Source organism: Glaciecola punicea, from assembly GCF_001756615.1.
In the GTDB taxonomy this organism is placed as follows: Bacteria; Pseudomonadota; Gammaproteobacteria; order Enterobacterales; family Alteromonadaceae; genus Glaciecola; species Glaciecola punicea.
The window spans coordinates 57,672-99,139 of sequence record NZ_LZXY01000011.1; the positions used below are offsets into that span (position 1 = coordinate 57,672).

General features: G+C 41.9%; 42 protein-coding genes (1 of these 42 only partly in view). 22 read left to right on the forward strand and 20 right to left on the reverse strand.

All coding sequences use genetic code 11. From position 1 onward, the window contains the following. Positions 1 to 2,307: the 5' portion of a phosphoenolpyruvate carboxylase gene (gene ppc / locus BAE46_RS12185; protein WP_070112988.1), read on the reverse strand. It extends 312 nt beyond the left edge of the window; the window shows 2,307 of its 2,619 coding nt (coding positions 1-2,307); it begins with the start codon at positions 2,305 to 2,307; the stop codon falls past the left edge of the window. 239 nt (positions 2,308 to 2,546) lie between these two features. Between ppc and bamJ the strand changes: the two genes are divergently transcribed. The 12 genes from bamJ (at position 2,547) to BAE46_RS12250 (ending at position 14,163) form a co-directional block, all read left to right on the forward strand. Beyond that, positions 2,547 to 3,167, forward strand: coding sequence for a BamJ family beta-barrel-assembly machinery protein (gene bamJ, locus BAE46_RS12190; RefSeq protein ID WP_006006136.1), 621 nt, complete (start codon positions 2,547 to 2,549; stop codon positions 3,165 to 3,167). Positions 3,168 to 3,582: 415 nt separating this feature from the next. Then, positions 3,583 to 4,782, forward strand: coding sequence for an enoyl-ACP reductase FabV (fabV, locus tag BAE46_RS12200; protein WP_006006139.1), 1,200 nt, complete (start codon positions 3,583 to 3,585; stop codon positions 4,780 to 4,782). A gap of 526 nt (positions 4,783 to 5,308) precedes the next feature. Next, positions 5,309 to 6,652 (forward strand): Na(+)-translocating NADH-quinone reductase subunit A, encoded by a 1,344-nt coding sequence (locus BAE46_RS12205; RefSeq protein ID WP_040520886.1) that lies wholly within the window; start codon positions 5,309 to 5,311, stop codon positions 6,650 to 6,652. Between the two features lie 3 nt (positions 6,653 to 6,655). Further along, positions 6,656 to 7,864, forward strand: coding sequence for an NADH:ubiquinone reductase (Na(+)-transporting) subunit B (locus BAE46_RS12210; RefSeq protein WP_006006143.1), 1,209 nt, complete (start codon positions 6,656 to 6,658; stop codon positions 7,862 to 7,864). Then, the gene (locus BAE46_RS12215; protein ID WP_006006144.1) at positions 7,854 to 8,618 is read left to right on the forward strand and encodes a Na(+)-translocating NADH-quinone reductase subunit C; all 765 of its coding nucleotides are present in this window, start codon (positions 7,854 to 7,856) and stop codon (positions 8,616 to 8,618) included. The genes BAE46_RS12210 and BAE46_RS12215 overlap by 11 nt, the downstream gene beginning before the upstream one ends. A gap of 9 nt (positions 8,619 to 8,627) precedes the next feature. Continuing rightward, positions 8,628 to 9,260, forward strand: coding sequence for an NADH:ubiquinone reductase (Na(+)-transporting) subunit D (locus BAE46_RS12220; protein ID WP_006006146.1), 633 nt, complete (start codon positions 8,628 to 8,630; stop codon positions 9,258 to 9,260). Positions 9,261 to 9,266: 6 nt separating this feature from the next. Further along, entirely contained in the window at positions 9,267 to 9,875 is a 609-nt protein-coding gene (gene nqrE, locus BAE46_RS12225; RefSeq protein ID WP_006006147.1) for an NADH:ubiquinone reductase (Na(+)-transporting) subunit E, read from the forward strand. Between the two features lie 21 nt (positions 9,876 to 9,896). Further along, positions 9,897 to 11,129, forward strand: coding sequence for an NADH:ubiquinone reductase (Na(+)-transporting) subunit F (nqrF, locus tag BAE46_RS12230; RefSeq protein WP_006006149.1), 1,233 nt, complete (start codon positions 9,897 to 9,899; stop codon positions 11,127 to 11,129). 92 nt (positions 11,130 to 11,221) lie between these two features. Further along, positions 11,222 to 12,262 (forward strand): FAD:protein FMN transferase, encoded by a 1,041-nt coding sequence (locus tag BAE46_RS12235; protein ID WP_040520888.1) that lies wholly within the window; start codon positions 11,222 to 11,224, stop codon positions 12,260 to 12,262. Positions 12,263 to 12,405: 143 nt separating this feature from the next. After that, positions 12,406 to 12,639, forward strand: coding sequence for a (Na+)-NQR maturation NqrM (gene nqrM, locus BAE46_RS12240; protein WP_040520890.1), 234 nt, complete (start codon positions 12,406 to 12,408; stop codon positions 12,637 to 12,639). A 152-nt stretch (positions 12,640 to 12,791) separates the two neighbouring features. Then, a complete protein-coding gene (gene dinB, locus BAE46_RS12245) occupies positions 12,792 to 13,901 on the forward strand; it encodes a DNA polymerase IV (RefSeq protein WP_006006154.1) in 1,110 nt (369 codons plus the stop codon). Between the two features lie 43 nt (positions 13,902 to 13,944). Continuing rightward, positions 13,945 to 14,163, forward strand: coding sequence for a DUF1653 domain-containing protein (locus BAE46_RS12250; RefSeq protein WP_006006156.1), 219 nt, complete (start codon positions 13,945 to 13,947; stop codon positions 14,161 to 14,163). An 81-nt stretch (positions 14,164 to 14,244) separates the two neighbouring features. Here BAE46_RS12250 and BAE46_RS12255 read toward each other — a convergent pair whose 3' ends face one another. After that, a complete protein-coding gene (locus BAE46_RS12255) occupies positions 14,245 to 15,255 on the reverse strand; it encodes a serine/threonine dehydratase (RefSeq protein WP_070112990.1) in 1,011 nt (336 codons plus the stop codon). A gap of 173 nt (positions 15,256 to 15,428) precedes the next feature. On the opposite strand from BAE46_RS12255, the gene BAE46_RS15045 reads away from it, so the two are divergent. The 3 genes from BAE46_RS15045 to BAE46_RS12265 all read left to right on the forward strand — a co-directional run bounded on the left by BAE46_RS15045 (position 15,429) and on the right by BAE46_RS12265 (position 16,944). After that, positions 15,429 to 15,596, forward strand: a complete 168-nt coding sequence (locus BAE46_RS15045) for a PH domain-containing protein (protein ID WP_425307107.1) — start codon at positions 15,429 to 15,431, stop codon at positions 15,594 to 15,596. A gap of 217 nt (positions 15,597 to 15,813) precedes the next feature. After that, a complete protein-coding gene (locus tag BAE46_RS12260) occupies positions 15,814 to 16,440 on the forward strand; it encodes an NAD(P)H-binding protein (protein ID WP_070112992.1) in 627 nt (208 codons plus the stop codon). Between the two features lie 138 nt (positions 16,441 to 16,578). Then, a complete protein-coding gene (locus tag BAE46_RS12265; protein WP_006006164.1) occupies positions 16,579 to 16,944 on the forward strand; it encodes a hypothetical protein in 366 nt (121 codons plus the stop codon). A 125-nt stretch (positions 16,945 to 17,069) separates the two neighbouring features. Here BAE46_RS12265 and BAE46_RS12270 read toward each other — a convergent pair whose 3' ends face one another. From BAE46_RS12270 to BAE46_RS12280, 3 genes are all read right to left on the reverse strand, one after another. After that, positions 17,070 to 17,477, reverse strand: coding sequence for an ExbD/TolR family protein (locus BAE46_RS12270; RefSeq protein ID WP_006006166.1), 408 nt, complete (start codon positions 17,475 to 17,477; stop codon positions 17,070 to 17,072). 118 nt (positions 17,478 to 17,595) lie between these two features. After that, positions 17,596 to 18,156 (reverse strand): flavodoxin FldB, encoded by a 561-nt coding sequence (gene fldB, locus BAE46_RS12275; protein WP_006006167.1) that lies wholly within the window; start codon positions 18,154 to 18,156, stop codon positions 17,596 to 17,598. A gap of 79 nt (positions 18,157 to 18,235) precedes the next feature. Beyond that, entirely contained in the window at positions 18,236 to 18,682 is a 447-nt protein-coding gene (locus tag BAE46_RS12280) for a hypothetical protein (RefSeq protein WP_141729345.1), read from the reverse strand. 160 nt (positions 18,683 to 18,842) lie between these two features. Between BAE46_RS12280 and BAE46_RS12285 the strand changes: the two genes are divergently transcribed. The 4 genes from BAE46_RS12285 (at position 18,843) to BAE46_RS12300 (ending at position 23,035) form a co-directional block, all read left to right on the forward strand. Further along, entirely contained in the window at positions 18,843 to 20,060 is a 1,218-nt protein-coding gene (locus BAE46_RS12285; RefSeq protein WP_141729346.1) for an esterase-like activity of phytase family protein, read from the forward strand. A 229-nt stretch (positions 20,061 to 20,289) separates the two neighbouring features. Continuing rightward, positions 20,290 to 20,679, forward strand: coding sequence for a thiol-disulfide oxidoreductase DCC family protein (locus BAE46_RS12290; protein ID WP_006006172.1), 390 nt, complete (start codon positions 20,290 to 20,292; stop codon positions 20,677 to 20,679). Next, positions 20,679 to 21,407, forward strand: a complete 729-nt coding sequence (locus BAE46_RS12295; protein ID WP_070112998.1) for an SDR family NAD(P)-dependent oxidoreductase — start codon at positions 20,679 to 20,681, stop codon at positions 21,405 to 21,407. Before BAE46_RS12290 ends, BAE46_RS12295 begins: the two co-directional genes overlap by 1 nt. Before the next feature lie 188 nt (positions 21,408 to 21,595). Further along, on the forward strand, positions 21,596 to 23,035 hold the full coding sequence (locus BAE46_RS12300) for a sodium-dependent transporter (protein ID WP_006006175.1): 1,440 nt from the start codon (positions 21,596 to 21,598) through the stop codon (positions 23,033 to 23,035). Here BAE46_RS12300 and BAE46_RS12305 read toward each other — a convergent pair. Further along, positions 23,032 to 23,949, reverse strand: coding sequence for an NAD-dependent epimerase/dehydratase family protein (locus BAE46_RS12305; RefSeq protein ID WP_070113000.1), 918 nt, complete (start codon positions 23,947 to 23,949; stop codon positions 23,032 to 23,034). The two genes, BAE46_RS12300 and BAE46_RS12305, sit on opposite strands and share 4 nt — an antisense overlap. 24 nt (positions 23,950 to 23,973) lie before the next feature. Next, positions 23,974 to 24,771 carry a DUF2884 family protein gene (locus BAE46_RS12310; RefSeq protein ID WP_070113002.1) on the reverse strand — a complete coding sequence of 266 codons (798 nt, stop codon included), beginning with the start codon at positions 24,769 to 24,771 and terminating at the stop codon, positions 23,974 to 23,976. A gap of 317 nt (positions 24,772 to 25,088) precedes the next feature. Here BAE46_RS12310 and BAE46_RS12315 point away from each other — a divergent pair, with 317 nt between their 5' ends. Then, on the forward strand, positions 25,089 to 25,292 hold the full coding sequence (locus BAE46_RS12315) for a hypothetical protein (RefSeq protein WP_006006183.1): 204 nt from the start codon (positions 25,089 to 25,091) through the stop codon (positions 25,290 to 25,292). A gap of 70 nt (positions 25,293 to 25,362) precedes the next feature. On the opposite strand, the gene BAE46_RS12320 is transcribed toward BAE46_RS12315, so the two are convergent. The 11 genes from BAE46_RS12320 to BAE46_RS12375 all read right to left on the reverse strand — a co-directional run bounded on the left by BAE46_RS12320 (position 25,363) and on the right by BAE46_RS12375 (position 38,136). Then, positions 25,363 to 26,253, reverse strand: a complete 891-nt coding sequence (locus BAE46_RS12320) for an acyltransferase (RefSeq protein WP_006006185.1) — start codon at positions 26,251 to 26,253, stop codon at positions 25,363 to 25,365. Next, on the reverse strand, positions 26,250 to 27,170 hold the full coding sequence (locus BAE46_RS12325; RefSeq protein WP_040520894.1) for an acyltransferase: 921 nt from the start codon (positions 27,168 to 27,170) through the stop codon (positions 26,250 to 26,252). Before BAE46_RS12325 ends, BAE46_RS12320 begins: the two co-directional genes overlap by 4 nt. 797 nt (positions 27,171 to 27,967) lie before the next feature. After that, positions 27,968 to 28,297 carry a hypothetical protein gene (locus tag BAE46_RS12335; protein ID WP_006006191.1) on the reverse strand — a complete coding sequence of 110 codons (330 nt, stop codon included), beginning with the start codon at positions 28,295 to 28,297 and terminating at the stop codon, positions 27,968 to 27,970. A gap of 147 nt (positions 28,298 to 28,444) precedes the next feature. Beyond that, positions 28,445 to 29,242 (reverse strand): phosphoadenylyl-sulfate reductase, encoded by a 798-nt coding sequence (locus tag BAE46_RS12340; RefSeq protein ID WP_006006193.1) that lies wholly within the window; start codon positions 29,240 to 29,242, stop codon positions 28,445 to 28,447. Further along, positions 29,235 to 30,962: an assimilatory sulfite reductase (NADPH) hemoprotein subunit gene (gene cysI, locus BAE46_RS12345; RefSeq protein ID WP_006006194.1), complete on the reverse strand. Its 1,728-nt coding sequence runs from the start codon at positions 30,960 to 30,962 to the stop codon at positions 29,235 to 29,237. The genes BAE46_RS12340 and cysI overlap by 8 nt, the downstream gene beginning before the upstream one ends. Next, positions 30,962 to 32,779, reverse strand: a complete 1,818-nt coding sequence (locus BAE46_RS12350) for an assimilatory sulfite reductase (NADPH) flavoprotein subunit (RefSeq protein WP_070113004.1) — start codon at positions 32,777 to 32,779, stop codon at positions 30,962 to 30,964. Before BAE46_RS12350 ends, cysI begins: the two co-directional genes overlap by 1 nt. 102 nt (positions 32,780 to 32,881) lie before the next feature. Further along, positions 32,882 to 33,667 (reverse strand): TIGR04219 family outer membrane beta-barrel protein, encoded by a 786-nt coding sequence (locus BAE46_RS12355; RefSeq protein ID WP_006006198.1) that lies wholly within the window; start codon positions 33,665 to 33,667, stop codon positions 32,882 to 32,884. Positions 33,668 to 33,669: 2 nt separating this feature from the next. Then, positions 33,670 to 34,662, reverse strand: coding sequence for a DUF2333 family protein (locus BAE46_RS12360; protein WP_070113006.1), 993 nt, complete (start codon positions 34,660 to 34,662; stop codon positions 33,670 to 33,672). Between the two features lie 187 nt (positions 34,663 to 34,849). Beyond that, a complete protein-coding gene (locus BAE46_RS12365) occupies positions 34,850 to 35,050 on the reverse strand; it encodes a PspC domain-containing protein (RefSeq protein WP_006006203.1) in 201 nt (66 codons plus the stop codon). A gap of 473 nt (positions 35,051 to 35,523) precedes the next feature. Continuing rightward, on the reverse strand, positions 35,524 to 36,561 hold the full coding sequence (gene dusA / locus BAE46_RS12370; RefSeq protein ID WP_070113008.1) for a tRNA dihydrouridine(20/20a) synthase DusA: 1,038 nt from the start codon (positions 36,559 to 36,561) through the stop codon (positions 35,524 to 35,526). Positions 36,562 to 37,002: 441 nt separating this feature from the next. Beyond that, on the reverse strand, positions 37,003 to 38,136 hold the full coding sequence (locus BAE46_RS12375; RefSeq protein WP_006006212.1) for an acyl-CoA desaturase: 1,134 nt from the start codon (positions 38,134 to 38,136) through the stop codon (positions 37,003 to 37,005). 112 nt (positions 38,137 to 38,248) lie between these two features. On the opposite strand from BAE46_RS12375, the gene fabR reads away from it, so the two are divergent. Then, entirely contained in the window at positions 38,249 to 38,866 is a 618-nt protein-coding gene (gene fabR / locus BAE46_RS12380; RefSeq protein ID WP_006006214.1) for an HTH-type transcriptional repressor FabR, read from the forward strand. A 38-nt stretch (positions 38,867 to 38,904) separates the two neighbouring features. On the opposite strand, the gene trmA is transcribed toward fabR, so the two are convergent. Both trmA and BAE46_RS12395 read right to left on the reverse strand, forming a co-directional pair. Next, the gene (trmA, locus tag BAE46_RS12385; RefSeq protein ID WP_083256873.1) at positions 38,905 to 40,020 is read right to left on the reverse strand and encodes a tRNA (uridine(54)-C5)-methyltransferase TrmA; all 1,116 of its coding nucleotides are present in this window, start codon (positions 40,018 to 40,020) and stop codon (positions 38,905 to 38,907) included. A gap of 557 nt (positions 40,021 to 40,577) precedes the next feature. Beyond that, a complete protein-coding gene (locus BAE46_RS12395) occupies positions 40,578 to 41,087 on the reverse strand; it encodes an RNA-binding protein (protein ID WP_006006221.1) in 510 nt (169 codons plus the stop codon). 129 nt (positions 41,088 to 41,216) lie between these two features. Between BAE46_RS12395 and BAE46_RS14925 the strand changes: the two genes are divergently transcribed. Then, a partial coding sequence (locus BAE46_RS14925) for a hypothetical protein (protein WP_216094986.1) occupies positions 41,217 to 41,468 on the forward strand: 252 nt, incomplete at its 3' end.

The following is a 41,468-nucleotide window of genomic DNA, read 5'->3' on the forward strand; positions in this document are numbered from 1 at the left end:
GTAAGCTTCACTCACCTTAGGATCTGCTTTTTGAAAAACCATGTCGAGCATAGATAAGCGTGATGCAAAAAACGGCCACTGATCTATCATGTCTTGCACAATGGGGGCATTGTCGCCCTGATTCACTTCATCTATTGCGCGCATTACGCCTAACCACGAAGGCAATACCAAGCGTGTTTGTGCCCATGCAAATATCCACGGGATTGCACGCAAGCTTTCAATGCCTCCGTGCGGGTTACGCTTGGCCGGACGGCTGCCCAGCGGTAATTTACCCAGTTCAAGCTCGGGGGTGGCGACTCTAAAATAAGGCACAAACTCAGGGTCGGTGTTAACGGTATGGCGATAATTGTCTCGGCCTTTGTTGGCCATGGTGGTGATAATTTCGCGCCACTGTGATTTTGGTTCAGGCGGCGGTAACAATACAGCTTCGATCACCGCGGATGCGTATAAAGATAAGCTGCGCTTAGCCAACTGTGGCATACCAAACTTAAAGCGGATCGTTTCACCTTGTTCGGTCACCCTAAAGCCCCCGTCGAGTGAGCCTGGTGGTTGCGAGTGAATAGCGGCTTTTGCGGGTAAGCCGCCGCGGCCAATAGTACCGCCTCGGCCATGGAATAAGGTGAGTTTAGTGTTGTGCTCCTTAGCTAAGTCAACCAAGGCTTCTTGGGCACTATACTGAGCCCAGCCGGCGGCCAACGAACCTGCGTCTTTAGCTGAATCTGAATACCCAATCATGACAAACTGTTGCCCATTTATATAGCCTTTGTACCAGTCTATACTAAGCAGGTTTTGCATAACGCTGGGAGAATTATTTAAATCGTCTAGTGTTTCAAACAGTGGGGCAACCGGCATTGGCCATTGCACCCCAGACTCTTTTAAAAGAAGTTGCACGCCAAGCACGTCTGAGGGCTCACTGGCCATTGAAATAATATAAATACCGAATCCGTCTTTGCCGTTATTGGCAATTACTTTACAGGTATCTAATACCTCTTTAACCTCGTTGCTTGGCTCCCATCTGGGGGGTATTAGTGGGCGACGAGACGATAGCTCGCGTAATAAAAAGGCTTGTTTGTCATCTTCACTCCACTGATGGTAGTCGCCCATGCCTAAAAATCGCGTGAGTTCGCTAAATACGTCGCTGTGGCGTTGGGCGTCTTGCCTAATATCAAGTTTGAGAAGATGTATACCAAAGCAATATGAGCGGCGCAAAATGTCTAGTATTGAGCCCTTGGCAATTACCTGCATGCCGCAGTCAAGCAAGGACTGATGGCAGTCAACAAGCGGGTTTTGTAATTCTTCATTCGTTTGTATCCACGTGCACACGGGGGCTTTGCCTATGGCAGTGCGATCTAAGGTTTGAATAAGAGGTTTTAATAAAGCTCTGTAGGGCTCTTTTACATCACCTACTTGCTCGCGCAACGTAGTGTTACACTTATTCATAGACAGCTCTGAGTAGAGCTGGTCTAGGTCGTTTTTAAATAACTTGGCCGCGCGTCGCCTTGCTCGCAGCAGTACTTCTTGAGTAAGACTTGAGGTTACGAAAGGGTTGCCGTCGCGATCACCGCCCATCCATGAACTAAACTGAACGGGCTTAGCGTCTAAAGGCAGCACAGTGTCAAAATTCGTGTGCAGGTAGCCGTTCAGGTCCCGTAAAAATTCAGGAATAGCTTCCCAAAGTGAGTTTTCTATTACCGAAAACCCCCAGCGCGCTTCGTCCACCGGGGTGGGGCGAACGGTTCTTATTTCGTCTGTATGCCACGATTGGCTAATAAGGTCTGCGATGCGCTGTTTAATGCGCCTGTTTTCAACATCACCTACATTGCCGCTGTGGAGCTGATGCAACTGATCCGCTAACTGACTTTGTTTGTAAATACTGGTTCGTCGGTTCACCTCGGTGGGGTGGGCAGTAAGCACTAAATCGATGTTGAGATTTTGAATGGCACTTAGTACTTTGTCTTTATCAGCGCGTAGGTCTAAATGTTGACTAAGATTATTCAACTGTGACTCTAAAGTACTTGCTTGATTGGCGGCAATATTAAATTCTTGTTCTGCAATGTTTGCCAGCGTTAAAAACTGTGCAAAAGCTCGTGCTATAGTAAGTAGTGACTGGTTGTCTAAATTGGCTAAAGTGCTGGCAAGCATTTCGGTGCTCAATGCATCGCCAGTTGAAGAATGACGGCCGTCATGGCGAATTTGCTCAATAGTCTCAAGCCATTGTTCACCTAACTCTTCTAAAATAGTGTCGCCAAGAGTAGCGCCTAAATATTTAACGGTTTCTTTAAGTTGCTCTATTAACGCAGGATTCATATAGCTAACAAACTCCATGTGACTAAATTATTATTAGAATAAGGGGACTAAATATAAACGCTGAAGCAATCCTTGTAGACTGCTTGGCGCTGATAATTTACCATATATTTTATCGAAGATATGCGTATTCTTCATTCAAAGCGACATAATACGGGCTTTGTGCGCTACTGCCTTTTAGTCATTAACATGAGTGTGATACAATTAAACACTTATCTTATTAAATAATTAACGGAGCAACTGTGGCAGATAAGTACATCGGTATAGAACAACAAGCAAGTTATGGCATTGGTTATCAAATGGGCGAGCAATTGGCTTCAAATCCTTTTGATGGACTCGACATTGAAGTGGTTAAAGATGGCATTAAAGAAGGCTTTGCTAAAGTATCGCCAAGCGTTAGCAACGACGATTTACGCGTTGCCTTTAACGAGATTCATCAGCGTATGGAAGCGGCTAAAAAAGAGCAGTTTGCTGGCTCCGTTCAGCAAGGCGCTGATTTTTTAGCTAAAAACAATAAGCGCGACGAAATTACTACAACCGCGTCTGGTCTTCAGTATGAAGTGATTAATCAAGGCAGCGGCGACAAGCCAAACGCTGACTCAACCGTGCGTGTGCATTACCACGGTACTCTTATGGATGGTACTGTGTTTGATAGTAGCTACGATCGCGGTCAACCGGCCGAATTCCCTGTTGGCGGCGTTATTAAGGGCTGGACCGAAGCGCTTCAACTTATGTCGGTAGGCGACAAACTGCGCTTATACGTGCCGCATGACCTAGCCTATGGCGAACAAGGCGCGGGCGCCGCTATTGGCCCTTTCAGCACCTTGATATTCGATGTGGAATTACTTGATATTCTGGCCTAATACCCGCTTATATTAGGCAATCAGGAGCGTAAGTTTTAGTGCGAGCCAAAGGATGTGCTTACCTACGACATGAAGGTAAACCAAATGAATTTTTGTAAAAACCAGTTGCTCTAATTGCGCTGGTTTTTTTAAATATAGGAGCATGGTGTTAAGGTACTTGAGAAAGTGTATTATCAAAATAGTTAGTGAATGGGCAGGGATCTTTATACAAAACGTTAGAAACCCAGGCATAAAGACCCTCAGTGCTGCCATAAACATAAAAGTAGACGCGCTGCTGGTAAGTTGAATCTGGACAGATTTGTTTAATGTCAAAGCTCAGTTACCATAGCGCAAACATTACTAACAAAAATTCACTAAAGCATACTATTCACATGCACTTTTATTATCAATATAACAATCAAGTCCAGGAGATTACATGGTTATTAAACCCAAGGTACGTGGCTTTATATGTACAAATGCACACCCGTTAGGCTGTAAAAAAAATGTCGGGAATCAGATTGCCTACGTAAAGTCTCAATTGCACAATACGCAACAGGCTCAGAACACTGAAGGGCCCAAAAATGTGTTGGTGATTGGATCGTCTACGGGTTACGGTTTAGCCTCAAGAATTACAGCAGCGTTCGGCTACGCGGCAAACACCCTAGGTGTGTGTTTTGAAAAGGCGCCCTCACAGCGTAAAACAGGCACCGCTGGATGGTACAACACGGGCGCTTTCCATGAACAAGCACATCGCGATGGCTTGTATGCAAGTACCATTAATGGCGACGCATTTTCAGATGAAATTAAAGCTGAGGCAATTGCCGCGATTAAAGAAAACCTAGGCAAAGTCGATCTCGTTATATACAGTTTGGCCTCCCCCCGACGTACTGATCCCGACACAGGGGATGTATACAAATCTACGTTAAAACCGGTCGGTCAGGCTTACACCACAAAAACCTATGACACGGATAAAGATTTGGTGCATGAAATAGCTCTAGAACCTGCGACCGACGATGAAATAGCGCAAACGGTTAAGGTAATGGGCGGGGAAGATTGGGAGCGCTGGTTAGTTCAGCTAAATGAGGCTGGTGTGCTCAGTGAAAACTGTAAAACCACGGCTTACACGTATATTGGAAAGGAATTAACGTGGCCAATTTATGGACAGGCAACCATTGGTTTAGCTAAAGAAGACTTAGATCGTGCGGCAAGTGCTATCATCGAAAAGCTGTCAGGTATTAACGCACAAGCAAACGTGTCTTCACTAAAAGCCTTAGTAACTCAAGCGAGCAGCGCTATTCCTGTCATGCCGCTTTATATTTCATTAATCTATAAAGTAATGAAAGAAGAAGGCACCCATGAAGGATGTATAGAACAAATTGTGGGCTTGTTTACTAATTGTTTATACTCCCAAGATCCTACGCTTGACGATATGAAGCGTTTCAGAATGGACGACAAAGAAACCAATGACGCTACTCAAGCCAAGATAAAAGTGCTGTGGGATCAAGTCACACAAGATACTTTCCATGAGTTAAGCGACTATAAAGGCTATAACACTGAGTTTCTAAACCTGTTTGGCTTTGCTGTTCAAGACGTTGATTATGAAGCCGATGTAGACACACTTGTGCAATGGCGATAATAGCGGTGGCTCAATGTCTATAGCCCGTAGTCCTTAACACGAGTTTATATTCTATAGCGTTTGCTATTTCGCAAGGCAAGTGAAGGGCTTGTTTATTATTTGGTGTTTATTTAAAATATAAATAATTACACGCGCCTTTTATAATTGCCTTGTGCGTTGCTTTTTCTATACGACTATCAACGTATATTGGTAGTTATAGTACAATTACCATAGCCTTTTGGGACCAGTTAATGTTAAAATAATGTCGTAAAATTAGGTTACGGTGCTGCTGTGCACAAGCATTGATGCAAATCAATCCATTTTGAAGAGCTGCGGTGTCGATTTCAGGGCCTCTTTTATCTACTAATACACCGAAATAATATATAAAGCTAAGAAGCACACTACGCGTTGCCACACTCATCTCTCAAAGAAAGAGGCGAAGCAGCATGCATGTGTCTATTTTCATACCTAGAACAGTAGATGCTAATTTAAAGTGGCTTGCGTCAGGCCAATTTAAATTAGTAACTATCGAGAGTAGCAATTTGCAATGATTAAAATCAAAAAAGGTTTAGACCTTCCAATAAATGGGGCACCTAAACAAGCGATAGGCGACACTATTGTCGTTTCTAAGGTAGCTGTGTTGGGAGAAGAGTATATAGGGATGCGGCCTACCATGCATGTGCAGGTAGGCGATGTGGTTAAAAAAGGCCAGCTTTTGTTTGAAGACAAAAAGAATCCTGGCGTGAAGTTTGTTTCACCTGCTGCAGGCGACGTGATTGAAATAAATCGTGGCGCTAGGCGAGTGCTGCAGTCGGTTGTGATTGGCGTTAAAGGAGAGGAGTTTGTCGCTTTTGACAAAATAGAAGCTGACAACATTCTGAACACTGAACGTCAAAAGCTAGTCGACACATTGATTGAGACTGGTTTGTGGACAGCGCTACGAACGCGGCCTTATAGTAAAGCCCCTGCTATTGACAGTACTCCACATTCAATTTTTGTCACGGCAACTGACACGAACCCCTTGGCGCTTGACCCGCAACTGGTTATTTCAGAGCGCGAAGAAGATTTTGCCAACGGTATAAAGGTACTTACGCAACTTGTATCAGGTGGGAAAATATTTGTGTGTAAAGCCTCTGGCGCTAATGTTAGTGCGTCTGGCGAAAACGTTGAAGTACATGAATTTTCTGGGCCTCACCCGGCTGGTTTAGTGGGTACCCACATTCATCATCTTGACACCGTTGGCGTGGGTAAAAAAGTGTGGCATATCAACTACCAGGACGTATTGTGCTTCGGCGCCTCGATTACATCAGGTGAACTAGATACACGCCGTGTTATATCCATTGCTGGTCCTGCGGCAAAGTCGCCCACGATAGTCCGCACTGTGCTAGGCGCGAGTACTAAAGAGCTAGTCGATGGTCAGTGCTACGACGCCCCCACTCGTGTAATTTCAGGTTCAGTGCTAAATGGCACCAAAGCAAGTGGTCCTCAGGCGTTTTTAGGCCGCTTCCACCTTCAAGTGTCATTGATACAAGAAGATGCTGAGAAGAGGTTTTTAGGCTGGATTTCGCCTGGTGCGAATAAGCACTCAGTGACGCGCGCTTACTTAGGGCATTTAAGCCCTAAGAAATTGTTTAACATGACATCGACGACTAATGGTTCAGACCGCTCTATGGTGCCAATTGGTAATTATGAGCGCATTATGCCTCTAGATGTTATACCCACTTTATTGTTACGCGACCTGTTATCGGGAGATACCGACGGCGCACAAACTTTGGGTGCACTCGAGCTAGACGAAGAAGATTTGGCCCTGTGTACCTATGTATGTCCGGGTAAATACGACTACGGTCCAGTGTTGCGAGAAGCATTAACTACTATTGAATCTGAGGGATAAATCATGGGTTTAAAGACGCTTATTGAAAAAGTTGAACCAGACTTTGAGGCTGGCGGTAAATACGAGAAATTCTATGCGCTTTACGAAGCTGCGGCGACTATCTTCTATACGCCTGGCAAAGTAAACAAGGCTAATACTCACGTAAAAGACAGTATTGACTTAAAACGAATTATGATTTTTGTGTGGATGGCTACTTTCCCAGCCATGTTTTACGGTATGTACAATATTGGTGCTCAAGCGCACGAAGCCATTTTAGCCGGCGCTGGTACTTTGCCCGACATATGGCAGGCTGCGCTATTCACCATGCTAGGCGGCAGTATGGACGCCAACACCGGATGGTTTAGCATGCTAGCTTACGGTGCATGTTTCTTTGTGCCTATATATGCGACAACCTTTATTGTCGGTGGTTTCTGGGAGGTGTTATTCGCTTCGGTCAGAAAACACGAAATTAACGAAGGTTTCTTTGTGACCTCCGTCCTCTTTTCATTGACCTTGCCAGCAACTATTCCACTATGGCAAGTTGCTTTAGGTATCACGTTTGGTGTAGTAATTGCCAAAGAAATATTCGGCGGCACTGGCCGTAACTTTCTTAACCCAGCGCTGTCAGGCAGAGCATTTTTGTACTTTGCATATCCTGCTCAAATATCGGGTGACCAAGTATGGGTAGCGGCTGACGGATACTCTGGCGCAACGTGGCTAACACAAGGCGCAAATGGCACGCTTGAGTATACTAGCGAAAACTTCATTCAAGCTTTCTTAGGCAATATTCCAGGCTCGGTTGGGGAAGTATCAACCCTAATGATTTTGATAGGCGGTTTGTTTATTATGTACTTAGGGATTGCAAGTTGGCGAATTGTATCAGGCGTAGCACTAGGCGCTGCAGGCTTTGGACTGCTGCTAAATATTATTGGTGGAGGCGAAGCGTCAAACGCAATGATGAATATGCCGTGGTACTTCCACTTCGTTATTGGCGGTTTAGCCTTTGGTATGTTCTTTATGGCAACAGATCCAGTTTCCGCCGCATTTACGAATCAAGGCAAATGGTTCTATGGTATTTTTATTGGCTTCATGACAGTGTTCATACGAGCGTTAAATCCGGCATTCCCAGAAGGTATTATGTTGGCAATTTTGTTCGCGAATCTATGGGCACCTCTATTTGACTATTTTGTTGCACAAAGCAATATAAAACGGAGGCTCTCTCGTGTCGGCTAAAAAAGAGACTTTAGGAAAAACAGTTGGTGTGGTGGTTGCAGTATGTTTCGTATGCTCTATTGTTGTGTCAAGCGCAGCAGTAGGTTTACGCAGCCTGCAGCAAGAAAATGCCGCGTTGGATAAAAAATCTAATGTGTTAAGTGCAGCTGGATTGCTAGATGAGGCCACAGATAAATCAGACATTGCCGCTATGTACGATGCTTTGGTTGTGGAGAAGTTTGTTGACTTATCAAGCGGTGAATATGTTGATAAGCCTAGTGAAGACTTCGATATGTACAAAGCAGCGAAAACCGACGAGTTTGGCGTTGAGGTTGGTAAAAGTAATGTAGGCTTCAAACAGCGCTCAAGCATCGCTATGGTTTATCATATAAAAGACGAGTCTGGAGATGTGTCAAGAATAATTTTACCCGTCCACGGCAGTGGTCTATGGGACTTGATGTACGGTTTCTTAGCGCTTGATAGTGACGGCCAAACTATTCGAGAATTGATTTATTATCAACATAAAGAAACGCCAGGACTTGGTGCTGAAATATTAAATCCAGCTTGGCAGCAGAAGTGGGATGGTAAACGGCTGTTTAAAGACGGTGAGGTTGCTATTACGGTCAGAAAGAACGTGGGTAACGACAATCCATATGCAGTAGATGGCCTGTCAGGCGCGACCTTAACGAGTAATGGCGTTGAAAATACACTTGTTTATTGGGCTGGGCCGAACGGCTTTGGTACCTATCTGAAAAATCAATCTTGGAAATCTTAAGGCAAGAATATGGCTGATACAAAAGAAATGAAAAAAGCCCTCTTCGGGCCGGTAGTAGATAGTAACCCTATAGCGCTGCATGTACTTGGTATATGTTCTGCGTTAGCGATCACAACTAAATTAGAGACGGCATTGGTGATGTCCTTAGCGCTCACAGTAGTGTGTGCTTTTTCTAACTTATTTATCTCGTTAATTCGAAATCAAATACCCTCGAGCGTCCGAATTATTGTGCAAATGACAATTATTGCGTCGTTGGTAATAGTGGTTGACCAAGTACTTAAAGCATACTCCTATGAAATATCTAAGCAATTATCGGTATTTGTGGGTCTTATTATAACCAACTGCATAGTAATGGGACGAGCCGAAGCCTATGCAATGAAGTCGCCCCCTTTCATGAGCTTCCTTGATGGAATAGGCAACGGTTTGGGTTATAGCTTTATATTGATAGTTATAGGTATTGTAAAAGAACTTTTCGGCTTTGGTACACTTCTAGGCTACACAATTCTTCCTTTAGTACAAAACGGTGGTTGGTATACAGGTAATGGCTTACTTATTTTACCATTTAGCTCGTTTATATTAATAGGCCTAATGATTTGGGCAATACGTGTTGCACGCCCAGAACAAGTCGAACCTAAGGAATAAGTGGTCATGGAACAATATGTATCATTATTTATTAGAGCTGTATTTGTAGAAAATATGGCACTGACGCTTTTCTTGGGCATGTGTACTTTTTTAGCAGTGTCTAAAAAAGTGAAGACTTCTATGGGTTTAGGTGTCGCGGTAATTGTGGTGCTGGGTATTTCAGTACCCGTTAACCAAGTTATTTTTACTGTCATTTTGGCGCCTGGTGCACTTGCTTGGGCTGGTTTTCCTGAAGCTGACCTTAGTTTTTTGAGCTTCTTGACGTTTATTGGCGTAATAGCTGCACTGGTACAGATTTTGGAAATGACATTAGATAAGTTCTTTCCGGTTCTGTATAACGCCTTGGGAATATTTTTGCCACTCATTACGGTTAACTGTGCAATATTTGGTGGCGTAGCGTTTGCCGTTCAACGTGAATACAACTTTACAGAAAGTATTGTTTATGGCATCGGCAGCGGTATAGGCTGGGCAATAGCTATAGTACTATTAGCGGCAGTACGTGAAAAGCTAAAATATGCAGATATGCCCGACGGTATCCGCGGTTTAGGTTCAGTATTTATGATTGCGGGCCTTATGGCTCTTGGTTTCCAGTCATTCACCGGCGTTTCGCTGTAAGGCGATTGAGGAGTTTTTAAAGTGGAAAATGTAGATATTTATTTAGGCGTTGGCATGTTCATCGCAATTGTATTGATATTGGTATTTGTTATCATGTTTGCTAAGTCAAAACTGGTACCTAGTGGCGACGTCAAAATAATGATTAATGATGACCCAAAAAATACCATTATCACTCAAACGGGTGGAAAATTGTTAAGCGCACTTTCAGACTCTGGTATTTTTGTGTCATCAGCCTGTGGCGGCGGTGGTTCATGCGGTCAATGTCGGGTTGATATAAAAGGCGGTGGTGGTGAAATACTGCCGACAGAGCTAGATCACATAACTAAACGCGACGCTAAGCAAGGCTGCCGCCTAGCGTGTCAAGTGGCAATTAAGCAAGACATGCAAATTGAGCTGCCAGAGGAAGTATTTGGGATCAAAAAGTGGGACTGCGCAGTATTGTCTAACGACAACGTAGCGACATTTATTAAAGAGCTTAAGCTTGGCATTCCTGACGGCGAAAGCGTGCCGTTTAAAGCCGGTGGTTATATTCAGATAGAAGCGCCGCCTCACCATGTTAAATATAAAGACTTTGACGTACCTCAAACATATCGTAAAGATTGGGAACATTTTGGTTTCTTTAATGTTGAATCAAAATGTGAAGAAGAGACTATCCGTGCCTATTCAATGGCAAACTACCCAGAAGAAGCGGGTATCATTTTGTTGAATGTGCGTATTGCAACACCTCCGCCTAACAATTTGAGTCTGCCTGCTGGCATAATGTCTTCGTTTATTTGGTCATTAACACCAGGTGATAAAGTGACTATTTCTGGTCCGTTTGGTGAGTTCTTTGCAAAGGACACTGAAGCTGAGATGGTGTTTGTAGGCGGTGGTGCAGGTATGGCGCCTATGCGCTCTCACTTGTTTGATCAATTACGTCGTCTAAAGTCTGAACGTAAAATATCGTTCTGGTATGGTGCTCGTTCTTCCCGTGAAATGTTTTATGTCGAAGATTTCGACATGTTACAGAAGGAGAATGAAAACTTTAAATGGCACGTCGCGCTTTCCGATCCACAGCCTGAAGATAAGTGGGAAGGCGACACGGGCTTCATACACAACGTATTGCTAGAAAAGTACCTAAAAGACCATCCTGCACCAGAAGATTGCGAGTTTTACATGTGTGGTCCACCTATGATGAATGCAGCTGTTATCAGCATGCTCAAAGATTTAGGCGTAGAAGATGAAAACATTATGCTGGATGATTTCGGCGGCTAATAATTCACTGTACTAGAATTGAAAAAGGGGCTAAAGCCCCTTTTTTGTATATTATTTCCCTACCGTCATTCACACTATAAATAAGTATTATTATGAAACTAACACTCAAATTAGCTACACTGACGATTATATTGTCATTCTTCTTATGGTCTTGTTCAGGCCAACCGCCAGCCATGGTTACGCTGAATGGCCAAACAATGGGAACCACATATAGTGTCAAATATTTGAACGATGACAAAGCTGTTACTCTTCTGTCACCGGCCCAAATGCAAGAGCAAATTGATGCTTTGCTTATAAATGTAAATCAACTAATGTCCACATACATTACTGATTCTGAATTATCGCTGTTAAATAAGAGTCCTGCTAACGTTGCGTTCCCAATATCAACTCAAACCGAGTATGTCATCACAAAAGCATTGGAACTGCACAGCATAAGCGACGGTATGTTGGACATTACCGTTGGACCTCTTGTGAATATGTGGGGCTTCGGGCCGCAAAAACGAGCCAATAAAATTCCATCACCTGAGCAGCTTTCATCTGCCATGGCATACGTAGGAGTAGACAAGTTTCGATTAGCAAATTCAGAAATAGTAAAGTTGCGTCCTAATGTTTACATAGACTTGTCCACTATTGCAAAAGGATATGCTGTAGACGAAATAGCGGAGTTACTTATGTCTAAAGGTGTCACTAGCTTTTTAATTGAAATAGGCGGTGAAATGCGTGCTGCTGGCGCTAAAGAGAATGATGAAAAATGGTTAATAGCGATAGAGAAACCTCTATCAGGTCAGCGCTCTATTCAGCAGATTGTAAGTATAGGCAACAATGCTATTGCAACATCGGGCGATTACCGGAATTATTACGAAGAAGACGGGGTCAGATATTCACATCTTATAAGTCCAATTACTGGTTATCCCATTACCCATAATTTAGTGTCGGTTACGGTGGTAACAGCAAAATCAATTGAGGCAGACGGTTTATCGACTGCACTAATGGTAATGGGTAGTGAAAAAGGCAGAGCGCTTGCTGAAAACGAAGGTATAGCGGCTTTATTTATCACCAAAGAAGGTGAAGATTTTGTAGAATATCAGTCAAAAGCCTTTATTCAAAACGTACAGGTAATTGAGCAGAATTAGACCAAAAGAGTATCTTTGTGATAAAATAATGTTTAGTTAATAGTTGTTAAATAGCATGCGCAAGCGTGTCAGTGAATTCTTTAGCAGTAGTTGACACCGAAGGGTGATTAACAATTTGCCGGAGACAGCAGGAGAGTGTTACCTTGAGTACATTTATTTTAGCGTTTTGTTTTTTCTTACTTATGTCGTTTGCGATGGCAATAGGGTACATATTTCAAAGAAAGAGCATTTCAGGCTCATGCGGGGGTCTAGGCGCATTAGGCGTTGAGAAGGCCTGTGATTGCCCAGAGCCATGCGACAGAAAAAAGGCACGTCTTGACAGGGAGATGGTTCGCCAGGCAAAACTTGATGAGTGGAAAAGCAAACAAATTCTATAATTATTTATAAGCCTCAGTTAATCTTAAGCTTATACTGCCTCATCTTTCCTCCTTGCACTCCCAAAACATTCTATAGGTATAGATATATTTTTGTCTGCAGTTCATAATGCTGTTATTACATACAGCTGTTTAACCTCACTATAGAGCCTGCTATGCGAAAATTTATACATGTCGACATGGATGCCTTTTATGTGTCCGTGGAAATAAGAGATAATCCTGCGCTAGCAAATATGCCGGTCGCGGTGGGTGGCAAATCGGCCCAACGAGGGGTTCTGTCAACCTGCAATTATATTGCCCGTAGCTTTGGTGTGCGCTCTGCAATGCCGACATCTGTGGCGAAAAGGCTATGCAACGATTTAATTATTGTGCCTGGCAGAATGTCAGTATACCAAGACGTGAGTACGCAAATTCGTGAAATATTTAGTCGTTATACTAACTTAGTTGAGCCTCTTTCGTTAGACGAAGCCTATTTAGATGTGACTGACGTCGAACAGTTTGGCGGTTCGGCTACCTTAATCGCCCAAGATATTCGCAAGCATATACACCTTGAGTTAGGCTTAACAGCATCTGCTGGTATAGCACCATTGAAGTACATTGCTAAAATTGCTTCAGATATGAACAAACCAAATGGCCAGTATTTAGTTAAACCTGAGCAAATAATTTCCTTTATTGAACAGTTGCCCTTAAACAAAATTCCAGGAGTGGGCAAGGTGACTTTTGCTAAGTTACAAGCCTTAGGTTTATACACCGGTCAAGACATTAGAAATACTAATCAGGCTGAATTAGTCCAACGCTTTGGCAAGTTCGGTCTTAGTTTATGGCGCAAATGTCAAGGCATAGATAAACGAGGAGTTGAAACTTCACGTATCCGAAAATCGGTAGCAGTAGAGCGCACATTTAGCGAAAATTTAACGACACTAGAAGAATTAACGGTTTACTTGCTTAAAAACTTAGTTCCCACGCTCCAAGATCGAGCCGCTAAACACATAGTAACGCGTGAGATAGACAAAATAGGCGTGAAGATAAAATTTGCTGACTTTAGACAGACCACTAAAGAACACAAGTGTAGTGATATTAATAAAGCTGTATTAGTAAATTTATTACGCGAAGCTTGGGAGCGAAGAAATGGCAAAGATGCGCGCTTGTTGGGCGTTTTTATTGGGTTTTGTGACACTTCAACCGACACACAACACGAACAGTTATCGTTTGAATATAATGATAAATACGCCGATAAGCACATTATTTTTGAGAAAAAGGTATAAACGTAGACTTGTCACTAAACGACTAAAACCACTGAGGTAATTAATGGTTAACATAAAAAAGGGCAAATACAAGCACTACAAAGGTGAGTTTTATGAAGTTATTGACCTAGTCAGGCATTCGGAAGATGAAAGTCTGCTAGTCTTATACAGGCCTTTATATGGCGAAGGATTGCTATGGGTAAGGCCCTACGATATGTTTATAGGCCAAGTCCAAACTCAAAATGGTGAGCGCAAAAGATTCGTCTACGTCAGTGCTAGCTAACGAAAACTTGCTCACCGTTTCATCTTTGACTATTCATGCTCCATAATGCAAAGCGTTCACCCGTAAAAGGATGATATATTTTTACAAGCTTGGTGGATATTTCAGATGATCTTCCTGCCAGATAGCGACCATAGACTGCGCACTTATATTACCACCCGATATAATCACTAAAATTTGTTGGCGTTTATTACCGATAGAAAGATGTTTTGGAAGGTTTTGTAAATACTCCTTCACACCTTGCATTACCATGGCGCATGTAGGCTCTATGTGTAATTTTAGTAAATGTTGCAACCACTGTGTCCAATAGGCAATTTGCTGTTCGTCTACCTCATAAAATGCGTCTAGCTGCTTTAAGTATTTAAAGGTGTGCTCTCCCACACTTGGGGTGGCAGCGCCGTCTGCTAGGGTAATAGGTGCCTTGTCTAAGGCGATTATATGGCCAGCCCTGAGCGAGCGCGCTGCGTCGTTTGCCATTAAGGGTTCAACTCCTATAACCTTTGCATTAGGCCTTATATGCTTAGCGGCAATGAGCGTACCTGCAGCCAAGCCACCGCCTCCACAAGGAACAAATATCGCATCGATGTCACTAGTCTGTTGCAAAGCTTCAAGTGCTGCGGTGCCTTGGCCAGCAATAATATCAGGGTGATTGAACGGGGGTATCCAAACAACGCCAGGCTGCTTGCTGGCCAATTCAACCGCCTTGTCTGCGCTTGGTCTGTCGTCAAACTGTGCTAATGTTGCGCCGTAGTAGGCGGTAGCCGCGGCCTTCACAGTCGATATCGATTTAGTGCAATAAATAGTGACGGGGATGTTGAAATGCTTAGCTGCATACGCAACAGCTTGTGCATGATTCCCCGATGAGTTAGCAACTATGTGTTTGGGTAAGCTATTATTTTGTGCCAGTTTCGCGATAAAGTTGCTTGCACCACGCAGTTTAAAGGCACCAGTCGTTTGTAAGCACTCTACTTTGAAATAAATATCGTGGCCTAGCCATGTATTTAACAAGGTTGACTGTACTATGGGCGTTCGCTGCACCATGTGTAATATGCGCTCGTGTGCAAGGCTAATGTCGGTAAAGGAAATGTTTGTCATAAAGGCTTTTACTAAGGTTCTATAGTTTATATTTTCATTAGTTGTAACAGGCTATCATAAACCATTACTAATGCGTATTTTCTATATTTATCATTTATGTTGAATTAAAATAGTATGTCTTAATAGGCAACGCTATTGAAGTCGACGCCCAAGCCCAAGCCCAAGCCCAAGCCCTGCTAGCCGAGCTTGGCGAAGTACTCGCCGATAATGAGCAGGTGATCCACGCTTATAAAATGGTCCGTGATTTGCACTTACTTACCAATAAGCGTTTAATTGCCTTTGATAAACAAGGGGTGACGGGGGAAAAGGGCGATTATTTAAGTATCCCTATAAATCAATAACTCAGTTTAACGTTCAAACCGCGGGTAATTTTGATACTGACTGATAGCTCAAAATTTGGGTATCTAGTCAATCGCAGCGCCTAGCGTTGAATTGAACAAATAAATTAAGCAGGCCTATTTTTTTTACACTTAATTGGCTAAACACAAACACTAATAATGAATTTTCAGCGTAACAATAGGCATAGATTGGTCACTAGGCTTAAGCAGTCAATAATATATGGGTAAATTAACAGCAATTGTAATGGGTGCTACCGGATTAGTGGGTAAAGCATTAGTTAATCAGCTATGCCAAGACGACCGCTACCATAAAATAACATGCTTAGTCAGGGCGCCATTAACAACTAATAATTATCATGATCCTATGCTTAAAATAGAGCCCTTGGTCATTGACTTTACAATACTACAAGACTATCAGGGCTACTTTACTGTTGACCATGTGTACTGCTGTATAGGTACTACCATGAAAAAAGCGGGGAGTAAGTCAGCGTTTAGAAAAGTCGATTTTGAATACGTGCACGTGTGCGCGCAGTTAGCCAGAGCCCAGCGAGCCAAGAGTTTTGTATGGATCTCATCGATTGGTGCAAATGCTAAAAGCAATAATTTTTATTTGCGCGTTAAAGGTGAATTAGAAAATGCCATTTTAACTATGCCCCAGCTACCCAATGCAGCCGCGGTTAGACCCCCCTTGCTCATGGGAAACAGAAGCGATCACCGACCTGGGGAGGCTTGGGGCATAAAAATCTTAGAAGGTATCTCACCAATAATGAAAGGGCCTTTGGCTAAATATAGACCTGTATATGCTGAGCAAGTGGCAAATGAAATGATTAATCTACAGCTATTCTAATCTTTTAAGCATAATGAACCTTGCTAAGGCAAATTGAGACTAAAAAAAGTTGATAAGATAGAGCACATGGTGTATTGATTATAAAATCAAAACTTTTGACGTGCCCACTTCAAAAGTCGTCTAAGAAGGAATATCACCGTGAATGTAGTATTACCCAAAAAAATATCAAACTTGTTTGATAAAATAAAAGTAGAGCGCTTCTGGTGGGATGGCGTTCAGGTGAATATTCCCTTTCATTGTATTTATGCAATTATTCCTAATCCGATTCCGGACCATTATACTGAAATAAACGGGCTGAATGTGCCTGTTCTAAGATTAGCCGACTACCATGTGCCTATATGGGACCCCATGCACAATGAGATTAAGCACTTGCCTAAAATTGCAGTTATTTTAACGCATCACGAGGATGAAAATTTTGGCTTATATGCTCACCCAGCGGACTGTCAGGATGAAAGCTTTTCGTTGAGCTATGACGACTGGTTTATACGTCAGCGACAGAATTAAAGAAAAAATCAACGTTCATTACATAAAAAAGTAGTGAGGTAAGAGACAGTGGGCTCAGATTCAAAGCGACTTTTTTAAAAAACTCTCATTGAATCTGGCCCCCTTAATTTTATATCTACTTTCTTCTATGAACCTTTCTTAACCAACACTGAAACACTTTCAATACCCGCTTGCTTAATTTGGTCCATTACATCAACCACAACACCGTGTTCAGCATCTTCATGTGCCTGTATCGCGGCTGAAGTAGTGTTGTTTTCAGCTAAAAAGGTTTGTGTGTTGGCCACTACACGGCGAATATCAACAATGCGTCCAATCATGTGAATAGTGCCGTCCGCGTCGATTCGAATCGACAAGGCTTTACTAGGTTCTGATGTGTTTTGGTTTTCCGGAGGACGATTAGCCGACAAACCTTTAGAGTTGTCAAAGGTTGTGGTGACAATAAAAAATATTAGCATAATAAAGACTATGTCTAACATTGGTGTCATATCTATTTGTGCGTCATCATCGGCGGAGGTATGCTTTTTTCTTTTCATTACGTAAAGCTCTTTATTAAACGACTATTTCGATAGTATATCTACTCAGAAAAAAATGAACAGAGGGAATGTGTAAAATTAGTTAACAAATTTACCTCTACTATACATTTTTGTAGAATTATGCCGCGTTAAGCTCGTGAATTTGGTCAATAACTTGTTTGCACCACAGTTTTATACGCGTGTCGCTTAATTCGTATTGATTTTCATCATCAAGGCTTAGGCCCACAAAAAACTGCTCATCTGGTGTCAGCCCTTTTGATGCCACAAACTCATAGCCTTCGTTTGGCCAGTAGCCTATTAGATCGCAGTCTAGCAAAATAAGCTCGTCGTGTAGCATACCAAGCGCGTCTTGGAACCAGTCAGCATAGCCAAGCTGGTCGCCAAGGCCAAATAGTCCGACTACTTTTCCGCTTAGCTCAAGCGTAGCTATATCGTCCCAGGTTGACTCCCAATCTTCTTGTAATTCGCCAAAATCCCAAGTAGATATACCATATAAAATAACGTCATAGTTTTGCGACTTTGCTAATGCAGTATCTTTTATGTCAAACAACTCAACCTGCCCCACCACGTCGCCTTGAAGTAGCAGCGCTTGGAGTTGTTGCTGAATTTTTTCACTCGCCATTTCAGTGTAGCAAGTCGTTGAGCCATAAAAAATACCGATTGAAATGGGCTTAGTCATTTTTATCCTATTGGGTTTTGCTTGAAAGTTCACTTTATAAACGCTGCGCACTAGAAATAAATAGGTACGCGAGAATATATTATTTGTCTTGTTTAAAGCTTACCATAGAGCCGTCAGCAAGGATCAATTTGCATACCTGTTCTTGGCCATTTTCGTTTAGTTCCAACAAGCCTAAGCAGGCACCATTAACGATATCTTTTTGCTTTGACTTGTTGTTGAGCATTATGCTGCCTTTAAACTCTTCGTGGTATAGGCCCAGTAGGCGAACAACCTGTTGAATCGCGTGCAGCATGGGGCCCGCTGCGTCGTCTATATACACTTGGTCACCCGTAAATAAAACAAGGTCGGGTCTGTCGCTGGTTTTAGCAAATTCAATGCTATGCGCCAGTTGCGTGTCTAACTGAGGTAGAGCATCTTTGCCTTTGAAATGAGCTTTACGGCAAGACCCATGAATGACACGTGTAAGCTGCTGACTAAATTTAAAACTAAACAGCGTCTGGTCTTGATATAAAAGAGATAGCAGCATACTGGATAACTTTAGGTATGTGTCGTCGTCGTGCTCTTGTGAGCTGTTCTCGACGTTTTGCTTTATATTACGTAAAAAACGTCTAAATATCTTATAATTAATGTAATATTCTCTAAACAATTGCGTTGTCGTGTAAATAATTATTGTGGTGTAAGCTAAAATGATCTCGAGTTCTTTTTCTCTTTTTTTGGATAAATGGGCAACAGCCTTCAAGTGTATATTTGGGCTATTGTGCTTAGTAAGTGTAAGTTGGAGCGCTGCTAATCAAGCGACTCATAATTCATCAAATAACAAGCCATTTACCCCTAGCACACAGTTTCACAGCGCAACCATCGTAGGAAAATGGCTCACAGAGTCAAACGGTGAGTATATGCAAGACCCACAAACGTCTGGTTTAACAGTAGTGGGAGATAAAATGTACTCTGTTTCTGATGCTTCTGCGCTAGAACACCAAATTCGGCGCCTGCATGTTATTAACAAAAACACCGCTGTGATTGACACAACACTTGGACCAATTGAAATTGCGCCGCATGTAGCTAACGCGAGCTGTTTTGCAGATTACTTAAACACTAGGCCAGACTACGAGGCCTTAGTGGCTATTCCTGGACAAACCAATCAATGGTTAATTGTGACAGAAGATGGCACGCGTGGCAGTAAAATAGAAGGAGAGTGTTTCGATCAGTTTGCTAACAATAATTTTACGCGTTACCCAGCGCTAATCGCCAAACTCGAAGTGATTAACAAGACCTTATTATTAACTGGCGTTCGCGCTATTGAGTTTGACGCCCTTGATAACATCGATAAACGTGGTCTTGGTCAAAATATCGAAAATGACGGTATTGAGGGCTTAGCGTTTACCCGCGACAATCGTTTATTGTTTGGCATTGAACAAGACGCTAGCGCTGCTGCCCGTGTTTTTGAGATTGCGTATTCCCCCGATATGTTTGATACGCTTGACAGCTTCCTAAAAGTGACAGACAGTAATCTATTGTTTCCTAGCAGCATGTCGCTAATAAACCCCATTAACGGGATGGATGTGTATTATCCAAGTGCAGATAGTGAAGGATATCTTATTGCGGTTGCCCGAAACAATGACCAGCTTTGGATCCTTGATTTAGCAAAGCAGCGCCCAGCAATCATAGTTGATTTGATTTTGTATGCACCATCGGATGCAAAATGTGGCAAAGGCACCTCACACAAAATGCGTAACTCGGCATTAGAAGGACTCGCCGTTGACGGTGAGCGTTTATTCTTAATTAATGACCCATGGCGCCAACAATACCCAAACAACGCTACCTGCATCTATGACAAGCCTAGGTATGAAGAATTCACGCCTCTTCTGTTTGAATTGGCCATCAACCCCATGTGGTTTAAATAGCCATGTGTGGAAAAGTAAATCCATCGCGTTTAGAGTTGCCAACAAAGGTTTATCCTTTGCATGCGTGATTACAATTCGGCTGTTCATTTGGATTTACGCCTCACAGCCATAAAACGAAAGCCGGTATAGGTCTTGTGTTTTTATTGTCATCTAATGTTTGCATTCACACGTACAACACCCATTATCAGCAAAGCTAGGAGCTTTGCTCAAAGAGAAAGAGAGGCTGTTTATGGCATTTACAATTTTCTATGATGGGCAGTGTCCACTGTGCGAAATAGAAATGAAGCATCTAAAGAAACGCAATACTCAAGGTAAGCTGTCGTTTGTGGATATAATGGACAGCGATTTCGCCACCAAATATCCAGATTTAGATTGGCACGCATTAAACGAACGTATTCATGGAATGACTGAAGATGGCGCTATGTTAGTAGGGCTAGATGCGACACACCGAGCGTGGAGTGAAGTCGGTCATTCTTGGCTTTATGCCCCCCTAAGATGGCCTGTTATTAAGTTTTTCGCAGATAAATTATATTTACTATTCGCTAAAAACCGATACAAAGTCTCTTATCTACTAACGGGCAAAAAGCGCTGTGAAACCGACTGTAAGGTAAAGTATTAATGAGTGAGCATGTATTAGTAATAGGTGCAGGTGGAGGTATAGGAAAAGAACTGGTTAATCAGCTATGCACTCATAGTCCTGATGCACAGGTGTACAGTGTCTCGCGGGGCCAAGCGTCTACTGTTTTTCATAATCAGCAGCATTTTACGTTTGACTCCACACACGAACACAGTATTAAATCATTTGTAGATGAACTGATTGAAAAAAAGATAAGGTTTTCTCGCATAATTTGTACCACGGGTGTTCTGCATACTTCAGGCGATAAAACCTTAAAGCCTGAAAAACGCTTAGAGGATATCGATCCGGCGCAGTTAGCCGAGTACTTTCGGGTTAATACCGCGGTGCCGGCCATGTGGCTAAAGTATTTGGTAAAGATAGTGGCAAAAGACAAAGCTAGTATTGTTTTCTTCAGTGCAAGGGTAGGCAGTATTAGTGAAAACGGCCTTGGCGGCTGGTACGGCTATCGTGCATCAAAAGCAGCACTTAACATGATTGTGAAAACCGCCAGCATTGAATACATGCGCCGTGCACCCAATACAACACTCGCCTGTTATCATCCAGGCACGGTTGACACAGGCCTTTCAAAACCCTTTCAATCTAACGTGAAGCCAGGTAAATTGTTTAGCGCCGAATTTACGGTTTCCCAGTTACTCAGTCATATGCACGGATTTAATGCGCAGCACTCTCCTTATTACATTGACTGGGATGGAAAAACCATTCCATACTAATGTAAAGCCGCCTAGTAATAGAGGCGGCAAGCCCCTTATTATTTAAAATCCAATATTTCTCCTTACAAAAAGCAGACATTTTTGTTAACTGCTGTTAACATTTAGCAGAAAATTTGTGATGCGTTACCTGTCTTCTCAAGTGCGTAATACTCTACATATAAAAATAACAAAGATGAAAAGGAACACTCATGGCGGGCTCTCGTGAGCAATTTGGCTCAAAACTTGGTTTTATTCTTGCCGCTGCAGGATCTGCGGTTGGTATTGGCAATTTGGTCGGATTTCCTGTTGGTGCAGCCAAAAATGGCGGCGGTGCATTTTTACTGATGTACGCAATCTTTGTTATCTTAATATGTTTGCCCGTTATGATTGCGGAAATGACAATAGGGCGCTCAAGTCAAAAAGATCCGCTAGGAGCACTCACCGATCTTTCGGGTGGCAGTCGCCGCTGGCGAGTTGCGGGCTGGTTGTCCATCATTACTCCTTTTATGATTGCCGTATTTTATTTGGTGATTACGGTTTGGATATTTGGATATCTGACTGAATCGGCGATGGGTAATCTTGACGTTTTGGCGCAACCTGACACCTTCAGTAGTTTCATTTCTGGCTACGATCTGTTTGTTTATATGGCTATTGTATTGGCTATTGTTTACTTAATTCTGCAGGGCGGGGTGAAAGAAGGAATTGAAAAAGCTGCCAAAATTTTAATGCCAGCACTATTTGCTATGCTGCTATGCTTAGTTGCCTTTGTATTAACTCAAGACAACGCGATGGCTGGCTTAAAATTTTATTTAATTCCTGATTTCAATAAAATTAACGCAAGCGTTGTAAACGCCGCCCTTTCTCAAGCGTTTTTCTCCTTATCTTTAGGCATGGGTATTATGATTACCTATGGCAGCTACATAAGCAAAGATGCCGACTTACCCTCATCGGCAAAGCTTGTTGCACTAACCGACACGGCTGTTGCGTTCACCGCAGGCTTAATGATATTACCGGCTATATTCTCGTTTAACCCTTCAGTGAATACTGCTGAGTTGAGCGAGTCGTCAATTTCGATGATTTTCTCATATTTACCGCAAATTTTCTTAGCCCTACAAACAACCTTAGGCTACTTTGGCGCAAGTCTTGTTGCCTGTATTTTCTTTTTACTCGTGTTTTTTGCGGCTATTACGTCCTTAGTATCTATCTTTGAGGTCCCGGTTGCCGCGCTTATGAGCGAAAAAGGAAAGTCGCGTAAAGGCTCTTTACTAATTTGTGGGGTGCTATTGTTGGTGCTCTCGCTAATGTGTGCGTTTTCATTTGGCTGGTTTGAGTTTTTCACTTCATTTGTTAGCTATGGCGGCGCAGACAAGTCATTTTTTGATGTGGTGTATGACGTATTCTACGATACTATTTTACCGTTAAATGGTCTTCTAATTTGTTTGTTTGTTGTTTATCGTTGGAAGAAAAGCGCGTTTAACGAAGAGTTAGAGCAGGGTGCTCCAAACTTTAAGGATAGCCTTTTCGAGCGCTATGTTAATTTTTCCTTAAGCACCTTTATTCCATTGGTACTCGCGCTTATTTTTATCAATACAGTTGCATTAAAGTACCTAGGATTCAATATAGTACAGTACATCATTGACTCATTCTAAAGCATATCGAAAGGGCTTGCATATGTTGGGGTAAAGTCTAAGTCAATAAAACTCTGCGTAGCGTCAATTAGTTTGCCTAATTGGCGCTCTTTCGGGTCGTGTAAAAATGTTGGGATAGGCAACGCCAAGCGTTTAGCGCACCACTGGTAATACGCTTTACGACTTGGATGCGCAAGGGCTGATAAGTTAAAAGCATGCGATACAGGCTGAGTGCTTAGCAGGGCTAATATGGCTTGAATTACGTCAGCCTGATGAATCAGATTAACGGGATCGTTAGCATTAGGAATGTCGCTCTTGTTGCACAGAGAATAGATTGGATGGCGCATTTTAGGCGCCACAAGATTCTTGTTAGAGGTATCACTAGGATTAGGTCCTATCAGCCCAGACGGGCGCAATACTTTACTTTTGTCTGGATAATACAAGGCTAAATGAGCCTCTATCGCTTGATGTGCCTTACCTGATTCTGTTTTTGCTTGAACGGCAGTGTGTTGATTAACCTTACCGTGCTGCTCGCCGAATACCGATGTAGTGCTAATAAATATTAACTGTTGTAGGCCATTTTGCATTGCACAGTCAATTAAGGCTATCATACTGTTTACAAAGGCATGCTGGGAAAAATTTGTCCTACCAGGCGGGATATTAAGCACCAGTGAGGCATCTGTAAAACGAGTTGCCAAGACTTTCCCATTACTTGTATATTGCTTGTTTATGGGTTTATACAGGTCGAAAATATCTGCAGTGAGTGATTCAGTAAGCAGCATTTGCTGCTTACTTGCGCTAGTGACACTGCCAGAAACATTCGCACCATATTGCTGCAGAACACTCGCTAAAGGGCGGCCCAACCAGCCTAAACCCATAATATGAATAAATTTATGCTGAATTTCTCTCGTTAGTACGTGTGGTTCTAGGGCCATTAATTGTTCTACTTTTTTGTTATTTTATGCTTTATTAGTAAAGTAAACCGTGTCGAGATAACGTAATTCGTACACTTTTCTAAGCTCTTTTTCGGTCTTGCTTAAGGCTTCAATTTTATCACACAAGGCAGCAGCGCTTTCTTTTACGCTATCGCCTAAGGTTTTGGCTTTTTTCTCGATGTCTTTGGCTAAATTCGCCATACGTGACTCTAGTGCAGTAAAGTCACCGCCGCCATTCATCATTGACTGACCAATCGCCACCATAAGCTGTCCCATAAGTGTTGACACTATTTCGGCTTTTATCTGTTCAATTTCTTTTGTTAACTCATTCCCAAGACCTAGGTTTCTTTTCAAATGTGCACTATCAAAGGTTAATGAATTAGGGTCTTGATAAACATGATCCTTAAGGGTTGTTGTAACGCCATTTATGCGTGCGTTGAGCTTTTCTGGCAGCGAGCTATTTTTACCTAGTAATCCGCTAAATACTTCCTTTAGTGCGAGATCAGTAATCTTTAAGATTTCTACTGCAATATCAACAACCATGGGAACAGAGGCCTCAACATCTTTGTAATAACGCTGAGCTAGTTTTTGTTCGTTTTTGGTAAGCGTTATTTTGCGATCATTAACATACACAGCACCGTTTGCTTTAAATAAAATAGCCTCTTGTTCGCTAGACTTAACAATTAGTTCCTTGTTAGCAAATAAGATATCACTGCTAATGTTAACGTTACAGCTCAGTTGATAATCATTACTTGCAAAAGCGCTGCTGACAAACAGGTTGGCGCATGCCAATGTGATCACCGTTAATTTTTTGAGAGTCATTAGAAAACCTTATTATAGTGCGGTAGTAGACAACGTTGTTATAAAGTATGCAAACATAATGCTGATTAGCCACATAGTCCAATTACATTTATATGACTTCCTTAGCAAAGCTTGGGCCATTATTTTTAATCAATCAAAACAGTGGTCTATATTTTAATCAAGTCTCTAAAATAGTCTCTTTAGAGAATTAACCATAATTTAGGCAATAACGTCGTGAAATTGACTAAGATCATGTTTACCGAAAAAACACAGAGCATCCTATTTTTAAAAAGTGGATTAAGGCATAATATAGGTATTCAATTTTACAGGACACACTCATGGTAGGCACACTTTTAGTTTTTGCAAACACGCTTTTATTCGGTGCTATGATGCTTTCACTAGTACTGGGTATATCTTGTATTGCTATGGCAGCATTGTCTACTAAAACAGGCGCGCAGGCGTACAAAGAAAGAATTGAATATGGTTTTTTTGGCGTTTCAAGCTTGGGTATTATGGGTTTATTAATTTACGCGTTGGTGTAAAACTAATAATATAGCGACCTTGCCGTAAAAGGTTGCTGTCTTAAGTGCTATATTTCTACTGGCATAGAGCTTACCACTGTGTCATCCATTTTTTCATGCGCTCGTTTTTATTAAGCCAGAGTTCGTTCACCCACTGCTGGAAGCCAGCTTGAAAAGTCGGATTGTCGAAATAATCTCCGATCAATTCTTGTGACACCTCCAATGTCTTAACCTCAATAGCAATGCGGGTCATACGACCGCTTAACATATCCATCATGGGGTGTTTTGAGTGTGGATAGGCGATCGTAATATCAAGAATGTTACTAAATAGTTCACCCATAGCGGTTAGAGTAAATGCAATACCGCCGGCTTTTGGACGCAGTAAATGCGAAAAAGGGCTGTTTTGTAAAGCGTGTTTTTGGGGGGTAAAGCGAGTACCCTCAACAAAGTTGATAACAGTGGTTGGCCGGTCTACAAATTTTTCACAAGACTTTCGGGTTGTTTCTATGTCTTTTCCTCTCAGATGCGGATGTTTTTCTAGGTAGGCTTGGTTGTGTCTGCGCATGAATGGCATATCCAGCGCCCATGCCGCTAAACCAACAAAGGGCAGCCATATAGCCTGTTTCTTTATGAAAAACTTAGGCGGCGGGATTCTAGGGGCACAAAAATCAATAAGTAGTATTATATCCAAATAACTGCGGTGATTTGCAGTTATCAAGTACCATTTTTGTCTCGATAAAGGCTTGTCTATATCGATCTGAATTTCTATTCGATTAAATATTTTGATCATAGCAACACTAATAATAGCAAACGTACTGTAAAGTCTGTGCATGATATCTAAGAGCCGGCTACTGACTTCCTTTATAGGGATTAAAAAGCGGATAACGCCAAATATGATGATACACATTCCCCAAAAACCTAGGTTTGAAAATTGCAAGATTAAGTGTATGGGAAATATAGTGTAGGCGCGGACTTTACTCATTCAATTTTGTATTCCTGCTCTAACTGTATGAGCTTATTTTGTTTATGTTGCCAAAGTGAATTTACGTAGTGTTGAAACTGCTGTTTTTGTGTTTCATCGTTAAAATACTCTGCGCTATAAACGCCTGTTTCAAAAAGACTAGCAATACTAATAGTCTCTACATCCACTACAATTTCATTTACTTTACCGCTGACAAAATCACCGAAGGTTGGGATACCCTGTGGATAGAAAATAGTGACATTCACTAAGTCTGTCAAGCGCGGTCCCATGGCACTAAGAACGTAGGCAATTCCCCCTGATTTTGGCGCCAGCATTTTATGTAGCCCTAAGGTTTTATGTATGGGAGTTTGGCATTTTTTTTCGCTAAAACGAGTGCCTTCTAGAAAATTCATAATGCTTACTGGCTTATTTTCAAATTTTTCACAGGCCTTTTGGGTTGTTTCTAAATCCTTTCCCTTTAAGTGCGGGTTTTTCTCTAAAAAGCTACGGCTGTAGCGCTTCATGAACGGAAAGTCGAGTCCCCACCATACCAGTCCAATAAATGGCACCAAGATGAGGTTTTGCTTTAAAAAGAATTTCAAAAACGGAATTTTGCGATTGAATATTCGCTGCAATACCAATATATCTACCCAAGACTGATGATTTGCAATAACCAGATACCATTGCTCAATTGATAAAGTGGCGGGCATTGTGACTTTAAATGTGGTGCGAGAAAATACAGCTTGGTTAATTTGATTGACGCTAATCCATAAGCTTGCGCACTCGTCGGCAATTATCGACATTAGTCTTTGCAAAGGCTTAATAGGCAACAGTTTTACTAAGGAGCACAGCATGATGGGCATAAACCACAACAGAGTATTAAGAAGATAAATTAGGGAGGCTATGGTGCCATTTAAGAAATAAAGAATTGATCTCATGATGGTGCTAAGTACACTCTTGTTAAAAATATAATATAGTTAATTAAAGCAGATGGACGACACACGATTATAGACCAAGTTTGACAGAATATCGACTTGTAAGTCAATCATCACCATTACAGCGCTGCCGCAGTCACTCTATTTCTGCCTTCTCGCTTACTTTTGTATAGCTTACTTGAGATTCCTGCAGTATTTTTGAGTGAAATTCTGGATTAGGAAAGTTTTCAGCAATATTTACAATAGGTTTTTTATTTTTGGTGACCATGTCATATTGACAATAAACGCAAAGGCAATAAGCACAAAAATGGTGGCCAATATTAACATGATGAAGAAGTTGACTAATACAGATGTTATTTAATATGGGGCAACCAAGAGAGTTATTTTTCATCCACCTTGCGTTTGGCTTGATTGGAATAGCTAGGCATGCTGTTTGAAACTAAGCAGTTGTAGACGTTTGATCAACGGGGTTTTTATAGTCGCTGTAGTCGAAATTTGACAACAACGCTGCCTCTATTTTATCCGAATGGGCTAGCATCCGGCTTTTAGAATAACTAATGACGTACTTGTAGTTAGTAGGCATATTCTTATTATCAATCGAACCCGCATTATTACGTAGTAGATGTATGCGTAATTTAAGACTATTTAACGAGTAAAGCATAGCAAAAACGTTTGCGATGCTCTTGAACAAACGAAGAAACGAATTTTGATACCAGTACATGGCTCAAGGATAGACTATCTATTTATAGGTATAAAAAAACCTCCATAAAGGAGGTTTTAGATTGAAAGACTGGGCTTAATTAGTGTTGAGCGGTCGCATTGTCTATGCTAGCGATTGTTGCATCTTTGTGGGCAACAATATTAATCGTCATTGTGCGATTGTCAAAAGTCATTGTAGCTAGAGCTCTGTCACTTGCATTGTCGACATTTACTAAAACGGCTTTTTCTGCTTTTTGGAAAACTAAGTTGTCTTGAATATTCTGGCTAATACATTCGCTGTTGATTTCGAATGTTTTTTTATCCATGCAATTGAATGCTTTAGTTTCACCATTTGCGCTAGTAGTAGCGAAGGATGCGGCTGATACCGATAATAATGAAGCGGCAAATATTACTGCTAATACATGCTTCATATTGGCTCCTTAGTGATTTATAGTATAAAGAGTATACGATAAAACTAGCTGGCTAACAATAGAACTCATACTAATGTGACAGTTATATTACACTTATTGTAAAAGTGCGTGCTAATTCACCAACTAAAGCGCGCATAAAGCTTCAGGCTAGATGCCTCCGCCGTCGCCAAATTCGTGTAGGCCACACTCCCTTTTTAAGCCAAAGAAACGCGTTTGTTCTTCTGTCATGCCGGCCTCCAGCTTAGCCGTAGAATGCCAATCACCAATAGAGACATAGCCTCTATCCCACATAGGGTGATAGGGTAGTTTATGCGTTTGCATATATAGGTGTAGATCGCGATTACTCTGATCAATTATAGGATGTACTTTAAACTGTGAAGCTTGCTTGTGTAAAACATTTAACGATTTACGGCCCTGTGATTGACTTCTTCGCAGGCCAGCAAACCATGTTTTAGCCTTAAGATCGCGCAGCGCTGTCTGCATAGGCTTTACTTTATTCATTGTGTTGTATTTTTCAATATCTTCTAGACCTTTCTCCCACAGCTTTCCAAAACGTGCTTCTTGCCATGCCGCACTTACCTGTGCCCTATATACATGAAGGTTCACATCGAGCTTTTCGGTAAGCATATCGATGAACTGATAGGTTTCAGCAAACAAATGGCCGGTATCGGTAAGTACCACCGGAATGCCAGGAGCTACCTGATTCAGCAGGTGTATCATTACTGCAGAATGAGCACCAAAGCTAGACGACAACATATGCTGACTAGGCAGATGTGTTAGTGACCATTCGACACGCGCAAGAGGCGTTAAATTTTCTAACATAAGATTCATGTCAGCAATTGACTCAGTCACCGCGTTGACGTTAATGGTTTGCACAGTCTTATCACAAGCGACGCTCCTGTCGCTCTTACCGCTCTTACCTTTGTGCGCCGTTGCACTACGCATTTGCTGACACCACATAAAAATCTTTGGCTGAGTCGACAACGGGGGCGACAATGTTGGTTCTTATTACAAAATCGCCAAAACCTTCTGCATTGTTGCGGTTTTTTGCCCACTTACCAATCAGTTCATCAAGTATTGTCATAATATCGGTGTCGAGCATGTTTTCCTTATACATTCTAGGTATTCGTGTGCCTTCGATATTGCCGCCAAGATGCAGGTTGTATCTATTAGGGCCCTTGCCCACGAGGCCAACCTCCGCTAGCATGGAACGTCCACAGCCATTGGGGCAGCCGTTTATGCGATAAATTATGCTGTCGTTGCTTAAACCATGCTTTGCTAATATGCCTTCTAATGTTGTTACCGCATCAGGCAGGTAGCGCTCAGCTTCGGCCATAGCCAGAGGACAGGTTGGCAGTGCTACACAGGCCATAGAGTCTTTGCGTTGATTACTTGTAGACGCTTCTAATAAACCATGCCTTATAGCAATGTCTTCAATAATTTGCTTTTGATCGCTGGGCACACCGGCCACAATTAAGTTTTGGTTGGCGGTCAATCTAAAATCACCCTGGTGCACTTTGGCCAGTTCAGCGCAACCTTTTTTTAGTGGCTTGTTAGGAAGATCTTTAATCCGGCCGTTCTCAATAAACAGAGTTAAATGATGCTTTTTGTCTATGCCTTCTATCCAACCAAAGCGGTCGCCTCGCGAGGTAAATACATAGGGTCTAGAATCAGAAAAGGTAATATTGGCGCGCTTTTCAACTTCAGCTTTAAAGACATCAACGCCCACTCTTTCCAATGTATATTTGGTTTTCGCGTTTTTTCGATTTACTCTATTGCCCCAGTCTCGCTGAGTTGACACAACTGCGCCGGCCACAGCCAATGTATCTTTGAGTTCAATAAAGCCAAAATCGTCTGCTTTACGCGGGAAAGTGCTTTGATCGCCATGGGTCATGGCCAATCCACCGCCTACTAGCACGTTGAAACCAATTAGTTTGCCGTTTTCGGCAATGGCCACAAAGCTTAAATCGTTCGCGTGCACGTCCACATCATTTTGTGGGGGGATAACCACCGTGGTTTTAAACTTACGCGGTAAATAATTATTCCCTAAAATAGGCTCGTCTTCGGTGGTTGACTCTACCTTCTCTCCGTTTAACCAAATTTCGGCATATGCGTTTGTTTTAGGCAGTAAGTGCTCGCTTATTTTTGTGGCCCACTCCCACGCTTCTTTATGCACTTGGCTCTCGATAGGGTTTGAGGTGCACAGCACATTTCTGTTTACATCCCCGGCGGTGGCGATTGAGTCAATGCCGGTGGCGTTTAATAATTGATGCATGGGTTTGATACTGGGCTTAAGTACACCATGAAACTGAAACGTTTGTCTGGTGGTTAATCGAATACTGCCGTAGATTGATTTTTCTTGCGCAAATTTGTCGATTTCTAGCCACTGCTTTGGCGTGATCACACCGCCTGGCAAGCGTGCTCGTAGCATCACATTGTGCAAGGGCTCAAGCTTTTGCTTGGCCCTTTCACCCCGGATGTCGCGATCATCTTGCTGATACATACCATGAAAGCGAATTAGCTGAAAATTATCTGCAGTAAAGCCGCCAGTAACATCATCGCTTAAGTCGGTGGTAATGGTGCCACGTAAGTGCTTACTCTGCGCTTTGAGTCTCTCGTTATCTGAAGGTTTTCCTTCAACATGGTGCAAGTCTTTGCTGCTCATTAGTAAACATCCTTTTGGTAACGTTTCGTTTTGCGCATATCAACGACATAGTGTTTAGCCTCTTGCTCACTTTTACTACCGTGGGTTTGAATAATGTTAAGAAGTGCTTTTTCGACGTCTTTGGCCATATGCATGGCGTCTCCACACACGTAAAAGTGGGCACCTTGCTCAAGCCATTCATATACTTCTTTACCATTTTCTAGTAGGCGGTCTTGCACATAAATCTTGTTTGCTTGGTCGCGTGAAAAAGCTAAGCTTATTTTAGATAGCAATCCCTCTTTCAAATAACGCTGCCACTCTACTTGATATAAAAAGTCTTGGGTGAAGCTTGGGTTGCCAAAAAACAACCAGTTTTTACCAGCTGCACCTAAGGCTTCACGCTCTTGCATAAATGCCCTAAAAGGAGCAATGCCGGTTCCGGGGCCTATCATGATAATAGGCGTGTCAGGATTGGTGGGCAGTCTGAAATTCATGTTGTTTTCAACAAATACCTTCATTTTTGCGCCCTCATCTAAACGAGTGGCTAAAAACCCCGATGCACCACCTTGATGACGAGAACCAAATGCTTGGTAATCAATGTGTGCCACGGTTAAATGCACTTCATCGTCTACTTCACTTTGGCTAGAGGCGATTGAATAAAGCCGCGGGCTGATAGGGCGAAGTGCATCTATTAAATCTTGTGCGGTAATAGTATTGGGAAACTGTTCCACAATATCAACAATTTGCCGCTCTTCTAAAAAAGTTCTTAGCGCTGGCTTATCATCTAATATTGCCTGTAGCCCAGCGTCTTTAGTAGCCGCTAAATATGCTTTGACAAAACCTGGATAACTTAGGGTAAGCTCTCTTTTTTCAATAAGTGCTGTTTTTAATGACACTGTTTCACCTTTTATGGTGACCAAGGCATCAGCTGTTGTGCCGGTTGCCCTTATAACGCGCTCGGCAAGTGCGCCGTCATTGGTGAAGTACACGCCCAGCGAGTCACCGGGTAAATATTGAAGATTAGAACCTTCAAGTGAAATTTCGGCGTGCTGAATATCTTTGACGGAGTCTCTGCCGGTAATTTTCACACAGCTCAGTAAAGCAGCGGTAAAGGGGTTTTGTTTGCTGTATTTGTTTTCTGGCGGCAATTTCTCCTGTTGATTAACAGGTATGTTGTTAAGAGTGTTTGCCGCTTCAGCCGGTGACAATGAGGCGATTAATAAACTGGTTACGCTTTGCGACCAGCTAGCAATGTCGTCATTGTAGTCTACGTCGCAGTCGAGTCTTGCAATGATAGGCCGTGCCCCAAGCGCGGCTAAACGGCTGTCAAAATCTTTGCCTGTTTGGCAGAAAAATTCGTAGCTAGTATCGCCTAAGCCAACTATGGCATAGCTTAGGTTGGTCAGTCTAGGGGCTTTTTTACTGGCTAAAAACTCGTACAGCTCTATGGCGGCGTCGGGTGCATCTCCCTCACCATGTGTGCTCACAAATACCACTAAATGTGTTTCGTCTTTAATTTTACGCGGTTTGTAATCCGACATGTTAACAAGTTTAGTTTTGGCGCCTTTACTGGCTATATGATTGCTAAACGCTTGTGCCTCGTGTTTGGTATTGCCGGTTTGGGTTCCGTACAATACGGTTAACATCGGCTGTTCAGCCTGAACTAGGGCGCCGCTTACATCTAAGACTGAATGGCGAGCATGAGCAGACAGGCCAGACAGATAGCCGCTAGCCCAAATAAGTTGGTCTTCGCTAAATCCGGAGACAGCGCGAGAAAGAGCCGTTAACTGAACGTCGTTTAGGGCTTGTGAGGATGAATTGTCGTTTTGTTGATTCATTAAAAAACCGTTATTCTTTGCTATAGACAAAGAGTAACGGTTTTTGATTATAACGTGAACGGATAAAAGCTGATTTTTTATGCCGTTTTGGACTGAGTTAGTTTAAAAATCGAATTCAAGTCCAATAAACGCGCCGTCAAATTGTAAATCAGCATAAATGCCGTCAACATCATTAAGATCTAATTCAGTCGCACGGTAGCCAATTTGTATAGATAAATCTAGCGCTAAGGTTTCAATAAAGCTATAGGCTAATGCAAGCTGATAATCGGTAAATGAGTCGTCGCCTATGGCTAGAAAAGTGCCTTCTGCTGTTAGCGAAAAGCCGGTGAAAGGCAGACCTACTTGCATCTTGCCGTAGCCCATTGGGATAATGGCATCTATATTTTGTTGACTTGAGCGACCGTCAATGTCGGCTACAAAAACATCGCCATCCAGTTGTTTACCACTAATACCGATGTCGATAGAGATTAAATCGTTGTCGAGTATCTCATAGTATAAAATATAGTCGGTCGCGCTTAACTTTACTTCGGAGCTAATAGTGGCACTCGCTAAGAATACCTGGTCGCCGAAGTTAAACGGACTGTCTATTACATTTGAACCACTTGTATTAAGCGTGGTGCGAACAAGCTTTATATTGGGGATCAAGGGAATAGGGTGTTCCAGTGCGGCATAAAAACTCGTATTTGTTTCGTCTTCGAATTTAAAGGTAGCTAATGACTCATTTTGTGCAAAACCTCCCTGGGCGGCAACATTCCAGGCTTGAATACCCACATAACCGCCTAATACTGTGTCGGCCATTGCTTGTGTGCTGCTAAGCGCGACACATACCGCTAATCCTAGGCCGCTCAGCAAATAGCGGCTCATTACTGCACTTTTCATTTGTTTCATAGTTAGCCTTGGTTTAATAATTCTGATAATTCAATAATTGCGGCGTTTGCACGTGAAATGTAGTTTGCCATTACCAGCGAATGGTTCGCAAGCATTCCAAATCCGCCTCCGTTTAGTATAACGGGACTAAACACAGTTCCTTGAGTGGCTTCTAGCTCCCGAATTATTTGCTGAAGGCTGACAGTCGCATTTTTCTTGCGCAAAACCTCGGCAAAATCGGTTTCCAATGCTTTTAAGAAATGCAGCAAAGCCCAACTGGCGCCTCGCGCTTCGTAAAAGTTGTTGTCTAATTGAAACCAGCTTGTTTTATTTACCAGCGCGGCGTCTTCAGGTGACGAATAAGTGGCCGATGGATCGCCTGCTAAATTAGTATTGATTACCTCAGTGCCTACACTGGCGCTAAGGTTTTGAGACAAACTGCCGAGTCTTTTTTCAACTTGTTTTAAATAGTCTCGCAAATTGTCGGCGCGGGCATAAAATTGATTATTACCAGCGCGAGAATTACCAAGAGCGTTGCGGTAGGTATATAAATGATTAATGGCTTTGGTATATTCACCTTCGGTAGAAGGCAGTAACCAGCGGTTATTATCAAGGTTAAGACTTGTTTGTGCATCGGCCAGTTCATCGCTATCTATAGACTGCGACTGCGAACGACCAAAGTCTCGGCGAATAGCTAGGGCTAAATCGCGGCTCATTTCAATTACGCCAAACTCCCAGCTTGGAATATTATCCATTAATATGCCTGGCGGCATCATGTCGTTGTAAATATAGCCGCCTGGTTTATCGAGCATTTTTTCAAGTACGATAATAAGCGCGGTGGTGGTGGTATAGCCTGTTACCACCGTTTGATTATTCGCTTGGGCCTGCTGATTTGCCTGCTCATCTACGTCAAATACGTCTGGTTCAAAACTCCACCAAAACCCGAGTAAACACAATGTAACGATAATGGCTGCGAAAAAGGCACTGATACTTTTCGTTGTAAAGATAGAGCTCATTATTTTCCCTACTAATGTTTAATTGTTTTTGAGGCGAGTGACCAAAGGCCCTGAGGTGCTCTAGTTTACTCGTATGGACAGCACTTGAGCAACCTAATTCACCACTTCGCTGACACAGGTCATTAGATATACACCTATTTGTGTAGTATGTAAGCTTAATCGTTGTCTGCAAACGTACCGAGCTGTTTTATCGGTACCTTACCAGTAAGATTGCCAGTACATAGGCCAGTCCAATAGCGAATGGAAAGATTAAAAACATCGTACCAGCGACTGCTCTGACAATCCATGGATTAATATCTAGATACTTTGCAATGCCCGCACATACGCCTGACACTTTTGCATGCTGCGCATCTCTAAAGAATCGCCTGTCGTTAATAATCGTTTTCATAAAATTCCTTATTAAGGGTTATAACGCTTACTGTATGATGCCTAACATAGCGCTGGGGTAACATGTTTCCTGATAAATACAATGTACAAATGATAATCAAGCTTTTGTCCTAATCATTTTCAAATGGGTCAGCAGTAAAAACAACACACTGCCAACAATGAAAAATAAGACAGGAGACAACAGCAAACTAAGAAGGTTGACTTGTACTAGCATATTTTTATTCCTTGTGCTTAATTTTTGTGAGTAGCGCTGCCGGGACTATCTTTGTGTAAATAGAGACATAAAAGATACTACGCAGCGGCTAATCACCTAAGTAAAATTACTGCTGCACAGTGCAGCCGTAATTTTACTTAGCGAATGCTATGCCAAGAATGTTGAATTTGAAAAAGTTATTCGAAACAGTGCTTTAGCGCAGCACCTAAATATAGTAGCCCAAAAGGAAAGTTTTATTTTGAAATAAGTAGTCATTTCCACTAGTTTGGTTGGCGGTTTTGACCAAAAATTAGTGTGTCCTTTTCTGCCTTGTCTTGCGCTGCTAAGACTTGCTCATACGCTTCTATTAAAAGCTGTGGGTTGTTGTGCTTTGCAGTACCGTTTTGGCTCAAATAACGACGCCATATTTTGCCGCCAACTTGGCTTTGAAACAGACCAAGCATATGGCGAGCAATATGCCAAACGCGCGCGCCTGACGATGATACCTGCTCGTTAATATATGCGCTCATTGCATACACGACTTCGCTTCTTGTAATTTGATCGTCATTTGCATGTCCAAAAATTTCAGCGTCCACATTGCTTAATATAAAGGGGTTTGCATATACTTCACGTCCCATCATAACGCCGTCAACATATTGCAGCTGATGTTTAGCTTGTTCCAGCGTGGTAATGCCGCCGTTTATACTTATTTTCAGGGCAGGATTGTCTTGTTTGAGTCTATGAACGCGTTCGTAATTAAGCGGTGGAATATCTCGATTTTGCTTGGGACTAAGTCCTTGCAGCCAGGCTTTTCGTGCGTGCACAATAAAATGTTCACAGCCTGCTTCATATATGGGTAGAACAAAGCCGCTTAAGCCCGCATCGTCATCCATGTCATCTATGCCTATCCTGCATTTAACGGTAACAGGTATGTCTACTTCAGCCTGCATGGCCCTTACACATTCGGCCACGATTGCAGGGCTAGACATCAAGCATGCGCCAAAACTACCGTTTTTTACGCGATCAGATGGACAACCCACGTTGATATTAATTTCGTCGTATCCGCGTGATTGCGCCAAGGCTGCGCATTTCGCCATATCTGCAGCATTACTGCCGCCAAGCTGGAGCACCAAGGGATGCTCTGCTTTATCAAAATGCAAATAATCACCCTTGCCATGAATTATGGCGCCGGTGGTAACCATTTCAGTGTAAAGCACACTGCGAGAGGACAGCAAACGCAAGAAATAGCGACAGTGTCGGTCGGTCCAATCGAGCATAGGGGCCACACAAAAACGATGATTAATAGCAGGCTGAGTCATAGATAAAATATACAGATTTAAACGGACCGCATACTAACATATTCATAATGGCGTTCAAAAAGCTATTTAGTGTTACCCGCAGGAGACGACTTAAAAATGCGATGAGTATATAGTGAATGCGACACAATTTGAGCCGGTCACTTTTTTAAGGTGTCAGTCAGTAGCGTCGATTGAATTGGCTTGGTCAAATAACCGTACATCCCAGTCTTTATGGAGTGCTCAGCTTCATTAGCGTTTCGTTTTATAATTGCTCTATAAAAAGTATTGTGCTTACGACAATAGCGAACAGCAGCACAATAAGCGCTAATGGCCATGCACCTCGCACATTCTCTTCAAAAGGAAGGCTGTATAAAAATTTACTAGACAGATAGGTATAGAATCTTCCTCTATGAAGATTAAGGCAATAAAAAAGGATGCTAGAAGCATCCTTTTTGTTAACTGCTAAGCCGGTATGGGTTCAACGTAATAAGAGTACAGCGATTGCCATTTTTCTTTTTGCAACGTAAAGGATTGTTTCATTTCCTTATATTTGAAATCGAGCTCCATGTTTTCATACGAGGCCTGTAGTGTTTCTTTTTTCAAAGCTACAAGTGACTTCTTAGTCTTATAATACTCAGCCATTCTATGTAATAAAAGGTCGTATTCTTGCTGCACCTTGTTGAGTACTTCTTCGGCGTTGGGCAGATGAATAAGCTTGGTTTTTGCGTGTTTTAGCTGCATCTGCAGTTTCGCTTTTTCAATGCGTTCTTCAGGTGTAGTGCGTAAGTGGGAAGTTAACTTAAACCATGAAAGGGTTTTTATTAACCACTTAGTCGGGTCGTACTGCCACCACTTAATGCCATTTCTATAATCATATTCAAATATGTGGTGATAGTTATGATACCCCTCACCAAAAGTGAATAAAGCCACAATGCCGTTGTCTCTTGCGGTGTTGGTATCGGTATAAGGACGCGACCCCCAAACATGTGCCAATGAATTAATTAAGAAAGTAACGTGATGCACCGCAACAAGTCTAGCTACACCGGCTATTAACATCATGCCTATAATATCGCCGTTTAAAAAGCCTAAGAAAGCGGTTATACCAATGTTAGAAGCAAGCACTATAGGAATATAATGCTTGTGCTGCCACATAACAACTTTGTCTTTTTGTAAATCGCGACAATTTGAATAATCGTTATATCTATTAGACTGATACTCTCTTAGCATCCAGCCCATGTGTGAATACCAAAATCCTCTTTTGGCTGAGTATGGGTCTTTGTCATTTTCATCTACATGGCGATGATGAATCCTATGATCGCTAGCCCAGTGTAATATGCTGTTTTGCACTGCCATCGCGCCGCCTACAGCAAGAACAACTTTTACAACGGGATGTGCCTGAAAGGTTTTATGCGACCATAAGCGATGATAGCCTGCTGTAATAGACATGCCAGTAAAGAAGAACAAAGCAACAGCGGTTAATATTTCGGTCCAACCAATACCAACATAAATAGCCCACAAAGGAGTACCAATAAATGCTATTAAGGTGGTAACCACGAATATGGTAACGGTGAGTGGAATAAGGGGTGGTTTTTTCAAATCAATATACTCAAGATATTCAGCGTACGAGTGTGCGCTAACTTAACTTTTAGTATCGTTAAGTGCAAGAAACTTATTGCAGAAAACACAACAACGGTGTAAACATTTAGGTATGAATCGTCAACAACAAAAACAACAAACTCGTCAGCGCATCATAGATGGCGCATTTACGCTATTAGACGATAACAAAAGCTTCACTACCATCAGCTTACGTGAGGTTGCGCGCGAGGCAAATATTGCCCCTACTTCCTTTTATCGTCACTTTGCTGACATTAATGAATTAGGCCTCACTCTTGTCGATGAGTCGGGCTTAGCCCTCAGGCAGCTTATGCGTCAAGCGCGTAAACGTATTGCATCAGGCGGCAGCATTATCAACATTTCGGTTGACACATTTATTGAATTCATCATGAGCAACCCGAACGTGTTCCGTCTTTTATTGCGGGAACACACCGGCACGTCAGCTTCATTTAGGGCTGCTGTTAAGCGCGAGATTCAGCATTTTACGGAAGAGTTAGCCGATTATATTGTTGATAAAATAGGCACACCAATGCCAATCGCCTATATACAATCAGAAGCAATGGTAAAGTTAGTGTTCAGCGCAGGCGCTGAAGCTATAGACGCCGACAGTACTGAAACTGAACTTATAGCTAAAAGGGTGAAGGCACAACTTCGCTTCATTGAAAAAGGCGCAATGCACTACGCAAACTTCGTTAATATTGAGAAACGATGATGTTTGTGCCTAACAACTTTAGCAACGAACAGTATACGTTATCTCTTTTGTAAAATAAGGCCTGATTCCATATGGTGAGTGAACGGAAATTGATCAAACAAAGCGACCTTAATTACGCGGTGTGTTTTAATTAATATTTGCATGTTGGCTACTAAAGTTGATGGATTACACGACACGTAAATAATCGTATTAAAGCTCGATACCAATTGCAGTGTCGTTTCATCAAGCCCGGCTCGTGGAGGATCGACTAAGACAGTAGAAAAAGCATAGCTATCTAAATCGATATTAGCTAAGCGATTAAACGCTCTGACTCTATTAAAAGCCTCTACAAATTCTTCACTCGAAAGCCTAGCAATAACAAGATTATCAATATTGTTCGCTTGAATATTAAACTGTGCCGCGTTTACCGATGTTTTGGATATTTCAGTTGCCAGTACCTTCCTAAAATGTAGACTTAAGGGAATAGAAAAGTTGCCGGCGCCGCAGTAAAGCTCAAGTAAATCGGTGTCATCTTGATTAATATTATCGATAACCCATTCAATCATCTTTGTATTAATAACGGCGTTTGGCTGTGTGAAGCTATTTTCTATTTGTTTAAATGAAAATGACGTGTTTTTAATTAACAGCTTTTCAGTCACAAAGTCGTTGCCAACAACTACTTTTTGCTTGCGCGCTCGTCCAATAATATTAATATTGCCCAAATGTCCTAATTCTTCTAGCAAGTGTTTTGCGGCCGCTTGCCACTGCTCATCTAATTTTTTGTGATACAACAAACTAATGACAAGTTCATTTGTGGTTGTAGCTAAGTAGTCGATCTGAAATAGTTTTGTACGCAGTACTGATTGTTGGGTAATAAAGCCAATAGCCGCCTGCATCGCGCTACTGATAAGGGAGCATGCGGCCTCAAGAGTATCGACTCGATATTGTTCTTTGGTTTCTTGATTAAACATAATATGGTAAGAATCTGCACCTTGATGCCAAATTCTAAACTCTGCTCGCATTCTATAGTGGGCTTCGGGCGACTTAAATGCTTGCACTTCATCTTCATAAAAAGGCGACATTAGCTGAGTTAAATGCTGTTTTTTCGCCATGAATTGTTCGTTATAGCTAAGCTGCTGTACTTCTTGGATAGAGTGTGAAATCAGATTTATCATAAAATTACCTTTCTTTAAATATCTGTTAATTCTAATGATTATTGGAAAATTACCAACTCTTTATTAAAGAAATCACTAATCACTACTGATATAGCGTTGAGGATGGTGAGGTATTATTTTATGAATACAATTTAAGCACAAAATATAGTGTTGAGGATGGTGAGGTATTATTTTATGAATACAATTTAAGCACAAAATATAGTGTTACCGGCTTCGAGTAATAAGGCACTTTTTAGAAATAAACTTATTACCGGCGTAAAAGCCGGTGTCGACCTAGTAAAGACTCATTTAACCAGTATTGCAAATGCGGAATTGTTTAAAATAATTAACAATACAGAGAAGTCTATTATTGGAGGTATTCAAAAGTTTGCAGTAGAGTATTGTGTGTATAATGTAAATTCCTGATGTGTTGCAGGCTATTAATAGATTTCATGCTTTTAATAATCAGTTTACTTAGTGGTATTATGAATAGTGCGCTAATAATTAAAGACCGCTTTTAAAACGGTCTTTAATTTTGTACATCTATAAAAGTATAAAAATGTCCGTGAAGGTGTGCATTAATGTTGTTTCTCGTTGGCCGGGCGAACAATAATATTTCGTTCCATAAGTTCACTCTCGTTTAGCTTTTCTATAAACGCAGTTTCATCGCCGCTATTAATTTCTATAAAGCCAAAGCCCTTACGCCGACCTGTACGTTTATCTTTGACAAGCCTTACCGATTTAACTACGGCCACTTTTTCAAAGTACTCTTGTACAATTTGTTCATTTGCTTTGTATGCAAGATTACCTACATAGAGTGTTGAGGTCTCGTCAGCGTCAGCTGGCGCGGGCTCTACTGTATTATTTGCTAGTGAGCTTGATAGCTCACTAGCAACTGACTGCGAGTTCGGCCGCGCAGAACTTTGTACCGAGGAAACAACCATAAAGCAAACTACAGTTACTATTATAAAGATACTTGGTAATAAGTGAGTAAGATTAGCAGCGAATGCTGCAGATGAAATAAGATAAGCCAATATAGCTAGCGCAAACGCGATGACAAAGGCTAATGAAGTTTTTACAGATATCATGGTAATCCACCATTTTGTTTTAATTGTTATAGGTAATGTGTTGCGCACTCATACTAAAGCGTTACACAAATATAGCCAGTAATAATGATTAAGTCATTATGTAGTTACATTATAAGCAGAATTTTAACAATGTTTACCCATAACTTATCCGTCTTTGCGCAGAAAATATGCAAACAGGTGTTTTTAAAAAGTTTTTTAATAAAAGCACTTGCTTTGGGTAAATCTATCAGTACAATGCGCCTCTCGCTTCGGGGAGCTAAGGAAAAGCTTAGAGAGTATAGGCTAAATCAGTCGCCTGAAGTGTCAATATTTATGTGTTGTTTAGACGACGCGATGAAAGATTTTGAAGCATGTATTTGTAACAACAAACTTCAAGAAAAA

Bases quoted from the DNA above. Each gene is read 5' to 3' on its own strand.
- fabV (WP_006006139.1), top strand. From the start codon at position 3,583: ATGGTTATTAAACCCAAGGTACGTGGCTTTATATGTACAAATGCACAC.
- BAE46_RS12205 (WP_040520886.1), top strand. From the start codon at position 5,309: ATGATTAAAATCAAAAAAGGTTTAGACCTTCCAATAAATGGGGCACCT.
- BAE46_RS12210 (WP_006006143.1), top strand. From the start codon at position 6,656: ATGGGTTTAAAGACGCTTATTGAAAAAGTTGAACCAGACTTTGAGGCT.
- BAE46_RS12220 (WP_006006146.1), top strand. From the start codon at position 8,628: ATGGCTGATACAAAAGAAATGAAAAAAGCCCTCTTCGGGCCGGTAGTA.
- nqrE (WP_006006147.1), top strand. From the start codon at position 9,267: ATGGAACAATATGTATCATTATTTATTAGAGCTGTATTTGTAGAAAAT.
- BAE46_RS12235 (WP_040520888.1), top strand. From the start codon at position 11,222: ATGAAACTAACACTCAAATTAGCTACACTGACGATTATATTGTCATTC.
- dinB (WP_006006154.1), top strand. From the start codon at position 12,792: ATGCGAAAATTTATACATGTCGACATGGATGCCTTTTATGTGTCCGTG.
- BAE46_RS12250 (WP_006006156.1), top strand. From the start codon at position 13,945: ATGGTTAACATAAAAAAGGGCAAATACAAGCACTACAAAGGTGAGTTT.
- BAE46_RS12255 (WP_070112990.1), bottom strand. From the start codon at position 15,255: ATGACAAACATTTCCTTTACCGACATTAGCCTTGCACACGAGCGCATA.
- BAE46_RS12260 (WP_070112992.1), top strand. From the start codon at position 15,814: ATGGGTAAATTAACAGCAATTGTAATGGGTGCTACCGGATTAGTGGGT.
- BAE46_RS12270 (WP_006006166.1), bottom strand. From the start codon at position 17,477: ATGAAAAGAAAAAAGCATACCTCCGCCGATGATGACGCACAAATAGAT.
- fldB (WP_006006167.1), bottom strand. From the start codon at position 18,156: ATGACTAAGCCCATTTCAATCGGTATTTTTTATGGCTCAACGACTTGC.
- BAE46_RS12280 (WP_141729345.1), bottom strand. From the start codon at position 18,682: ATGCTGCTATCTCTTTTATATCAAGACCAGACGCTGTTTAGTTTTAAA.
- BAE46_RS12285 (WP_141729346.1), top strand. From the start codon at position 18,843: ATGATCTCGAGTTCTTTTTCTCTTTTTTTGGATAAATGGGCAACAGCC.
- BAE46_RS12290 (WP_006006172.1), top strand. From the start codon at position 20,290: ATGGCATTTACAATTTTCTATGATGGGCAGTGTCCACTGTGCGAAATA.
- BAE46_RS12295 (WP_070112998.1), top strand. From the start codon at position 20,679: ATGAGTGAGCATGTATTAGTAATAGGTGCAGGTGGAGGTATAGGAAAA.
- BAE46_RS12300 (WP_006006175.1), top strand. From the start codon at position 21,596: ATGGCGGGCTCTCGTGAGCAATTTGGCTCAAAACTTGGTTTTATTCTT.
- BAE46_RS12305 (WP_070113000.1), bottom strand. From the start codon at position 23,949: ATGGCCCTAGAACCACACGTACTAACGAGAGAAATTCAGCATAAATTT.
- BAE46_RS12310 (WP_070113002.1), bottom strand. From the start codon at position 24,771: ATGACTCTCAAAAAATTAACGGTGATCACATTGGCATGCGCCAACCTG.
- BAE46_RS12315 (WP_006006183.1), top strand. From the start codon at position 25,089: ATGGTAGGCACACTTTTAGTTTTTGCAAACACGCTTTTATTCGGTGCT.
- BAE46_RS12320 (WP_006006185.1), bottom strand. From the start codon at position 26,253: ATGAGTAAAGTCCGCGCCTACACTATATTTCCCATACACTTAATCTTG.
- BAE46_RS12325 (WP_040520894.1), bottom strand. From the start codon at position 27,170: ATGAGATCAATTCTTTATTTCTTAAATGGCACCATAGCCTCCCTAATT.
- BAE46_RS12335 (WP_006006191.1), bottom strand. From the start codon at position 28,297: ATGAAGCATGTATTAGCAGTAATATTTGCCGCTTCATTATTATCGGTA.
- BAE46_RS12340 (WP_006006193.1), bottom strand. From the start codon at position 29,242: ATGCGTAGTGCAACGGCGCACAAAGGTAAGAGCGGTAAGAGCGACAGG.
- cysI (WP_006006194.1), bottom strand. From the start codon at position 30,962: ATGAGCAGCAAAGACTTGCACCATGTTGAAGGAAAACCTTCAGATAAC.
- BAE46_RS12350 (WP_070113004.1), bottom strand. From the start codon at position 32,779: ATGAATCAACAAAACGACAATTCATCCTCACAAGCCCTAAACGACGTT.
- BAE46_RS12355 (WP_006006198.1), bottom strand. From the start codon at position 33,667: ATGAAACAAATGAAAAGTGCAGTAATGAGCCGCTATTTGCTGAGCGGC.
- BAE46_RS12360 (WP_070113006.1), bottom strand. From the start codon at position 34,662: ATGAGCTCTATCTTTACAACGAAAAGTATCAGTGCCTTTTTCGCAGCC.
- BAE46_RS12365 (WP_006006203.1), bottom strand. From the start codon at position 35,050: ATGAAAACGATTATTAACGACAGGCGATTCTTTAGAGATGCGCAGCAT.
- dusA (WP_070113008.1), bottom strand. From the start codon at position 36,561: ATGACTCAGCCTGCTATTAATCATCGTTTTTGTGTGGCCCCTATGCTC.
- fabR (WP_006006214.1), top strand. From the start codon at position 38,249: ATGAATCGTCAACAACAAAAACAACAAACTCGTCAGCGCATCATAGAT.
- trmA (WP_083256873.1), bottom strand. From the start codon at position 40,020: ATGATAAATCTGATTTCACACTCTATCCAAGAAGTACAGCAGCTTAGC.
- BAE46_RS12395 (WP_006006221.1), bottom strand. From the start codon at position 41,087: ATGATATCTGTAAAAACTTCATTAGCCTTTGTCATCGCGTTTGCGCTA.